Source organism: Mesorhizobium sp. YL-MeA3-2017 (genome assembly GCF_030814575.1).
GTDB classification, from domain to species: Bacteria; Pseudomonadota; Alphaproteobacteria; order Rhizobiales; family Rhizobiaceae; genus Mesorhizobium; species Mesorhizobium terrae.
Map to the genome: position 1 here is coordinate 60,172 of NZ_JAUSVH010000001.1, position 57,671 is coordinate 117,842.

Annotated in this window: 40 protein-coding genes, 1 tRNA gene and 1 pseudogene (2 of these 42 only partly in view); 26 read left to right on the forward strand and 16 right to left on the reverse strand. The window is 62.0% G+C overall.

Annotated elements, in window-relative coordinates; genetic code table 11:
- Both QFZ88_RS00280 and QFZ88_RS00285 read right to left on the reverse strand, forming a co-directional pair.
- On the reverse strand, positions 1 to 98 hold the 5' end (the start) of the coding sequence (locus QFZ88_RS00280) for an ATP-dependent nuclease (RefSeq protein WP_024922155.1). 1,537 nt of this gene lie to the left of the window's left edge; the window shows 98 of its 1,635 coding nt (coding positions 1–98); its start codon is at positions 96 to 98; the stop codon falls past the left edge of the window.
- A 236-nt stretch (positions 99 to 334) separates the two neighbouring features.
- Positions 335 to 1,870 carry a Shedu immune nuclease family protein gene (locus QFZ88_RS00285; protein ID WP_150978960.1) on the reverse strand — a complete coding sequence of 512 codons (1,536 nt, stop codon included), beginning with the start codon at positions 1,868 to 1,870 and terminating at the stop codon, positions 335 to 337.
- A 232-nt stretch (positions 1,871 to 2,102) separates the two neighbouring features.
- Here QFZ88_RS00285 and QFZ88_RS00290 point away from each other — a divergent pair, with 232 nt between their 5' ends.
- The 3 genes from QFZ88_RS00290 to QFZ88_RS00300 are packed head-to-tail and all read left to right on the forward strand — an operon-like array spanning position 2,103 to position 11,784.
- Positions 2,103 to 8,039 (forward strand): DUF3320 domain-containing protein, encoded by a 5,937-nt coding sequence (locus QFZ88_RS00290; RefSeq protein WP_244437886.1) that lies wholly within the window; start codon positions 2,103 to 2,105, stop codon positions 8,037 to 8,039.
- Complete coding sequence (locus QFZ88_RS00295; RefSeq protein ID WP_024922158.1) at positions 8,036 to 9,160, forward strand: metallophosphoesterase family protein; 1,125 nt, start codon at positions 8,036 to 8,038, stop codon at positions 9,158 to 9,160. Before QFZ88_RS00290 ends, QFZ88_RS00295 begins: the two co-directional genes overlap by 4 nt.
- On the forward strand, positions 9,157 to 11,784 hold the full coding sequence (locus tag QFZ88_RS00300; protein WP_024922159.1) for an AAA family ATPase: 2,628 nt from the start codon (positions 9,157 to 9,159) through the stop codon (positions 11,782 to 11,784). The genes QFZ88_RS00295 and QFZ88_RS00300 overlap by 4 nt, the downstream gene beginning before the upstream one ends.
- A gap of 145 nt (positions 11,785 to 11,929) precedes the next feature.
- Here QFZ88_RS00300 and QFZ88_RS00305 read toward each other — a convergent pair whose 3' ends face one another.
- Together QFZ88_RS00305 and QFZ88_RS00310 are read right to left on the reverse strand one after the other, a co-directional pair.
- Positions 11,930 to 12,373, reverse strand: a complete 444-nt coding sequence (locus QFZ88_RS00305) for a hypothetical protein (RefSeq protein WP_139116400.1) — start codon at positions 12,371 to 12,373, stop codon at positions 11,930 to 11,932.
- Positions 12,374 to 12,422: 49 nt separating this feature from the next.
- Entirely contained in the window at positions 12,423 to 12,683 is a 261-nt protein-coding gene (locus QFZ88_RS00310; RefSeq protein WP_139116399.1) for a hypothetical protein, read from the reverse strand.
- 702 nt (positions 12,684 to 13,385) lie between these two features.
- Between QFZ88_RS00310 and QFZ88_RS00315 the strand changes: the two genes are divergently transcribed.
- From QFZ88_RS00315 to QFZ88_RS00360, 10 genes and pseudogenes are all read left to right on the forward strand, one after another.
- Positions 13,386 to 13,982, forward strand: coding sequence for a TetR/AcrR family transcriptional regulator (locus QFZ88_RS00315; protein WP_137901096.1), 597 nt, complete (start codon positions 13,386 to 13,388; stop codon positions 13,980 to 13,982).
- A gap of 30 nt (positions 13,983 to 14,012) precedes the next feature.
- Complete coding sequence (locus QFZ88_RS00320; protein WP_083237601.1) at positions 14,013 to 15,332, forward strand: nucleotide disphospho-sugar-binding domain-containing protein; 1,320 nt, start codon at positions 14,013 to 14,015, stop codon at positions 15,330 to 15,332.
- 206 nt (positions 15,333 to 15,538) lie between these two features.
- Positions 15,539 to 16,354 (forward strand): arylamine N-acetyltransferase family protein, encoded by an 816-nt coding sequence (locus QFZ88_RS00325; RefSeq protein ID WP_244431313.1) that lies wholly within the window; start codon positions 15,539 to 15,541, stop codon positions 16,352 to 16,354.
- 64 nt (positions 16,355 to 16,418) lie between these two features.
- Complete coding sequence (locus tag QFZ88_RS00330; protein WP_024923976.1) at positions 16,419 to 21,038, forward strand: autotransporter domain-containing protein; 4,620 nt, start codon at positions 16,419 to 16,421, stop codon at positions 21,036 to 21,038.
- 37 nt (positions 21,039 to 21,075) lie between these two features.
- Positions 21,076 to 28,629, forward strand: coding sequence for a hypothetical protein (locus QFZ88_RS00335; RefSeq protein WP_024923977.1), 7,554 nt, complete (start codon positions 21,076 to 21,078; stop codon positions 28,627 to 28,629).
- Positions 28,630 to 28,662: 33 nt separating this feature from the next.
- Positions 28,663 to 29,268 (forward strand): hypothetical protein, encoded by a 606-nt coding sequence (locus tag QFZ88_RS00340; protein ID WP_139116485.1) that lies wholly within the window; start codon positions 28,663 to 28,665, stop codon positions 29,266 to 29,268.
- The gene (locus QFZ88_RS00345; RefSeq protein ID WP_024927297.1) at positions 29,237 to 30,250 is read left to right on the forward strand and encodes an OmpA family protein; all 1,014 of its coding nucleotides are present in this window, start codon (positions 29,237 to 29,239) and stop codon (positions 30,248 to 30,250) included. The genes QFZ88_RS00340 and QFZ88_RS00345 overlap by 32 nt, the downstream gene beginning before the upstream one ends.
- Positions 30,231 to 30,869 (forward strand): hypothetical protein, encoded by a 639-nt coding sequence (locus QFZ88_RS00350; protein ID WP_139116484.1) that lies wholly within the window; start codon positions 30,231 to 30,233, stop codon positions 30,867 to 30,869. Before QFZ88_RS00345 ends, QFZ88_RS00350 begins: the two co-directional genes overlap by 20 nt.
- A gap of 95 nt (positions 30,870 to 30,964) precedes the next feature.
- On the forward strand, positions 30,965 to 31,939 hold the full coding sequence (locus QFZ88_RS00355) for a hypothetical protein (protein ID WP_024923981.1): 975 nt from the start codon (positions 30,965 to 30,967) through the stop codon (positions 31,937 to 31,939).
- Between the two features lie 117 nt (positions 31,940 to 32,056).
- Positions 32,057 to 32,517, forward strand: a pseudogene (locus QFZ88_RS00360) (tyrosine-type recombinase/integrase).
- Positions 32,518 to 32,636: 119 nt separating this feature from the next.
- On the opposite strand, the gene QFZ88_RS00365 reads toward QFZ88_RS00360, so the two are convergent.
- Positions 32,637 to 33,287, reverse strand: coding sequence for a TetR/AcrR family transcriptional regulator (locus tag QFZ88_RS00365; protein ID WP_024923982.1), 651 nt, complete (start codon positions 33,285 to 33,287; stop codon positions 32,637 to 32,639).
- 63 nt (positions 33,288 to 33,350) lie between these two features.
- On the opposite strand from QFZ88_RS00365, the gene QFZ88_RS00370 reads away from it, so the two are divergent.
- The gene (locus QFZ88_RS00370) at positions 33,351 to 33,647 is read left to right on the forward strand and encodes a hypothetical protein (protein ID WP_024923983.1); all 297 of its coding nucleotides are present in this window, start codon (positions 33,351 to 33,353) and stop codon (positions 33,645 to 33,647) included.
- A gap of 390 nt (positions 33,648 to 34,037) precedes the next feature.
- Here the strand turns inward: QFZ88_RS00370 and QFZ88_RS00375 are convergent, their stop codons facing one another.
- Together QFZ88_RS00375 and QFZ88_RS00380 are read right to left on the reverse strand one after the other, a co-directional pair.
- Entirely contained in the window at positions 34,038 to 34,514 is a 477-nt protein-coding gene (locus QFZ88_RS00375) for a nuclear transport factor 2 family protein (protein WP_244431311.1), read from the reverse strand.
- Between the two features lie 352 nt (positions 34,515 to 34,866).
- Positions 34,867 to 35,079, reverse strand: a complete 213-nt coding sequence (locus tag QFZ88_RS00380; RefSeq protein WP_024923985.1) for a hypothetical protein — start codon at positions 35,077 to 35,079, stop codon at positions 34,867 to 34,869.
- A gap of 145 nt (positions 35,080 to 35,224) precedes the next feature.
- Between QFZ88_RS00380 and QFZ88_RS00385 the strand changes: the two genes are divergently transcribed.
- The 6 genes from QFZ88_RS00385 (at position 35,225) to QFZ88_RS00410 (ending at position 41,191) form a co-directional block, all read left to right on the forward strand.
- Complete coding sequence (locus tag QFZ88_RS00385) at positions 35,225 to 35,470, forward strand: hypothetical protein (protein ID WP_139116483.1); 246 nt, start codon at positions 35,225 to 35,227, stop codon at positions 35,468 to 35,470.
- Between the two features lie 197 nt (positions 35,471 to 35,667).
- Positions 35,668 to 36,897, forward strand: a complete 1,230-nt coding sequence (locus QFZ88_RS00390; RefSeq protein ID WP_024927296.1) for a hypothetical protein — start codon at positions 35,668 to 35,670, stop codon at positions 36,895 to 36,897.
- Between the two features lie 336 nt (positions 36,898 to 37,233).
- Positions 37,234 to 37,422 carry a hypothetical protein gene (locus QFZ88_RS00395; RefSeq protein ID WP_024923987.1) on the forward strand — a complete coding sequence of 63 codons (189 nt, stop codon included), beginning with the start codon at positions 37,234 to 37,236 and terminating at the stop codon, positions 37,420 to 37,422.
- Positions 37,423 to 38,123: 701 nt separating this feature from the next.
- Positions 38,124 to 39,896, forward strand: coding sequence for an AAA family ATPase (locus QFZ88_RS00400; protein WP_024923988.1), 1,773 nt, complete (start codon positions 38,124 to 38,126; stop codon positions 39,894 to 39,896).
- A gap of 137 nt (positions 39,897 to 40,033) precedes the next feature.
- Positions 40,034 to 40,372 (forward strand): DUF6634 family protein, encoded by a 339-nt coding sequence (locus QFZ88_RS00405; protein ID WP_024923989.1) that lies wholly within the window; start codon positions 40,034 to 40,036, stop codon positions 40,370 to 40,372.
- Between the two features lie 81 nt (positions 40,373 to 40,453).
- Positions 40,454 to 41,191 carry an ATP-dependent Zn protease gene (locus tag QFZ88_RS00410; protein WP_161777459.1) on the forward strand — a complete coding sequence of 246 codons (738 nt, stop codon included), beginning with the start codon at positions 40,454 to 40,456 and terminating at the stop codon, positions 41,189 to 41,191.
- A 210-nt stretch (positions 41,192 to 41,401) separates the two neighbouring features.
- On the opposite strand, the gene QFZ88_RS00415 is transcribed toward QFZ88_RS00410, so the two are convergent.
- From QFZ88_RS00415 to QFZ88_RS00430, 4 genes are all read right to left on the reverse strand, one after another.
- Positions 41,402 to 41,746, reverse strand: coding sequence for a hypothetical protein (locus QFZ88_RS00415; RefSeq protein ID WP_139116482.1), 345 nt, complete (start codon positions 41,744 to 41,746; stop codon positions 41,402 to 41,404).
- Between the two features lie 475 nt (positions 41,747 to 42,221).
- A complete protein-coding gene (locus tag QFZ88_RS00420; protein WP_024923992.1) occupies positions 42,222 to 44,393 on the reverse strand; it encodes a DUF6538 domain-containing protein in 2,172 nt (723 codons plus the stop codon).
- Positions 44,394 to 44,542: 149 nt separating this feature from the next.
- Positions 44,543 to 44,616: transfer RNA gene (locus tag QFZ88_RS00425), tRNA-Gln, on the reverse strand.
- A 139-nt stretch (positions 44,617 to 44,755) separates the two neighbouring features.
- Complete coding sequence (locus tag QFZ88_RS00430; RefSeq protein WP_024923993.1) at positions 44,756 to 45,706, reverse strand: lysylphosphatidylglycerol synthase domain-containing protein; 951 nt, start codon at positions 45,704 to 45,706, stop codon at positions 44,756 to 44,758.
- A 298-nt stretch (positions 45,707 to 46,004) separates the two neighbouring features.
- On the opposite strand from QFZ88_RS00430, the gene QFZ88_RS00435 reads away from it, so the two are divergent.
- Entirely contained in the window at positions 46,005 to 47,360 is a 1,356-nt protein-coding gene (locus QFZ88_RS00435; protein WP_024923994.1) for a Ppx/GppA phosphatase family protein, read from the forward strand.
- A complete protein-coding gene (locus QFZ88_RS00440) occupies positions 47,357 to 48,067 on the forward strand; it encodes an RlmE family RNA methyltransferase (protein ID WP_024923995.1) in 711 nt (236 codons plus the stop codon). The genes QFZ88_RS00435 and QFZ88_RS00440 overlap by 4 nt, the downstream gene beginning before the upstream one ends.
- A 13-nt stretch (positions 48,068 to 48,080) precedes the next feature.
- Here QFZ88_RS00440 and QFZ88_RS00445 read toward each other — a convergent pair whose 3' ends face one another.
- Both QFZ88_RS00445 and QFZ88_RS00450 read right to left on the reverse strand, forming a co-directional pair.
- A complete protein-coding gene (locus QFZ88_RS00445) occupies positions 48,081 to 49,496 on the reverse strand; it encodes a DHA2 family efflux MFS transporter permease subunit (RefSeq protein ID WP_024923996.1) in 1,416 nt (471 codons plus the stop codon).
- 88 nt (positions 49,497 to 49,584) lie between these two features.
- Positions 49,585 to 49,809: a hypothetical protein gene (locus QFZ88_RS00450; protein ID WP_137901217.1), complete on the reverse strand. Its 225-nt coding sequence runs from the start codon at positions 49,807 to 49,809 to the stop codon at positions 49,585 to 49,587.
- On the opposite strand from QFZ88_RS00450, the gene guaB reads away from it, so the two are divergent.
- The gene (gene guaB / locus QFZ88_RS00455) at positions 49,796 to 51,298 is read left to right on the forward strand and encodes an IMP dehydrogenase (protein ID WP_024923997.1); all 1,503 of its coding nucleotides are present in this window, start codon (positions 49,796 to 49,798) and stop codon (positions 51,296 to 51,298) included. The genes QFZ88_RS00450 and guaB overlap by 14 nt on opposite strands.
- Before the next feature lie 56 nt (positions 51,299 to 51,354).
- Here the strand turns inward: guaB and rnd are convergent, their stop codons facing one another.
- Positions 51,355 to 52,512: a ribonuclease D gene (gene rnd, locus QFZ88_RS00460; RefSeq protein ID WP_024923998.1), complete on the reverse strand. Its 1,158-nt coding sequence runs from the start codon at positions 52,510 to 52,512 to the stop codon at positions 51,355 to 51,357.
- 227 nt (positions 52,513 to 52,739) lie between these two features.
- On the opposite strand from rnd, the gene QFZ88_RS00465 reads away from it, so the two are divergent.
- Together QFZ88_RS00465 and aspS are read left to right on the forward strand one after the other, a co-directional pair.
- A complete protein-coding gene (locus QFZ88_RS00465) occupies positions 52,740 to 53,156 on the forward strand; it encodes a GNAT family N-acetyltransferase (RefSeq protein WP_024923999.1) in 417 nt (138 codons plus the stop codon).
- 170 nt (positions 53,157 to 53,326) lie between these two features.
- Complete coding sequence (gene aspS / locus QFZ88_RS00470) at positions 53,327 to 55,117, forward strand: aspartate--tRNA ligase (RefSeq protein WP_024924000.1); 1,791 nt, start codon at positions 53,327 to 53,329, stop codon at positions 55,115 to 55,117.
- A gap of 82 nt (positions 55,118 to 55,199) precedes the next feature.
- On the opposite strand, the gene hspQ is transcribed toward aspS, so the two are convergent.
- Both hspQ and QFZ88_RS00480 read right to left on the reverse strand, forming a co-directional pair.
- On the reverse strand, positions 55,200 to 55,523 hold the full coding sequence (gene hspQ / locus QFZ88_RS00475) for a heat shock protein HspQ (RefSeq protein ID WP_024924001.1): 324 nt from the start codon (positions 55,521 to 55,523) through the stop codon (positions 55,200 to 55,202).
- A gap of 223 nt (positions 55,524 to 55,746) precedes the next feature.
- Positions 55,747 to 56,961, reverse strand: coding sequence for a UbiH/UbiF family hydroxylase (locus QFZ88_RS00480; RefSeq protein WP_024924002.1), 1,215 nt, complete (start codon positions 56,959 to 56,961; stop codon positions 55,747 to 55,749).
- A gap of 284 nt (positions 56,962 to 57,245) precedes the next feature.
- Between QFZ88_RS00480 and pcsA the strand changes: the two genes are divergently transcribed.
- Positions 57,246 to 57,671: the 5' portion of a phosphatidylcholine synthase gene (gene pcsA, locus QFZ88_RS00485; RefSeq protein ID WP_024924003.1), read on the forward strand. Its footprint extends 381 nt past the window's final position; only the first 426 of its 807 coding nucleotides appear in the window; the start codon lies at positions 57,246 to 57,248; the stop codon falls past the right edge of the window.

Sequence of the window (57,671 nt, forward strand, 5' to 3'; positions counted from 1 at the left end):
TTGGCGCCGACGATCACATTGAGGCCGTCGTTCAAGGCAAGGGTGAAGGTCTCCTCGTAACACTTGAAATTGGTGATCTTGACCTTGGAAATCTTCATGCGCTCCCCCAAAGCCCCATTGTCGCGCGCCAGGGCATTGATTCGAATTGTAGGGATGGGATCAACGCAAAGTCGAGCCGCAGGCGCAATGCAGCCGATCTGGCGCGCCGCTTTCCGCGTGGTAAGCTCAGACTCTCAACTCTCGAACGTCCGTTAGTGGAGCCACTCTAGGGGTGGCTAGCTCACGCGTCGTGACGAGATCTCGCTACACAGAAGCTCAACCGGGTCAGCCTGTGTCATGGATCGGCGAATTGGTCAGAGAGGTCTTCCTTGGGCTCGTCCGGTCTAGTCGACAGGAATTCGTGCAATGCTTTTAGCTTGGCCAAGAGTTCGTTGAACGTGATGATCAGCACATCTCGTTGGCTTCCTCGGTAGATCTCGAACGACCTCTTTAGGTCGTGCGTTTCCGGCAGCCTGCCGATGATCAGGATGCAGGGAACAGACCAGGCTTGAATGTGGGGCTGGTCGTCTTCTTCCTTCTTTGCCGCAATACCTTTGATCAGTCTGAGCTTCTGGTCGAGGAGCTGGTTCACTCCACCCGACAAATCCGTGGATGGGCCATAAAGTGTCGGTGGGCGGTAGGGGTCTTTCGTCAACAACGGGGTTTCGGTCGTTTTGATCTCGACGATACCCAGGTTGCCTAGCAAACCCGCCTCTAGGAGGTAGTCAGCATATTTCTCGCCGGAACGCTTGAGGCCCATGCCTCCGACAGATGCCTGATCAGTGTACACAATCACAGGCAGGCCGAAGAGCATCTTCAGAACGAAGGGGTTCTGGACGAAATACTCCTGCCAAAATCCCTCCTTTCGTCCGTTGAGAAGTTCCTTTGACATGTCCTCTATGAGGATTTGCAGCGAGACGAGCTCGATCTTCTCGCTCAACTCAAACAGCTGCACGGGATCGTCCTTGGCGATATTGTCGACCTGACGGATCACCGTTCGGACGGCTGCAGCAGTGTTGGTGTTCCGGGAGCGTGGGGTGCCTTTCTTGACGAGGGCGGACCGCACGGTGTCTTGCAAGTCTACGGCTGGTCGCTCGAAATCATCGGGTTCGAAACCTGGCACAACGGATGGCAGGAGACGGTTGCGGAGATAGCTCACCTTTTCCCCATTTGCGAACCTCACCGCTGCATCATGAGCACGATTAATGTCCAGACGTACGTCGTGGTAGATATGTTCCGGCAGCCGGATCTCCTCTCCGTCGATCGAAATCTCGTCGTCACCGCAGATAGTAAGCCCGGCGGCGCCTTCCACTTCGTCAAATGCACTCATGATGTAGCGAATCCGAGGATCGACACCGAAGCCTTCGAATGGCCTGCGGTGGAAACCAGTGGGCAGGTCAAAGAACATTCCAAAGCCGACCTGGAAGTCCATCGGCGACTGATCCTCGAAAGATATACGTTTAATAGACTTGTATTTCGTTTTGGTGAAATTGCTCTGATTGGACCTGAGCCATATCGGGTATGTGGTAAGCAACCGTGTTGGGAAATCGTACTCGGCAAGCAGTAGAGGCCAGTGATCGTCGGCAAAGTTGACGCCTGAGGCTTTGCTCCGGTTGAACGCCTTTTCGCTCAGGTAATAGCTCAGGTATTGGGTTCCCTCGTCTTGTGTGAGCTCGATTACCAAGGACGATCCGTCCTCAGGATTAACACCGGCATCTACTATCGTGCCACCGTATGCCGGCTTGTTCTGCAGTTCCCAAATCTCAGCCACGCGCTCACCTTTACCCACAAGTCTTGGAGGCAACGTGCCCGACCGCAACAGAGATTTCAAAGTAATCCTTCACGAGCAGGCGAACGGCAGCCTTATCGCGCCGTCATTCTGAAAGCGGAAGGACCGCTCTCGGCCCCAGGGAGGAAGTCGCTGTTCACAGATCGTCGCTTTCTATCGCTGCTACTGCGCCTGAGCGGATTAGGACTTTCGCTTTCAGGTAAAGTGACGGTAGTTTGTGGTCGGGCGGGGTGATGCGATGACACTAGAAGATCAACAACATGTAACGAATGACATGACCGTGGTCGAGAAACCGCAGTCACCAAAGATCTTCGCCGATATTGCCTCAAGCTTCACCTATGCTTCCTACCAGAACGCCATCCCCGTTCTTCGACGAATAGGTGTCGAGAACCAGTCGGACCGCCAAGTCGACAGACTGCGTCTGGAGCTTTCGTCCACGCCCGCTTTCCTGCGTTCCAAGACATGGACGATCGATCGGATCGTCCCCGGCGATCACCTTCCGCTCGGCGATCGGAAGATCGAACTCGACGCCGGCTATTTGGCTGGACTTAATGAGGCTGAACGCGGTGAGATCACGCTTCGGCTTATCGCCGGTTCCGAGATTTTGGACGAGCACAGATATGCAGTGCGACTGCTCGCCCGTGACGAGTGGGGTGGTGTTGCGGACATGGTGCAATTGCTGCCGGCCTTCGTCATGCCGAACGATCCGATAGTCTCGGCGCTGCTGCGAAAGGCCGCCGAGCGCTTAGCAGCCCACGGCCATGCCTCGGGTCTCGACGGCTATCAATCGCAGGACCCGAAACGCGCCTTCATGTTGGCCGCCTCGGTCTATTCGGCGATCGCTTCAATGGGGCTTCACTACGCGGAGCCTCCGGCCAGCTTCGAGAGCCGCGGGCAGAAGGTCAGGCGACCGGGAACGATTGCCGAGGACATGCTGGCAACCTGCCTCGACGCCACGCTTCTTTTTGCCGCCGCGCTGGAGGCTGCAGGTCTGCATCCCGTCATCCTAATGTTCGATGGGCATGCCGCAGCGGGCGTCTGGCTGACGAAGCGCACATTTGGCAACGCCATCGAGACGGACCAGATGGAGGTGCGCAAAGCGCTTGCCTCGCGGGAATTGATTGTCTTCGAGACGACCGGCGTGACGCACCGCCCTGCGATGATGATGGAGGCGGCGCAACAAGCGCTCGAGCCGCGCCTTGCAGAGGAGGCAGCGCATGGCTTCGTTGCCGCCATTGACGTGCGCCGGGCGCGTAGCGGTGGCATCACACCGCTTGCCTCTCATGAGCCACTGCGGAGGGCCGTGCCAGAGGATGAACACCAGGCGGTCGCGGACCTTCCCCTGCCAGCGCCGCCGTCATTCGGCGAGTTCCCGAAGGAAACGGTCGAGCAAAAACCGACTACGGCTGCGGGGCGCATCGACCGATGGCAGAAGAAGCTTCTCGACCTGACGCTGCGCAACCGCCTCCTGAATTTCCCGGACTCGAAGAAGACGATTCCATTCCTGTGCACCGATGTGGCCTATCTGGAAGACCGGCTTGCACAGGGCGCTGCAATCCGCGTCATCTCCCTGCCGGAGCAGAACCCTCTCGGCGAGCGCGATGCCGCCCTCTATCGCGACGTGCATGGCCGCGATATCCAGCGCAATTTCGCGGCCGAAGCCTTGCTTCGTGACGAGCTGCCCTCGCCGCTCGACGCCAGGCAACTCGAAGCACGGCTTGTAGATCTGCACCGACAGGTCCGTAACGACTTCGCCGAAGGCGGCGCCAACACGTTGTTCCTGGCCGTGGGGTTCCTGCGCTGGAAGAAGAAGGCCGAGGACGAACGCAGCTATCGCGCACCTCTACTCCTGGTTCCCGTTCGACTGGAGCGCCGCAGCGCCAGCTCGCGCTTCACCATTCGCTTCCATGAGGACGAACCGCGCTTCAACGCCACTCTTTTGCAGTTTCTGGAACGCGATTTCGAGCTCAAGCTGCCGCAGTTCTCGGGCGACCTGCCAATGGACGACAGTGGCGTCGACGTACCGCAACTGCTTGCTTCCATGCGCAGCGCCGTTCGCGATGTCCCAGGCATGGAGGTGATCGACGAGACCGCGCTCTCGACCTTCTCCTTTGCGAAATTCTTGATGTGGAAGGATCTGGTCGAACGCACGGATGCGCTGCGCCAGAACCGGGTCGTGCGCCACCTGATCGACACGCCGGAACAGTCGTTCAGCCAGGGGGAAGGGGTCTCCTCATTCCAGGACGAGCGCGAGCTAGATTGTATCTATGCGCCATCGGACATCATATCCCTGCTTCCGGCCGACTCGTCGCAGACCGCAGCGAGCATCGCCGCCGCCGAAGGTCTCGATTTCGTCGTCGTAGGCCCGCCTGGCACGGGCAAGAGCCAGACCATCGCTAACATGATCGCGAACTGCCTTGCCAAAGGCAGGACCGTGCTCTTCGTCGCCGAGAAGACGGCAGCACTCGACGTCGTCTACCGTCGCCTTCGCGAGCATGGCCTCGCCAATCAATGTATCGAGCTCCATTCCAGCAAGGCAGACCGCAAGCATTTCCTTGGCCAGCTCAAGGCGGCCTGGGAACATGGAAGCGGCATGGATGCCTCCGAATGGGTGGCTGTGAACGAACGGCTCAGGGTTCACCGCGACCAGCTCAACGCCTATGTCGATGCCTTACACAAACGATACGCGAACGGCTGGACGCCGTATCTCGCGCTCGGCATTGCGCTTAAGGGCGGCGACGCCCCGGCTCCCGAATTGTCCTGGCCAGAGCGGGATACGCACGATGCCGCAGCGATTCAGGCACTGGAGGACATGGCGGCGCAAGCCGGACGGGTCTACGCCTCCGTCGAGCGTCATCCCGCATTGGACCTCATCGACGCGCAGGACTGGTCGTCCGGCTGGCAGGATAGTCTGATGTCGGCTGCGCAGTCGCTGCGCAACGCGGCGGAATTGCTGCGCGATGCCGGCTCTGCCTACCGCACTTGTCTTGGTCTCACACGAGAGAGTGAGGCTTCGCCGGAGGAACTGGCTGCGCTTGCGAAGCTCGCGACAGCGCTGGATCGGGGCAACGGTGTCGACCTGTCCGTCGCCTTTGATCGGGATTTCTCGGTAATGGACGAGGCTCTTGCGGAACTGGGCCGAGCGATCAAAGCCTATCGGCAGGCGGAAACAGGCACGGCGGCATCTTATTCCGAAAATGCCGTGCGCGACATTGATGCGGAAGCCATGGAACGCCAATGGCGGGATGCTGATGCATCCTTCTGGCCGAATGCGATGCTGGGCAGGCGAAAGGTCCAGAAGTTGCTGCAAGGCCATGCGGGTAGTGGCAATGCCGATCCGGCCCGCGACCTGCCTCTCTTGCGTCGCATGAAGGAACATCTGGCAAGCATCGACGGTACGCCGTTAGCCGGCAAGCGACTGAAGGTGCAGGGGCTGGCGACCGATATCGCGGCGGTTTCGGATGTACTCGACCTGAGCGGTGCACTCCGTGGCGCGCTTCGCCTGCCGGGACTGAGCGCGGAAGAGGTCAAGCCGATGCTGCGGGTAGTCGCGCCCAGCCTGCGTGGCAGCCCTGATGAGCAATTGCGGCATGTAGGCACGCGGTTTCTTGCTGCAATGCTGGGCATGGAAGCGGCCAGCAGGCGGTTCTCCGAGGTTGCCGACAGGGCGATTAGCCCACAGGCGAGCCCCGGCGAGATTGCCATGCAGATGGCCGACTTGGTCAAGGCGCGCAATCTTCTTCGTGACTGGTCCGCCTGGTGCGTGGCGCGGCGGCGCACCGTCCACAACGGGCTTGGCCCCTTGATCGAAATGCTCGAAGCTGGGACGATCGCTGCCGATGAGACGCGCCACGCATTCCGGCTAGCGTACGCCCGCTGGTGGCTGCCTAAGGTTCTGGATGTCGATCCGGTGCTAAGGAATTTCAGGCGCTTCCAGCACGAGAACGCGATAAAGGAGTTCCGCGAGGTCGATGACATGGTGCGGACCCACGCGACCCGCCGCGTCATCAGCGCAGTTGCGCATGGCCTGCCGGTTGCCGGTATCTCCCGGCACTCCGAACTCGGCCTGCTGCGTCACCAGATGGAACTGCAAAGGCCCAGTCAGTCCATCCGCGACATGATCGGCAAGATGCCCGAGACATTTCCGAAGCTTGCGCCCTGCATGCTGATGTCGCCGCTGTCGATTGCCCAGTACCTGCCGCCGAACCAGGCGCTGTTCGACGTGGTGATCTTCGACGAAGCCTCCCAGATCACGACCTGGGACGCAGTCGGTGCGATCGCCCGCGCCCGCCAGACGATCATCGTCGGCGATCCCAAGCAGTTGCCGCCGACCAATTTCTTCGGCCGCAACGAGGATGAGGAGGACGTTGCCGACTACGAGAAGGATCTGGAAAGCATCCTCGACGAGGCAAGGGCATCCGGCATCCCGGTGCGGGATCTCAGGTGGCACTATCGCAGCCGCAGCGAGTCCTTGATCGCCTTTTCCAATCATCATTACTATCAGAACCGGCTGGTGACCTTCCCGTCGCCGGCGGTCGAGGATCGGGCGGTCAGCCTGCACAAGATTCCCCACGGCGTCTACGACAAGGGCAAGAGCAGAACCAACCGCATTGAGGCGGAAGCCGTCGTCGCGGAGGCGGTGGAACGCATGGAACGCTGGCTGAAGATGCCGGAGCGGGAGCGCCCGACGCTCGGCGTCATCACGTTCAACGCGCAGCAGCAGTCGCTGATCCTCGACCTGCTCGACGCCGCGCGGCGAGATAGGCCGGAACTCGAATGGTTCTTCGCCGAGGACCGGGTGGAGCCGACCATCGTGAAGAACCTTGAAAACGTGCAGGGCGACGAGCGCGACGTCATCTTGTTCTCGATCGCCTTCTGGAAAGACGCTTCAGGCAAACCGCCGCCGATGAGCTTCGGCGCCTTGAATCGCGACGGCGGCGAGCGCCGGCTCAACGTGGCGGTGACGCGCGCCCGGCAGAAACTGGTCGTCTTCTCAGGCTTCACCGCTGACCAGATCGACCCGGCCAAATCGAAATATGTAGCGGTCCATCACCTCAAGACTTTCCTCGACTACGCGGAGCGGGGGGCGATCGCGTTGCCGGCGGAGGATCGCGGATCGGTTGGCGGTTTCGATTCTCCCTTTGAGGAGGCGGTTGCCACTCAACTGGAACGGCGCGGGTGGATGGTCGTGCCGCAGGTCGGCATCTCGGGTTTGCGCATCGACCTCGGCGTCAGGCACCCCGATCTCGTCGGCGCCTATCTGGCGGGCGTCGAATGCGACGGCGCGACCTATCACAGCTCGGTCACGGCGCGCGACCGCGACAAGGTGCGCGAGCAGGTGCTGCGGGGCTTGGGATGGAACATCTTGCGGGTCTGGTCGACGGATTGGTGGTTCGACGCGAAAGGCTGTGCCGACCGTTTGCACGACGATCTCGAATCCTTGCTCCAGCTAAGTCGGGAGCGACGCAGTGCCGAAGAAGCGGCAGCCGAGACGCATTGGGACATGGGCCACGAACTGGGGGAAACCGAAGAAATCCGCGACGCGCTTCTGCCGCCGGAGGACGAAGTCGTGCCGCCGCCGGCCACCGATGAAACCGAACTCGTTTCATCATCCGATCTACCAGTTCCGAACGCAACAGTCAGTCCGCTGCCACCAACCACCACAGCGGAATCCGCGCCAACCGACAGTTCCGGATATCGGGTGACCGATCTCTCCATGTTCAAGGCAGAACCGGACCTTTTCTATGAGTTCGCCTATCGCGACACGCTCAAGGGAATGATCGAGGCGGTGATGGACGGTGAAAGCCCGTTGCCGGCTGATGTGCTGGCGCAATACATTGCGCGGGCGCATGGCTGGTTGCGGACCGGTGGGCGCATCCGTGAAAGGATCGACCTTCACCTGCGCGGCTACGACACGACGAGCGAATCCAGCGGCGTGTTCATCTGGAAAAAGGGGCTCATTGTGGACGTGCTGGCCTATCGTCCATCGGTGAACGAAGAGTCGCGGCGTGCGATCGCCGATATCCCCTTGGCCGAACTTGCCTCCGTGGTTGTCGACAATCCTGCTTTGGTGGACATGCCCGATCCCCCGCGCGACATGGCGCGACTGCTCGGTGTCGAGCGGCTCGCAGCGACCGCGCGCACAAGGCTCGACGAAGCTATCGAGCGGGCTCGCATTCATATGGCGAAGCAAGATACAAGCGCCTCATGACGTTCCGCTTCATCCATTCGAGCGACCTGCATCTGGGTAAGCGTTTTGGGCAGTTTACCGGCGACCTGCCCGCCAAGCTGCGCGAGGCGCGACATGCCGCGATCGGCAGGCTCGCGGAGCAGGCACGGAATCATGATGCATCGACTATCCTGCTCGCGGGCGACACGTTCGACACCGAGACCCCGGCGTCCGACATGGTACGCCAGGCGCTTGCCGAAATGGGTCATCATGCGTCCGTCCGCTGGGTGATCCTGCCGGGTAATCACGATTCACTCCAGGCCGCGCAGCTCTGGTCGACGTTGTGCGCACAGGCGCCCAGGAACGTGACATTGGCGCTCAATGCGACGCCGCTCGAACTTGTATCTGGTGTTACGCTGTTGCCGGCGCCATGTACGACGCGGCGACCGGGCCGGGATTTGTCCGAATGGATGGACAATGCTGTCACAGGCGACGGGACGATCCGCATCGGCCTCGCCCATGGCGCGGTCACAAGCTTCTCCGAAGAGGGCGCCGGTTTGGACGTGATCGCGCCAGATCGCGCACGCCGCGCCGGCCTGTCCTACCTAGCGCTCGGCGACTGGCACGGCGGCGTCGAGATCGATCCGCGCACGCGCTACAGCGGCACACCGGAACCCGACCGCTTCAAGCACGACCGGCCGGGCGAGGCCTTGCTGGTATCGATCGAAGGTGCAGCGGCGCTTCCGGACGTGACGGTGCTGGAAACCGGTACCTTCTCCTGGCGCACTCTGGCGCTCGACCTTCTCGACGGCGAAGACGCCGTTGCGCTCATGCAATCACTGCTTCCCGAGGCCCGGGCGAGGCGGCAGGTGCTTGTCACGCTGGTCGCCGGCGGACGGGCACGGCTGGAAGCACGCGCGGCGCTGGCACGCGCGGTCGAGAATGCACGGCCCGACTTCGCTTGGCTCTCCTTCGACGATGCGGCTCTGGCCACTGAATGCGACGCCGGCGACCTCGACGCCATAGACCGTGCGGGCGCGCTGCGCGAGGCCGCCGACGCCCTGCTTGCCGAAGCCGGCGATACAGCCCGTTCGGCCGAGGAGCGGGAGATCGCCCGGGCGGCGCTGGGCCGGCTCTACGCCTATGCGCAGGTGGTTGCATGAAGATCTCCGCGCTGCGGCTTTTCAATGTCAAGCGCTTCGCCGGCCGCGGCGTCGCCATCGAGGGCATCGGCGACGGCGTCAACGTGCTGACGGCCGCCAACGAATTCGGCAAGTCGACCAGCTTTGAGGCTTTGCACGCCTTGTTTTTCCAGTCGCATTCGAGCACGGCCGGCGATGTCAGGAACCTGCGGCCCTATAGCGGCGGCAGTCTGCTGGTTGAAGCCGACATCGCGACGGAGACCGGCGCGTTCCGCATCACCAAGCAGTTCTACGGTGGAGGCCTTGCCCGCGTTGTCGATCTCGCGAATGGCCGGCTGGTCGCGCAGGCCGACGAGGCGGAGGGCTTCATCACGAACCTCGTGCGCGGCGGCACGGCCGGCCCGGCTGGCCTGTTGTGGGTGCGTCAGGGCGTGACCGGCATTGAGAAGCGCAGCAGAGCGGAAGAGGAGGGCGAGACGAAGGTTCGCACGAGTCTGCTCGAATCGGTGCAGGGGGAGGTCGAAGCCGTTACCGGCGGCCGCCGCATGGCCGAGATCATGGCCGCGGCCGACGAGGCACTCGGGCGGCTCGTGACCCCTGGTGGCAGGCCAAAGACCGGGGAGCGCTACGCAGCGGCGATTAAGGAGCGTGAGGATCTGGAGGCCGAGGAGAACAAGCTGGGCGCCGAGGTCAGGACCTTGCGCGAGGCGCTCGACAAGCGCGCAGCGGCCTCCAGACGGCTCGCCGAACTCGACCGTGCCGAAGACCGCGATGAACGGCGAAAGGCCATGGAGACCGCGCAAGCCGCCTTCGATGCGGCGAAGAGTCAAGCCGAAACCCTCCGCGCCGCCGAAGCGGAACTCAAACTGTTTCAGGAGCAGCGTGGTAACGCGCATCGCGAACATGAGGAGTTCACGGCCGCCCTCGAAAGGGCTGCGGAACTCAAGACAAAGCTTGGCGAGGCGGAGCGCCGGCGGACAGAGGCGTTTGCCAGGCGCGATGCCGCGGCGGCAGCGGCAGCCAAGGCGCGAGCCGATATCGAAATCGCCGAAACGGAGGAACAGGAAGCGCGGACGCTTTCGAAACGCCTCGATGCCGCGCTCAATGCGCGCGAAGCCGCCGAACGGCTGGCCGAACTGGAGAGGAAGCTGGATGCGGCCGAAACGGTCCGCCGGAAAATCGAGGAGGGGGAGGCGGCGCTGGCGCTGTTGCGGTTGCCTGAAAAGGCCGTGTCGGAACTCGAAACGCTCGACGTCGAGATTGCCAAGCTCAAGGCCGTCGCCGAGGCTGGTCGCCCCTCCGTCGCGATTGCCTACGAGCCGCAAGCGTCAGCTGTCAGCCTCGACGGCAAGCCGTTGAAGGACGGCGAGGCGCATAGCTATAACGGACAGGCTGTACTGGAGATCCCCGGTGTCGGTCTGGTTACGCTGCGATCCGGCCCGAAGACCGATGGCGGCGAACAGGTGCAGCAGTCGGAGGATCGCCGCCGCATACTCCTTGCCTCCATGGGCGTCGACGACCTGGCGGCGGCGCGCAAGAGGCAGTTGGACGTGCAACGCCGGGAAGGAGACCTGCGCGAGAAAAGGACGCGCCTGTCACTGCTGGCGTCGGACGGGTTGCCGAAACTGCGCGAAAACGTGGCGGCGCACAGGGAAATAGCTGGCGACCTTCTGGAATTCAAGGAGGACCCGGCCCAGGTTCGCGCTGCGCATGAGGCGGCCGAAGCAAGGCAGCTGGCCGCTCGGCAGGCTTGGCGGGAGACTGAGCCGTTGCCTGTGGTTGCTGCTGACGCCCTTGTTGCAGCGCAAACGATCTTTGTCGGGCTGGATGCTGAGCGTACACAGGTCGAGGCCTTGCTCGGACCGGACGCGACGCGCGTCGAGCGCGAAAGCGGGATGGCCGCGCGATTGGCAGGCCTGAACGCCCAACTGGCTGGGCAACAGGATGCCGTCGAGCAATTGCGGGAAACTGCCGGCGACCTGGCTTCTTCGGAGGCGACGCTGCGCCGTCACCGCTCTGTTGTGGAGGCGGCAGAGAAGGAAATCGGCAAGTTGCGGGAGGAGATCGCTGGTCTCAGCGCCGAAATACGAGCACGTTCGGAGGAGGCGGTCGAGGAGAAGTGGCAGGAGTGCGTCGATGCGTTCGCCGCCGCCAAGGCGCGTGTGGCCGGTTACGAAAAGGAGGTGGTGGTACTCCAGCGGCTTCGAACTGCTCTGGAAGCCGCGCGTAGCCAGGCGCGAGAGACCTATCTCAAGCCGGTGATGACCGAGCTTCGACCGTTGCTCGGCCTGCTTTTTGACGATGTCTCCATTACATTCGACGACAAGACGCTTCTGCCGCACAAGATTTTACGCAATGGGCAGGAGGAGGATGTCGAGCGGCTCAGCGGCGGTATGAGAGAGCAGCTTTCCGTACTAACGCGGCTCGCCTTCGCCCGCCTGCTGGCGAAGGATGGCCGACCGGCCCCGGTCATTCTGGATGACGCACTCGTCTATTCCGACGACGACCGTATCGAGAAGATGTTCGATGCGCTGCACCGTCAGGCGCGGGAGCAGCAGATCATCGTCTTTTCGTGCCGCCAGCGCGCCTTCCAGAAACTCGGTGGAAATGTGTTGCAGATGTCGGACTGGAAACCTGGCGAGTAAGCCAGAAGGACCATCAACCTTTATAGTTGAAGAAAAACGACTCTGACGCCATGCACTCAGCACAATGGCCGCTATTGAGGGCTATGATTCCTTTGCTGCCATTCTGCTTCCGGCCCCCTTGTAGTCGTTCGATGCGGTGTCGATTTTACGGACATCGCCATTTAGTCACGCCAAGAATGGCGGCCGCCGAACGATGGCTTTGGCTCCGCTGCTGGCGGTTCACCTTTAAGACGGCTCTGGCTGCAGCGACCGATCCTACAAGGAAGGGGCGGCCCGATGTCGAGGATCGGGGCGCTGTGTCCGCAAGGGGCTCCACAACCTCGGCAACCATCTTCTCGACCGTGTGATGCATGCCGTCCAGCACAGGCCTGCCTCGTTGGTGAAGGGCGTGGTGCCGGCAACCGAGCCGCCGACCTTTCCACGTAAATTTCGGCGCCCCGGATGTTGCAGCGTGCGCGGTATCGGTGATCACGATGGCGAGGCCAGGCGTGCGCTGATAGTCGCCCATGCCGACGCGAAGCCTGCCCGAAGGCCCGGCATTCCTGGTCTTGACGATGTGGGCGTATTCATTGATCGCGGCTTTCGCCATGCCTACGGCCACGGCTGCAAGGCTGCCTTCGGGGAAGGCGTTGAACAGTCTACCGTAGAGGGACTCTCCGTCGTGCAGCCTGCTGCCCGGCGTATGGCCGAACAGTGTTGCCGCGTGGTTCATGCGGATGGTGATGTGTCGGCACGAAGATGTCTTCGAGCACGCCGCCGTTCGAGCCGCTGCCGCGCATGCCGACAAGGTCGCCCCAGTCATCGAGGACCTCGAACTGGCCCGTCGGCGCCACGACGGTCAGCGTGGGCGCGATCCAGCTCGTCTCGCGGCTGGCGGTACGGCCATGGATGTCGGGCACGCTTATGCCGCGCGATATTGCTCCGATTAATACCAAGGGATTCAAGCACATTCGTAGCAGCCGTCATGAAGCGCTCGGCATATTCAAGGTCTTGCGCGGCAGTGTCGCGCGTAGTCGCGGAGCCCTTAAGCTGGAAGCTGACATAGTCCGAAGGGCTGACGAAGGCGATCGTGGGCCGCCCTGTTTGCCGGATGGAGGATTCCAGCCGAGGCCATTGCCAAGTGTAAAGACAACCTCGATCGCTTTTCCGGTTTTCCAGCACATGCAAGCCGACGCCTCGACCCGCCGTCGGGCGCCTGGCCACGTCGGCCGCAGCGATGAGGCACATCAGAGGGCGCTGGAAATATTAGATTAGCCTGTCGTCCGATCTAATGGCCGCCCTCAAGGCCGCGTGCCAAGGTATTTGGTGCTATTTTTGGGTATTCGCCACGGGCTTGCACATTCTTTTAGGAACGCCTGTTTGGCAGGGGCGCTAGAAAAGCCGATCCTCGCCTGGCGACAATCGATAGAGTGCTGCCCCGGCCACAGCACTGTCTTTGGATGTGACGCGGGACGGCTCCATCAGAGCGTGCGGACAACTTTCGTGTGAAGTTCTGATGGCGAGGGCAATGCGAGAAAATTCAGGCGACAGGTTCGCGGCAGACATTGACGTTTCTCTTATTTAGAGTTACTTCGAGTAACGTTAAATTAAGAGGCGACTTGATGTCTCCGCGAGCCTATCGTCAATCAGCGCGCGCCGAAGCGGTCCAGGATACCGAGCAGCAGATTGTCGAGGCCTTGACCGCGCTCCTTGCAGAGCGCTGGTTCGACGAGATCACTCTCGACGACATCGCCGCAACGGCCGGCACCACTCGCCAAACCGTGATACGGCGTTTCGGCAGCAAGACCGGCGTGCTCAGCGCCATGGCGGCACAGATGGACGTCTCGATCCAAGACCAGCGCTGGAGCACTCCGGCCCAAGGCGTGGCGGATATCGTCACCCTCCTGATGGACGACTACGAGCGCACCGGCGACATCATCGTGCGAACGCTGAGCCAGGAAGTGCGCATTCCCGAATTCGCTGCCGTCCTCGATCGTGGACGCAGGGGTCATCGCGAATGGATCGAGGACATGTTCAAGGCCTGGCTCGATAAACTCGACGCCCAGGCTCGCGGAGATAGGCTCGCGCAGTTGCTGGTCCAGACCGATGTTTGGGTCTGGCATCTGCTGCGCCGGGCGCAAGGACATTCGGCCGCAGAGACACACCGCCTCATGACGCAGGCGATTGAGCGTCTGCTGCGTGAGGACAAGACAAACTGATCCGGTCTCTTTCGAGAAAGGACCAAGGCAATGATGAACGCGACAGATGCGAGGTCCAACCTGCGCATCTTGGCGGTCTGCTGGGAAGGCGGCGGCAACGTGCCGCCGACACTCGGAGCTGTACGCGCGCTCGCCGGCCGGGGGCACAACGTCCGTCTGATTGCCGACGACACGATGCGAGCGGAGGTGATCGACGCAGGCGCCCGGTTCCTGCCATGGAAGCGCGCGCCGAACCGTTCTGATCGCTCACCCGAAAGCTGTTATGTGCGTGATTGGGAAACCTCCGATCCGTTGGCCGGCTTCCAAAGAGCATGCGAAAGGGTATTCGTCGGACCGGCGCAATTCCACGCCGAGGATATTCTCGAAGCATTGGCAACAGAGCCGGCCGATATCCTTCTCGGCGCGGATATGCTGTTCGGCAGCATGCTCGCGGGTGAAATCGCGAAAGTTCCGACGGCTCTGCTCGCGAGCAACATCTCGCTCTGGCCTCTTCCGGGACATCCGCCGTTCGGTCCAGGCTTTCAGCCTGCCCGGTCGGTTGCGGACAGAACACGCGATGCCGAGGTTTCAGCGACGGCCGAGCGGCAATGGGACGGCTTCCTGCCTTGCCTCAACGCGACGCGTGCTCATTTCGGGCTTGCGCCGCTGTTCCATGTCCGCGAACAGCCCTTGAGCGCTGGTCGCCATCTTCTTGCTACCAGCAGAAGCTTCGATTTTCCCACCGAACACCTGCCGGACCATGTACGCTATGTGGGGCCGCTGCTGGAGATGCCGAGCTGGGCCCACGAACGCTGGACGAGTCCGCTTGCGCACGAGATGCGACCCCTCGTGCTCGTTTCGTTCAGCACCACCAATCAGGGGCAGGCGGACGTACTCCAGCGGGCGATATCCGGTTTGGCCGGAGAGCCGATCGAGGTGGTCGTCACCCTCGGCAAGGCCCTCGAGGGGCTTCGTCTTCGATCGCCTGCGAACGTCACTATTCTTCCCAATGCAGCGCATGACGAAATCCTGACCAAAGCCAGCGTCGTCGTTACTCACGGCGGGCACGGCACGGTCTTGCGATCACTGAGCCACGGCGTTCCCCTCGTTGTTCTCCCGATGGGACGTGATCAGAACGACAATGCCGCGCGTGTGGACTATCACGGTGTGGGCCTGCGCCTCGATCCTTCGGCATCCCCGCAAATGCTTGGCGAGGCCGTGCGGCGCATCCTTTCAGAATCGAGCTTTTCCGAGCGGGCGTCGGCCCTTAGGCGCGCTATCGCCGAGGAAGGCCCGGGGCCTGCACGGCTTGTCGCGGAAATCGAGGACTTCGTCTTGAGATATTCACAAGGAGCCCTGTCGGCCGCGTGATCGGCCTCAGCATTTGCAAGCAGGAACACCGACCGGACTAACTCAAAACCCGTTTTCCCTACCGACGCCGTTGCCTTCCGCACTGGCGAACGGGGAGCTGTTGTCAATTCGCCCGACGGAGCCCCGAAAAACGGCATCGGAATCTCGAAAACGGTTCGATCAAAGGAACCCGAAGGATGACACACGTCTCTCCAAGCGAAAATGGAATGATCCTGACATCCAGCCAACTGGACGCCTATCTCGCCAGGATCGGGATGGACCGGCCGGCGTCCCTCGACATCAAAAGCCTGTCGCGACTTCACCGCGGCCATCTGATGGCCTTCACCTGGGAGGCAGTGGATGCCTTCATGGGATGGCCGTGCACGATCGCACCGGCTGCCGCCTTCGCCAAAATGGTTGAGGGCAAACGCGGCGGCTGGTGTTACGAGATGAACGGCCTGTTCGGCGCGGCACTCGCCGCGCTCGGTTTCCGTGTCACTCGCCTTTGCAGCGGCGTCGATCGCGAAATCATGGGCGACCTCGTCATTGGCAATCATCTGGCCCTGCGTGTCGATCTCGACCGGCCGTATCTTGCCGACGTCGGCCTGGGCGACGCAATCGTCGAACCCGTGCCGCTTGCCGTTGGACCGATCAGCCAGCGAGGCTTCGAATTTTCGATCATGCCGACGACCGACGGCTGGCTGCGCTTCAAGAACCATGCGCGCGGCATGGCGCACAGCTTCGATTTCCGGCCCGATTACAGCGACGAGGCCGCCATGGCCGCGACGCTTGGCTGGCTGACGCAAGATCCCGGCTCGCCGTTCACAAACGCGCTGGCGCTCATTCTGCATACCGCGGATGGCTATGTCGCCCTGAAGAACGATTGCCTGCGCAGCGTGACGGCAGACAGTGTCAGCGAACAGCCCATCACGAGCGCGGATCATCTCGCCGATACGTTCAATACGGTTTTCAACATCGAGGTTCCTGAACCTGGACGCGTCTGGGAAAAAATCCAGGCGGTCGGCCGCGATGAAGCCGCCTGAATGGGCACCACAGACTCATCTGACATCACCAGGTTTTCAGGGCGGTATTTCGCTGGGGGCAACATTGGATATTCGGACAAAATCGGCCGCGGTTCGCCGCCGCGCGCTGTTCAGCACAACCTCGCTCATCGTCCTCGGTGTGATACTGGCTGGGACGCCATCGCGGGCGGCCGGCACTGACTGGAATGGCACCACATCGACCGACTGGTATACAGCCGGCAACTGGTCGGCTGGCGTTCCGACCAGTGCGACCGACGCGAATATCGATACGATTTCTCCCAACGCGGCAGTGGTCGACGCTGTCGGGGCGCAATCATACTGGCTTGGTGTCGGCCGGACCGGCATCGGCACCCTCACGATCCAGAACGGCGGCACGGTGGCCAGCAACGCCCTCGGGGTGAGCGGAGTGATCGGTGTTGGCTTCGGCTCTACGGGCACGGTGACGGTGACCGGTCTCGGTTCGATCTGGACCAATTCCTCCGATTTCATGGTCGGCGGCTATGGTACCGGCTCGCTGATCATTCGGAACGGCGGCCAAGTCCGCGATATCTCCGGGGAGATCGCCGAGCAGGCCAACTCGATCGGCATTGTGACGGTGGACGGACCTGGCTCGACCTGGACCAATTTCGGTAACCTTGATGTCGGCAACTCCGGCACCGGTACGCTGAACATCCAGAACTTCGGCGTGGTCGAATACGCTGGTACGGCATCCATCGGCCGTAATTCCGGCTCGACTGGTACAGTGACGGTGGACGGTCGTTACTCGATATTGGGCAGTGCCATCTCCGGCGCTCTCTATGTTGGTGATTCCGGCACGGGCACCCTGACTATCCGGAATCACGGCACGGTCCTTAGCGCCACAGGAATCATCGGCAACAACGGTACACCGTTCAGGGGCATTGGCACGGTAACGGTGGACGGCGCCGACTCGACCTGGAGCAATGCCGGTGTCGTCTATGTCGGCTCCTCTGGGACCGGCACGTTGAACATCCAGAGCGGCGGCAGGGTCATCAACACTGTCGGAGTCATCGGCTGGCAGCCGGGCTCGACCGGTGCGGTAACAGTGGACGGTGCCGGTTCGACCTGGACCAATTCCAGCTATCTCCAGGTCGGCAATAACGGCACCGGCACGTTGATAATCCAGAACGGCGGCGCAGTCAGCAGCGTGGGCGGGCAGATCGGCATCCATACAGACCCCTCGAGCACGGTGACGGTGACCGGCCCTGGCTCGAAGTGGACCAATACCGGCGCGCTCACTGTCGGCGACCATGGCAAGGGGGAGCTGGTCATCCTGAACGGCGGCTTGGTCAGCAACACCGACGGAGTTATCGGCTGGCAGCCGGGCTCGACCGGCAAGGTAACGGTGACCGGCTCGGGCTCGAGCTGGACCAACACCGGCAACCTCACTGTCGGGCGCGCCGGAACCGGCACGCTGAACATCCTGAGCGGTGGCACGGTCACCAGCACAGATGGAACCATTGGCTCCTATATGGCGGGCAAAGGCGTTGGTGAGGTGATCGTCGACGGTCCCGGCTCGAGCTGGGCCAACACCGGCAATCTTATTGTCGGCGGCGGCGACACCAACGGCGGCGGCACCGGCACACTGACCATCCGGAACGGCGGCATGGTTACCAACGTGGATGGGCTTGTCGGCTATACCAGCTCCATGGGGGACTCGATTGGCGCGGTGACGGTGGACGGCGCTGGCTCGACCTGGACCAATACCGGCCGTCTCGTTGTCGGAGGCGGCCCCGGCCTGGGCGCCTCCGGCACACTGACCATCCAGAACGGCGGCACGGTCACCAGCGTGGGCGGGCAGATCGGTGAATTATCAACGGGTCACTCTGGCGTGGTGACGGTGGACGGCGCCGGCTCGACCTGGACCAATACTGGCGATCTCGCTGTCGGCGGCTGGTACAACGACACGCTGAATATCCGGAATGGCGGCGTCGTGAACGTATCGGGAGCCGTATTGGTGGCGAAACTTGCCGTTTCAACGGGAGCGCTGAACATCGGCAGCGCCTCTGGACAGACGCCGGTGGCTCCCGGCACGCTGAATGCCGCCTCCGTGACGTTCGGGGCTGGCGACGGTCGGATCGTCTTCAATCACACCGGGTCAAACTATGTGTTCGCGCCTGTGGTTTCAGGACCTGGCCAAGTGCTGGTGGAGGGAGGCACAACCGTTCTGACGGGTACCAACACCTATACGGGCGATACGACGATCAGTGGCGGCGTGTTGTCGGTCAGTTCGGACAGCAATCTCGGCGCTGCAGCCAGCCGCGTCATTCTTGACGGCGGCACGCTACAGGCCACCGCAAGCTTCTCGACAGCGCGTGCGATCACCACATCTTCCACCACGAGCGGGATCGATGTCGCTGGCGCCAATAATTTGACGCTGGCAGGCCTGGTCAGCGGCAGCGGTGCGCTGACCAAAAGTGGAACCGGCATGCTGACGCTGACCGGAGCCAATACCTATGGCGGTGTGACGACGATCAGTGCCGGCACGCTGGCGATTGCCTCGACCGGCGGCGTCACGTCGGATGTCAACAACAATGCTGCGCTTGCGAACGCCGGGACGGTGGCGGGCAGTGTCGCCAACAATGCAGGTGCGACATTCACCCAGACCGGCGGCAGCGTCTCGGGCGGCGTCATCAATGCTGGCACCGTGATCGCCAATGGCGGCGCGCTCAATGGCGCTATCGCCAACAATGCCGGGGGCAGCTTCAATGTCGGCGGCACGGTGGCCGGCAATAGCACCTTCACCAACGCCAATGGCGCAACGTTCGCGGTGGCTGGCGGCGGCAACTACGCGCTCGCCGGCCTCCTGACCAACAATGGCACCGCCACGGTGGCGGCTGGCGGCGCGCTGACGGCCAACGGCGGCATCTTCAACGCCGCGAGCGGTGTCATCACCAACAACGGCACGGTGACCGACGACCTCAATAATGCCGGAGTGATTATCAACAACGCCACCTACAACGCTACCGTCGCCTCGAACACCGGCACGATCGTCAACAGCGCTGGTGCGACCTGGAACGGCAATTTCAGCACGGCGGGCATCGTCGGCAATGCAGGCACGATCAATGGCAGCCTGACCCAGATCGCCGGCACCACGACCAACAATGGCGCGATTACCAGCGCCGTGACCGTCTCGGGCGGTCTCCTCACGGGGGCGGGCTCATCGGGTGCGCTGACAGTCGCTAACGGTGCCACCTTCCAGCCCGGCAGCGGCGCCGCCGGCACCAGCGCGACGGTAAGCGGAATGCTCGCCTTCCAGCCGGGCTCCACCTATGCGGTCAACGTCAACTCCGTTACAGCCTCGTTCGCCAAGGTCAACGGCGCGGCGACAATCAGCGGCGGCACAGTCCAGGTTCTCAATGCGCCCGGCGCCTACACGATGGGGACGCACTACACCATTGTCACCGCCACCAGTGGCCGCTCGGGTGCCTTCGACGGCATGACCCTGGCGAACCCGGCTTCGACGCCATTCCTGTCCTTTGGGCTGAACTACGATCCGAACAACGTCTATCTGGATGTCAGTCGCAGCACCGTGACCTTCGCCTCGGTCGGCCAGACGCCCAACCAGGCCGCGACCGGCGGCGGCCTCGACAGCCTGCCTCTGACGAACCCGCTCATCGGCGCCCTGGCGCAGTTCGACACCACATCGGCGCGCGCCTCCTATGATCGGCTTTCCGGCGAGGTTCATGCCTCGGCGAAGGCGGCGCTGATCGAGGACAGCCGCTTCGTGCGCGATGCGATGAACGATCGCCTGCGCTCCGCTTTCGATGGGTTCGGGGCGGTGAGTGCGCCGGTGATGAGTTATGCCTCGGGCGACCCGGAATATGGGCCTGCAAACACCGAACGCTTTGCAGTCTGGGGCCGTGCCTTCGGATCGTGGGGCGATACCGATGATGACGGCAACGCGGCGCGTCTTAGCCGCTCGACAGGCGGTTTCTTCGTCGGCACCGACACGCTCGTCTTCGACACTTGGCGCTTCGGCATGCTTGCTGGTTACAGTCACACCAATTTCAATGTTCGCGACCGGAATTCATCGGGCATCAGTGACAACTACCATGTCGGTCTCTACGGCGGCACGGAATGGGGCAGCCTCGCATTCCGCACTGGCGCGGCCTATACGTGGCACGATATCTCCACCAGCCGCATTGTTGCCTTTCCAGGTTTCTCCGACAGCCTGAAAGGCAAGTACAATGCCGGCATCGCGCAGGCGTTCGGCGAACTGGCCTATGGGATGCGCGCGGGCACCATCGGCTTTGAGCCCTTCGCTAATCTCGCCTATGTGAACCTTCACACCGATGGCTTCAATGAGGTGGGAGGTGCTGCTGCCCTGACGAGCAACGGCGGCTCGACGGACGCGACCTTCACGACGCTGGGCCTGCGCGCTTCAACGATCTTCATGCTGGGTGACGTCAACGCCACGGCACGAGGCATGTTTGGCATCCGGCACGCTTTCGGCGATGTGACACCTCTTGCCACCATGGCCTTCGCGGGTGGCGCGCCATTCACCATCGCCGGCGTGCCGATCGCGAAGAACACGGCGGTGGCGGAAGCAAGCCTGGACTTTGCCATTACGCCCAACACCACGCTTGGCATTTCCTATAGCGGACAGTTCGGCACTCGCACGACCGACCAAAGCGTGCGGGGCAATCTCGACGTGAAGTTCTGATGCGCGAGGACGACGCAAGCCCAAGAGGCAAATGGCTATGACGAAGACGCTTCGCATCGAACAGTTTTCCGGCATTCGTTCCGGATCTTGGTCGGCCGCAAAAGCTTGCCGCCTCGCTTTCCAACTTGGGATTGCCCTGCTGGTCGCGGTTCTGCTGCAACCGTCTGTAGGATACGCCGACGATGTTGCGGCTGCTGCCGCGGTGAATGTGCTGAAGCCAGGTGACATCGCGGCGTCCGGCTTTGCCGGTGTGAAGCTCCAAGGCCAAGGACTGCGTCCGGGCCTGGATCCGCTCACCAAGACGGTGATCGACCCCGAGGGCACCACGCTGCGCATCTATGACGGGGCTCGCACCACCGAGCCTCTGGCCGGTCAGCAATTGGACATGCCGCTGCGCAAGGAATTCAAGGCCGGGGAAATCGGCCACGTCTTCGCACTGGTTTTCGACCAGTTTCCCGCGGATGAGCGCGGTACGCCCGGCCTCTATGCGGCCGCGACATCAGCCTTCGGTCTCTACATTGTCGGTCCCGATAGTGATGGCGATGGGCAACCCGACCGGCTGATGAGAGGCGCTCCTGGTGCCCGCTTCATGGACGGATTGTTCGGCAAGGCGCCAGGCGGCGGTGCCGGAGCGATCTGGAAGATCGACAGCGTCACGGGCGCGGCGAGATTGTATGCGGAGCTCGGCAGTAACGGGTTGGCAAACAGTGGCCCCGGCATAGGTGGTCTTGCCTTCGATCCCATCAGCCGTTCGCTCTACGCCTCAGACCTCGATACCGGCATCATTCATCAGCTGAAAGGCGCAAGCATCGGCGAAGATGTCGCCCAGTTCGATCACGGGATGCAAGGTGAGCCGCAGGCCGGCAGGGAAAGCGTGGCGGACGACGGAAAGCGGCTCGATATCGCGTCTCCCGATTTCGATACGACCAACCCGGCGACCTGGGGTTTTACGCAAAGCGCCCGCCGCATCGATGCGATGGCGGTTCACGACAGGCGGCTCTACTACGCAGTAGCCAAGGGGCCGGAGATTTGGTCCGTGGGCCTCGCCGATGACGGCTCGTTCCTGCAGGACGCGCGCATTGAGGTCGGTGTCGATGAGCAAGGTACGATCGCGACGATCGCCTTCGACAATCAAGGCGGCATGATCCTTGCGATCCGCGGTGCCACGCAAAGCACCGGTGACTATGGCGCATTTGTCGCCAATGGCCCAGCCGATGTCATTCGCTATGAACCTCAGCGGCCGGACGATGCGCAGGCAGCGTCGGCCTGGCAACTCGATACTCTCACTTATCCGGTCGGACAATCGCAGGAGCGGCGCGATGGCAGTGGCGGGCTCGCATTGCAATATGCCTACCGACAGGACGGCAGTCTCGATCCCGCATCGTGCGGGGCGACATTGGTGGCTTCGGGCGATCTCCTCAATCGGCAAAAGACAGTTCACGGACTGCAGATCGGCGAGGCAAGCCGATTCCAGAAGGCCGCGGGCGCGGATATTCCAACTGCCTTCGTCGCCCTCGACCCCAGCCAGGACGATGCCGAGGCGCGTGGCCATGCCGGTGGCGTGGCCGTCCTCTCGCAGTGCGGAGAGCCCGGCGGCTTCCCACCTCTGGCTTCCGGGGGAGCGCAGTTTCCCGGCGTGGCGGGCGGCGGACAGCCCGGTTTTCCGGGCGTCGCCACTGGCGGCGGAGGAACTGGCTTTCCGGGCGTGGCCAAGGGTGACGGCGGAAAACCCACTTTTCCGCCCATTGACAAAGGCGGTGATCAGACCGGGAAGCTAACCTTGGTCAAGACCGCCGCGGTTGCGAAATGCTCGCCCAAGGGTGGCTGCGCCTTCGACATAGAAATCCACAATAGCGGGGCGGAGGTATTTGGCCCGATCGTCGTCAACGAGATGATCGAAGCGCCGCAGGCCGCACTCACGGGTCAACCCAGTGCTCCCTGGCAGTGCAGCAACGTAGCGCCTTTTACCTGTACGCATCCGGGTCCGGTGCCTGCCAACGGCAAGCTCGACATGCACGTGGTCTTCGCACCCAACACGCCGGCGGATGTCAAGGAGGTCAAGAACTGCGTCGCCATCGACCACCAAGCGCCGCCGGAGGTCCAAAACGAGCAGAAGCCGGAAGCGAAAAAGCAGCAGGTCGCGCTGCCGCCGCCGACCGCCAGTGATGCGGGAGGCCTGGTCGTGCAGGCCTCGGGCGTGCCGGCCCAATGCTCGCCGAAGGCCGGGACCTGCGAGTTCGAGGTCAAGGTCACCAACAAAAGTCCGAACCCCGTCACGGGACCTTTCAGGGTCATACAGACCTTGGCGGTCGGAACGCAAAGCCAGGCGAAAAATTCGCCGCAGAGCATGACCCTGCCGGCGGGGCTGCAATGCCAGCCCGATGGCAGGGAACTCGATTGCCAACAGCCGGAACTCACTCTGCCGCCGGGCGAAAGCCGCACCGTGCGGGTTGCCTTTTCCATCGATACGACCGAGGGCGGCGCTGCGGATTTCGTGCAGACCAAGGCCGCCGTCACCTTCGGACCGCTGGCGGGCGAGGCGACGGCTGCGATTGCCTTCGACGAGCCGCTGAACAACAAGTTGCCCGAGCCTGACGCACCTCAGGCGGATCGGAACCAGCCGGGCCTGCCGCAAGCAGGACAGGACCAGCCGCAGGCTCCGGCTTGCGCCTCAATTCCACTCGATCCGAATGCGCCGATGCAGACCGGCCCCGTGGTCATCACGAAGAAAGGCCCGGCGAGTTGTCCGCTTGTCGGCCCCTGCACCTTCGAGATCACGCTGACCAACATTACCGACGTGGCGGTGCCTGGTCCCATTCCGTTCACGGATATGCCAAATGTCGCGGGAGCAAAGCTTCCCGACGCACCGCTACCTGACCTGTTTGCTTGTGAGAAGGGTGGACCGCCCTTCAATTGCACCTTCGGCAATGCCGCCAGCGGGCTTGGCCCGCACGAGACGAAAACCCTAACCCTGACCCTGGACCTCGATCTGCCCGACGGCACCACCAGCCTGAAGAATTGCGCCGTGAGACCCGCGGCGGCGGTCCCGCCGGCCGTGCCTCAGAAAAAGGCCATGCTGTTGAAGCCTTCGGCTAGAAATCCGCTGATGAGCTTTGCGAGCTTCCGCCCGGAACCTTTTGCAAGGGGAGCCGGTCTGCTGCATTTGATCGACAATCCTGGCGGCAACATTGGCGGCGTCAATGGCGTCGCGCAGGACTGTACGCAATGGGGCGTCAAGAATGGCGGGTTCGTCATCCGCCAAAGCAACGGCCTGGAGATCCGCTTCGGCCAGATGGCGGTCGATGCAAACGGCGTCGTCACTGGCGGGCGGGTGTCCTATTTTCCGAAGGATGGCGGCGCGGCCATTTCCGGCACGGTCACCGGCACTCTGTCCGGAAACAAGTTCGTTCTGGACGTGAAGTGGAAGGTGGCAAGTGGCGACACCGGCCACTACGAAGGCACCATCGGCGCCGACGGCAAGGTCGCGGGCAATCATGTCAACAAGGCCGGCGTTCGCGATACCTTCGTCAACCAGGGGGACTGGTTTGTCTGCAAAAGCAGCAAATTCTGCGAGGGCTATGCCGACGGAGCGCTTCAGTCGGCAGCCGCACTCGCCAACCAGGGCTGTGCGCCGACAGGCCCACAGGGGCGCTGGTCGAGCGACAGGCAGGCGCATATCGATTTCTGCATGGCGCGCGCCAGCACCGCCGATCCCGCGTTCGAGGCGGAAAACAAGGCGCGCGCCGACGGGCTCGCCCAATGCGCGGCCGGAAACAAAAACAAGGAGGCCTGTTCCGGCTTCGCCAGGGACGTGATGGCGCTGAACGACCAGATGAAGGCGATCAGCTGCAAGGACGCCGTTCCGGCCCTGACGGTTGAGAACGCAACAAACATCTGCCTTCAGAAGCCGGGGGCCAATCAGGCTGTCAAGCAGGACATGCAAAAGAAGCTCGATGCCTGCAAGGCGCAACTCGCCAACAAGGGCAATCCCGATCCCGGCGCGGGCGGCGGCGGTGGCAACAAGCCAGGCGATCAGGCCGGCAATCAGCCGCCGGAGCCTGCGCCCGAGCAATGCGCCATCGTTGCGATCAAGGATCCGGACGGCGGTGGCGGCAAGGTCATTCCGAAACCCGGACAGCCGCAGACTTCGAACGCAGGGCCTCTGAGCCTGGTGAAAACATTCAGCAACGAGCCCTGCGTCGACAACCGGTGCAAGTTCAATATCACCGTCACCAACACGAGCGATGCCGAGGTCAAAGGGCAGTTCATGTTCAGGGATGATGTGACGGGCGATGGAGGGCTCTTCGGCAGCGCGACCGTCTCGGCCACGGCCGATCACAAATTCGAGTGCGCAAAGCAGCGACAGGGTTTCGCTTGCTCTAGCCCTCTGATTGCGCTCGCGGCAAAGGATTCCATCAACATCACACTTTTTGCCGACCTCGGCAAAGGCATCGGCGCTATCAAGGAGATGAAGAACTGCGCCACGCTTGAGGGAGCGCAAACGTCCTCCTGTGCGACCGCACCGCTGCAGGCGCCGGCTCCGGTCCAGCACAACAACCTTGCGCTGGCGAACAATCCGGCGGTGGGGCAGTGCTCGGACATAGGCGGCGGCTGTGCCTTCGTCACATCGCTTAACAACCCCGCTGATGCGCCGGCGTTCGACGGACCTGTTTCCTTCACCGTTCATCTTTCGCAGCCGGACGGCAGCGCCTTCCCCAACATCACGATGGAAGGCGGAGGCGAAGCGTCGGGCAATGATCCTGCTGGCGTACTCGGCTCGATCACCTGCAAGAAGGACGGCAACGACGTCACCTGCACCTCGATGAAATCGATCAAGGTTCCACCGGGCAAGAGCATCGCGGTGCCGATGACGTTCAAGCCCGGCAATGGAACGATGGCCACCGCCATCAAGAGCTGCGCCTCCTTCGCCGGCGGCGAGAACCAATGCGCCACCATTCCGCTCGTCAGAGGCCCGCTGCTGCAGGCGCAGAAATTCACGGCGGCGCAAACCTGCGTGCCGAGTTGTGCCTTCGCGATCGTGCTGAAGAATGTCGGCAACGATGCCGCTCCTGGGCCCTTCGTCATCGAGGAGGATTTCAAGCCACTCAATGCCGATACCACCATCGAAACCATCGACGGCGACTTCCAGTGCTTCCGCACCGCCAAGCCCTCGCTCGCCTGCATCTCGAACGCGAAGGCCTCGCTGGAACCAGGCCAATCGCTCGGCGGTAGGGTGTTGATCAAGACTGGGACGGTTTCCCCGAGTTACACAAACTGTATCGACTACAACCCCGCCGCCAACGGCAATCCCAGCCCGTTCGACAGGGAGGCCCGCAGTCGCTGTGTCACGATCAAGGAAGCTAATCCGTTCCGTCCAAAGATGTCGCTGTTCGTGGCGGTGGCGGATCTCAAATGCACCATAAACGGCCCTTGCAAATACGACGTCATCGTCACCAATGACGGCCCGCAATACACCGGACCGATCGAGTTCATCGACGAAGTTCCCGAAAGCGGCGCAGGGGGGAAGCCGCAGTCTCAGCCGGCTGGGCTAGAGATGGCGGCTGATCCGGACTGGGATTGTCAGAAACTTGATGTGCGCCACCTGAAGTGCACCTTCAAGAAACAAGCGATCGGCTTCGGTGGTGCGAACGTCTCGGTCCCGATTTGGGTGACTCCGGGGCCAGGCTGGAAGAAGAACGCCACCGTCCAGAACTGCGCGACCCTTAAGGTGGCCGACGGCACGATCGGCGACGGCTTGCGCCGCTGCGCCCAGTACACGCTCGATCCCTTCAACGTCAAGGTCACCAAGACCGGCGACCAGTCCTGTGCGCTTGGCGGGGATTGCAATTTCACCATCAGGCTGTTCAATCCGGGGCCGATCGACCACAATGCACCGGTCACAATCTCGGACAAGCTGTCAGGGCTATCCTCGGCGCAGATCGTTTCGATCACGCCCCCGCTGCCATGCGCGGCACAGCCGACGCAGATTCCCTTCTCCTGCACGTCGCTGGGACCCGTCCGCCTCGACCTCGACGCACCCGAAGGCAGTCCGTTCGGCCCGCGCAACTTCAAGATGGTGGTGCGCCTGCCTGGCGATGCGTCGTCGAAGCAGTTTTCGAATTGCGCCGATGTTTCCGACGGGTCAGGTGCGCAAGGCGCGCAGTCCTGCGTGACCGTGGCGGCATTGCCGCCTGTATCGACCTGCCAGGCCGGCATGATCCCGACCAATGGAATCTGCGCATGTCCTCCTGGTACGAAATGGAACGGAAAGACATGCAGCGGCGAGGGAAGCGGCGGCTTCAACACCAGCATGCAACCGGCGCCCGAGCCTGCGCCGGTTCTGGTGACGCCTCCAGCGGCCTGCAAATTCGGCATGGTGCTCGCCAGCAGCGGTCTGTGTGCCTGCCCGCCCAATAGCAGTTGGACCGGCAAGGCATGCGCGGCTGGACCCGGAAGCGGCGGCTTCAACACCAGCATGCAGCCGGCGCCCGAGCCTGCTCCGGTCCTGGTGACGCCTTCAGCGGCCTGCAAATTCGGCATGGTGCTGGCCGGCAACGGTCTGTGCGCCTGCCCGCCCAATAGCAATTGGACCGGCAAGGCATGCGCGACGGGACCCGGAAGCGGCGGCTTCAACACGAGTATGCAGCCGGCACCCGAAGAGATCAAAGTCTGTCCCGCCGCCCGGCCGGTCGGGACCTACCCCAACTGTTGCCCGCAAGGCACCGAATACAGAAACGGCAAGTGTCGCAATGCGCAAGCCGCGCCCGTCGAAGTGAAATGCGGCGGCGGCCTGGTGAAGGATGCGCGAACCGGAAAATGTGTCGCTTGCCCGCGCGGGACGCATACGGAAGGTAAGGCTTGTGTGCCGGACAAGGTCAGGCAACAGAAGCAGGCGCCCGCCATCTGTCCGGCCGACCGGCCGGTGGGCGCCTACCCCAATTGCTGTCCACAGGGCACGGAATACCGCAACGGCAAATGCCGCTTGCCGAGGTCGGCTCAGGAGCGGGCCTGCCCCGCCAGCCGCCCGATCGGGACGTATCCGAACTGCTGCCCCGAAGGCACCCAGTTCAGGAATGGCGCGTGCCGCAGGCTTCGCGAGCAACCGCAGGAGGAGCAATCGTGTCCACCGAACCGGCCGAACGGCACTTATCCGAACTGCTGCCCCGAGGGCACTCAGTTCAGGGATGGCGCGTGCCGCAGGCTCCGCGAGCAACCACAGGAGGGGCAGTCCTGTCCGTCGAACCGTCCGAACGGCACCTATCCGAATTGCTGTCCGCCCGGTTACGAATTCAACGGTCACAGATGCCGTAAGCCTTACGATCAGCAGCCTGGTGGAGGCGGCACAAGCAACCCGGCGCCGGCGCAGCAGCATGATTGTCCGCCCGGCTACAGGGTTCTGAGCAAGCCAAACAAATACGGTGCTTATTGCGAGGTGGTCCCGGTCGAGCAGCCGCAGCCACAACCTCAACCTCAGCGGCCGGCTCCGCCGCAATGCACGGGCGACAAGGTGCTCGGATCGAACGGTCGCTGCGTATGCCCGAGCGGCACGAAGGAGGGTGCGGATGGTCAATGCATCGTTCGTGTCAACTGAAAGGGGCAAAGCTGCTGCCGGGAGGTTGCGTCGATGAGAAGCCCGGCTTTCGCGCGACTGGCTGGCATGGTGGTCGCGGCCTTCATGTCATTCGTTCAGGCGCCAATGTCCCAGGCAGCCCAGTGCGGGGAGGGCGCTTGCTCGTTACAGGCAAGGGAAGGCGACGTCGGCAACCTGCATGGTGCTGCTTCGCTGCAAAGGTTGGCACAGATCGGACTGGATTTGTCCATCGGTTGCCCGCGCGGCTTCCTCTGGGATGGCGAGGACTGCGTACTGCGGCTGAAAAACCGAACGGACAGGGCCGAATGTCCCGACGGCATGCGTTGGGACGGTGAGGACTGCGTAAGGGACCGGAAAGCCCGCAAGCGCGGCAGTGGCGGATGTGTCTTTGGCTATCACTGGAACGGCGAGGAATGCGTTCCCGACAGGCAGGGCAAGAAAAAGAACAGGATCTGCCACGAGGGGACGGAGTTCGCCAACGGCAAATGCCGAAAGAGCGAATTTCCTCCGGTGGAGGGAGAGGGGGGCGCAGGGGACGACGGCTTCTCCTGCTCGCACAACGATCACCTCGAGAACGGCCGCTGCGTACCGTGCAAGGAAGGTTTCCATGTCGAAGGAGATGAATGTGTCGCCGATTAGGATCGCTGCAAGGCTTTGGCTGGTGGTGCTGGGCATCATGCTCTCGCCCTTGCTTGCCCAGGCACAAGACGCCGACGGCTGCAAGGACAATCCGCTGCTGGGCCGCTTCCAGGGCTCGACCATCGCCTATTGCAAGGCGAAGGATTTCGACGAGCTGGTGTTCCTGCGCGCCCCGCATGACTATGGCGCGCTGCTCGAACGCAACGCCACCAAGGACAGGTCCGGGGCCGAGTGGCTCAAGCAGCAAGGGAAGGCGAGCGAGATACGCTACGAACTCGCGCCTGGCACATCGTCCCTGGAGGTGGAGACCAACTACGAGGCGAACTTCAAGGACAAGGGCTTTGCGATCGTCTTTTCCTGTGCCGACCAGGCGTGCTTGGCCGGAAACCTGCGCGATCTCTATCTGCTGGGCGAACAACTCGATCCGACCAATGGCGTATCGACAGCCTATGCCGATCACGCGCGCTACGTTCTGGCCAGGCTAGATCGGCCGGAAGGCACCGTCTATGCCAGCGTCATGAGCGGCGAGGACAAGGACAGGACGGTCGCTTTCCTGCGGATTGCGGAAGCCAAGGGTATGGAACCCGGCAAGATCGCAATGCCGGCCGACACATCCAACCTTTCGGCTTCGCTGGAAGCGCAAGGCAGCGCCAATCTCTACGGCATCCTCTTCGATACCGACCAGGACACGGTGAAGCCGGAATCGAAACTCGCCCTCGATGCCATTGCCAAGGTTCTGGCCGAGAAACCTTCGTTGCGCCTCAAGATCGTCGGCCACACCGACAATACCGGTTCCGCCGATCACAATCTGGACCTCTCCACCCGCCGTGCCGCAAACGTTTCGGCCGCGCTCGTGGGCGGTTACGGTGTGGATGCGGCCCGGCTGTCGTTCGAGGGAGCGGGTTTGTCTCGCCCGATCGAATCCAACGATACCGAGGAAGGCCGGGCCAAGAACCGCCGGGTTGAGCTGGTCGCGCAATAGCGAGGGCAGGGGAGACGATCTCGACAAGCAACGGGCTGCAACACGTGGAATGAAAGGCAAACCAATGCGACGGTTCCTTACGACAACCTTCTGGTGTCTTGCCGCTTCATCCGCGCTCGCGGAACCGGCAAGGATAGAATGCCAGGGAGAAACCATCATCATACCCGGCTGGGACACCGGCACGATGAACGTGACTTATGACGGCGGCGCAAGCGGCACGCTTACCGTCAAGGGGCCGCATACGGATTTCAATGTGCCGGCGTCTTCCCACACATATGAAAAGCCAGATCCGCCCGTCGTCATAGATGGCGCGGGCGACATCAAGACCATCATGCCCGATCTCAAGGCGATCGACATTTGCGTGGCCGGCCGGATGAAGTCTAATCCGGACCCCAGCCTATACTCGATGTTTGCGATGAGCTGCATGGAGAAAGGCCCGGCCAGCGCGGCTCCAGTGCCGGTCCATGCCACCGCCACCATCACATTCCTGCGCAATGATGGTTCAGGGGCGCTGGAGCCCTTCGTTTCGATGAAGCTGGTCTATCTCGACAAGCTGCCTTCGCAAACCGACAATTTGTCCATCGAGTTCATGACCAGGGACTGCAAATCAATTCCGTGAGGATTCTCCGGTTCGAATGATAGGGCATTTCCATACGTCCATGATGACCCTGCGGGCGATCCTGCAGCTTTGTCTCATTGCCGGAGTGTAAAGTGATGTGGGATTTCTCCATCGGCAGGTCCGTGGCGATCATGTTCAGGACTTGGCCGTTCATCCTTTTCCGCATGGTCGTCTATTTTGCCATGACGCTGGCTTATGTCGCCGCGACCGGAACAGGCGCCGGCGTCGGCTGGGGCGTCGGCCACATCTTCGCCGATGGCGGGCCGGAAGGAGCTGCTTTCTTTGGCGGCATCGCCGGCTTCGCCTTGGTTTCCATCGTCGTCTACTGGCTGCGCGAATACATCCTCTATGTGCTGAAGGCCGGCCATATCGCCGTCATGGTGCATCTGATCGACGGTCGCGATGTGCCGGGCGGGCAGGGGCAGATCGCCTACGCGAAAGCGGTCGTCACGCAGCGCTTCGCCGAAGCCAATATCCTCTTCGTCGTCGACCAACTGGTGAAGGGCGCGATCCGCGCCGTCACCGGCCTGCTCGGCGGCATCGCTGCCTTCCTGCCCATTCCGGGACTGGACGGGTTGGTGCGCTTCGCCAATACGGTCATCCGTATTTCGCTGACCTATGTCGACGAGATTATCCTCGGCTACAATATTCGCATCGAATCCTCCTCGCCCTTCGAGACCGCTCGGCAGGGCGTCGTGCTTTACGCCCAGAACGGCGCGAAGATGGTCAAGAACGCTGTGTGGCTGGCGCTGATCCTGTGGGGTACCACCTTCGTCATCTTCCTGCTCATGCTGGCGCCGGCGGGCGCGGTCGTCTACTTCCTGCCAGGTCATTTAAGCGGCTGGGGCTTCGTGCTGGCCATCGTCTTCGCCTGGGCGCTGAAGGCCGCTTTCGTGGAGCCCTTCGCCATCGCCTCGCTGATGCAGGTCTATTTCAAGACAATCGAGGGCCAGACGCCCGATCCCGAATGGGACTACAGGCTCTCAGAGGCGTCGCGTCAGTTCCGCCAACTCAAGGAGAAGGCGGTGTCGTCTTTTGGCGAGAGGCCAGCGCCGCAGCCCAGTATATGAGAGGGACGGGATGTGCCCGCTCCCCCCATCTCATATCCGGCGGGCACGAGAAGACTAGGGCGTTCCTCGGCTCATGCAATAGAGCGCCCACGGCCCGCGAGGTCACCAGCGGATCATATGCGGCACGGCTGCTTTCTGACGAACTCTTCTGAACGCGGACATTCCGTTTTCGGCAACGCATTACGCACCTGATCAATGGTGATCCAGCAGAAGACCGGTCGGCCCGTCCAGTTCGAGATCATCGGAGACACGCGGACAAGTCTGCTTGCTTGGCTCGAACGCCGTAGTGGTAGTACCGACGATTACGCGTTCCCAAGCCGAGTTGAGCGCGAAGGGCATCTAAGCACGCGACGGTACGCGCGATTAGTCGATGAATGGGTTCGAGCGATTGGACTGCGCCCCGACGAATACGGAACGCATTTGCTCCGTCGTACCAAGGCTGCCCCGATCTACAAGGCGACCGGTAACCTCCGAGCTATCCAGATATTGCTTGGACACACCAAGATCGAAAACACAGTTCGATATCTTGGGTAGATATCGATGACGCGTTGACTCTGGCCGAGACGACGGAGATCTGAGACGGACTGCCCCGCTAGAGATGGAGGGGCAGTATTCAGCAACGCGCCCCCATAGCAGTCGTTGGAAGCCCCCGTCGCCACGAAATGAAAGCAGACATCGAGATGGAGGGCGCGGTTTGCTAACTGGCCCGTAGGAGTTCAGCGGCAAGCGTGCGCTCGATCCAGATCGCGTACGCCGTTGTCGTCCAACCTTGCTCTGCCACGAGCAGTTGCCAGACGGTCGGGTGATTGAGAGCCCATAGCGCATCCGCCGCTTCGCGAACTGTTACACCGGACCGAAGAGCATCCAACGCTGAGAGTTGCTTGACGAATTCTTCGGCAACATCGTGTAGTTTTGTGTCGATCTCATTCCACAACGCGCGCACGTCATTGTCGGCCGTCGCGCTGCGGATCACCTCGATGAGCCGCGCAGATCGGCTTTTTACCGACACCGAATGCTCGACCATCAACCGAAGTTTCTGTCGCGGATCGCCATCCTTCAGTACCTGCTTGTACCAAGTGCGTTCAAGCACGGGAACGTTTGCCTCTCCGGGAGCGAGGCGGTTCGCCCATACTGCGCGCAGCAGATCCGCCTTGCTGCCAAAAACGAGATAGACGGTCTTGGTAGCCACATTCGCTTCGTTCGCAATCGCCTGCATCGACGCAGCCACATAGCCATCCCGTTCGAAGAGCCGCCTGGCTGCTTCCAAAATTACACGCCTGGTAGCCTCGGCGGCATCCTGTCGTCGGGCAGATGAATAGGAACGTACGGACTTGACAGTTTCGGTCATTTCGCTACAATGGTACTCACATTAATTCACCGTCAGTGTCATGATAACACAGGAGGCTTCTTCATGACTACGACACTCAAAATCGACATTCAGGTTCGCGACTACGATCTCTGGAGGCACGCATTCTCACAAGACCAGGCCGGCCGAGCGGCCCATGGCATGCGTCGCTATCGCATCTTTCGCCCGGTCGATGACGACAAGCGTGTGCTATTGGACGCCGACTTCGACGAGTCTGCGTCGGCGCAGGGATTCCTCGATGTCTTGCGCTCCAAGGTGTGGCCCGATCCTGAGAAAGCCCCAGCAAAGATCGGTCAGCCAACGGCCGTGGTCGCTCGGCTCGTCGAGACACACGAATACTAGGCGGACGCAGTCTGCACCGACGCCGATGCTAGCCTGTTGGCATTTGTGTCTGTTGTGATCGCTCGGCGCTGTGCGGGCGACGGGCATGGGGCCGTGTATGGACGGCCCTCCGGTTCTTCGAGTGTTGCTTGGCTGGTTGGTGCGGCCATGTATCCGGCCTGTAGGCGCGGCCCTCATGCGCCGCAGGCCGCAATGCCATTCGCGCGTCTCGGGGGCCTATGGTGAAAGCAAGCCTGACGAGGTCTTGGGTTTGGCCGCCTGCTCAATGATTTCAAACCCCAAGGCGCGGGGGTATCGCCCCAGGGCGGCAGACCCGTCTGGGCGCGCCGTTTAATTAGCCACATTATCAGCCTCGTCAGGCCTCCTCCGCCATGGGGAAACCATCCGCCATCATTCGGTCACGGTGTCTCCATGGCGGTGGACGACTCTCCACTCACCGTCTTCCCGGCGATAGACCTGGGTGACACGCAATGTGTATGTGCGAGGCTTGCCGTCGACCGAGACGGACGTGCGCTCCAGTCCAGCCGTGTAGGCCATGTCGCCGATCACGTCGTACGCCTGCAGCTCGAAGACGAAGGACGTGCAGTTCGAGAAGCTCTTTCCCAGATAGACAAAAAGGTCTTCGACCTCGGCCAGACCGTTTGCGTTGCGCCACGCGCCGAGAACGCTGACCGGCTCACGATGAGACCAGAGCGCGCGGCGTGGTGCCGGGTCGCCATTGTGGAGGGCAAGCTCGGCTTGGTACAGCGGGGTCTTCACCCAAGCCAGGAAATCTTCACGGTCCTTCATCTTCCTGGTGTCCTCCCAGTCCGGCGCCTTGTCACAATCCCGGTGGATTGAATTTCGAAGCTCTTGGGCGGTCAGCATGATCGAGCTGCATTCAGGCGCTCATGGATTTCGAACCTTGAGGGCCCTTATCCTGCTTGTCAAACGGCTCGAATATTGACCCTGAAGGTGGTGAGCTGATCCGCTCCGGCGGAACTGGTCGGAGTTGCGCAGCCGGGGCGAGTGGCGTCCGTCTGCAAGGCAATGGACGCTTGTTGGATAGACACCGAGCCAACCACGCCGCTCCGTCGTTACGAGGCCGGCCTTCCGGCCCTGCGGAATGGCAGTTAATCACCACACGTGATCGAAAATCGACAGACAGTTTCCGGCCCCAAACAGGACACATGGCGCTAGAGGCCGACCGTTTGCATCTGGTGTCAAGCAAGATGACAAGTTATTCGTCCTGGCTCTTCAAGTCGGCGCCTATGCCGACCTGCCGAGGTGCGTTGTTCAAGGTGGGCAGACCTTCACCCTGCTTGGAGAGAGCTTCTTCCAAGTCGGGCGCCCGATACGGCTTCTCGGCCGGCGGATTGAGTGCCAGGTCACTTGGCGGACCATCGCGCGAGAACCGAGTGTAAAGATCCGCTCCGGTTGCAGGTTTTTTCATGGGCGGCGACACCTTCTGCAAGGTTGTATTGTGACGTCGTCCAAGTCAGGGCGCAAGCAGCAGGGTGATGGGTGACCGAAGCAGTTGCGTTTTGTCCAATTATGCTGCTGAGCGGCGGGCAGCGCGGGCGTGTCGCGGAAATGCCGTGAGGACGGAAGCTTCGCCTGGTCGTGCCGATGGCGTGACCATTTCCATGAATGTCAGGCAAAGTTTGCCCTGGTTGGCACCGTGCTTGGGTGGCGCCGCAAATCCACGCGAACATTTCTTTGAAAAGGTATCGATTGGTCAGCCGTTTAAGGTCGCCAAGCCATGGTCGCGCCAAGAATTACTCATGACCTCCGATCTTCACAATAGAATGATGGTAATCATTGACGAGGAATTTCATCAATAAAAGCAAGAAAGTTGAAAGTTACATCAATAGACGAGAATACAGATGTTTATAGCGTTTACAATTTCTACGTTTACTATGTCTTTAAGTATTACGTGTTTTGACCAACTGCGTACTTGTTGGCATAATGAATTGCTATCGAGGATTTTCTTTCCGCAATTCCTCAGATGCAATCTGAAACGCCATCCAAGGAGTTTTCCATGGCAAAGCATACCCCTGCGAACGACCTTGCCGACGCAACGCCGCTTCCCGCAAGCTTCCACATCGAGGTACCCTCGCGTGGAAGAAAGAACGCGCGCGCGGCAATCGTCCCGCCCTCCATCGTAGCGTCGGGAGCGGGCGAAGCTCCCGATTATTCCGGTCTCGGAATCCCCGCCGAGGCCGTTCCCGCTCTGGAAGCGGCCCGCGTGCGGTTGGCCGCTCTTGGCCGGCTCGAGACATCGCATGTCTATGAATACGGCGCGGTCATCCATGAGGTGCGGGAAGCGGCGCCTGATCAGGCAACCTTTGCCAAGTGGGCCAAGAAGATTCTCAACCTTTCACGCCGCGGCGCGGAGAACTACGTCGCGGTTCACCGTGTTCTGGGCCCGTATCGGTCGCGTGTCGAGAGTCTGTGCATAAAGCCGAGCACACTGTATTTGATGGCAAGCGCCCGGCCGGATCGCATCGACGATCTGCTGTCACAGCAGGAGGCAGGCCGGAAGTTCGCTGTGAAAGAGGTCAAGGCGATCCTTCGCGAAGGCAGCGAGCCGGAGGCGGAAAAGCGGGCCGTTTCAAGAGGCGGTGTCGCAGGCCTGAAAGCGCAGATCGCCGAGAAAACCACCTGTGGGATCGCCGCGATGATGGATACGGCCGTCAATGTCCTTAGGGCAATCCACATTGCACTCGAACCGCATCGGCGGGGCAAGAAAGTACCCAAAGATGTCACTATGCGGCCGCTCATTCATCCCGCGCGCCTGCTGCAGAAGCAGTTGGAGTCATTGATCTGGCTGGCGCGGCCTGCAGGTGATGGCGATCAGGAGGTGGATGTGGAGCCGCTCAGCCATGATGATGACTGGTACAAGCTTTGGGAGATGCTCGAGAAACTCGGTGACTACGAGGGATGGCCGCTGGCTGCCGATATCGGAACTTGGCTCTCCGATACGGTAGTGCCGCAGCTCGAGTGGCTGGTCGGCGATCGGGCAGAGAAGGCCGCTGCCGTCATCGCTGAGATGGCAAAGGCGGCCATCGCCAAGCGCACCAAGTCGGAGAAAAAATCGCGCACAAGGGTAGCTGTCGCCAAAGCGGATCGGGGGGCTAAGGCAACAAAGCAAAACAGCTTGGAGGTCCTGTCGGCGGCTGTGGACGCCATCAACATCCGCCCAGACGTTGATGTGCATTTGACGACGAATAGCGGTGTCTCGCAGATTGCGGTGCCAGCGCCGCGATAATCACCGCCGATGCTCGCTGATACTGTTCAAGTTCGATCGGCCTGGTTCTCTCCGGGCCGATCCGTCTCCTTGGTCCGGACACTATCGAGGCTTCCATGACAAACCGGTCGTGCCCCACGACCAAGTATGCCATCCGCACATCTGGCCCGCGAGAGCCCAATCTTAACTCTACGATCGCAATTTTTTTCAGGCCTGCATTTTAAGGGCTCAGATCTCCCGCGGATCCTGCCAGGATGATTCTGCTTCGGCCAAATCAGCCGGACAAGACGGCCCTCGACGGTGTTAGCGCACCATCGAAGGCCTGACCCAGATCCCTTGGAAAGGAAGAGCAGGGCTATGAAGACCTCTATCTCAGCATACATGATCGGCAAAGCCTCCGAGCATTTTGGCGGCACCGTCGACATCGACTCGATTTTGTTCAGTGAGGCGGTTGCACCGGTCAGCCTGGGCGGACTCCTTGGTTCCACCGGTGCAAGATCGCGCGATCACTATGAGTGCCTGATCATCCCGGTCAGCTCCTGGTAGCGCCATCGGGCGACGGCCCGCTTTTGCACCTCAGGCAAAGTTTGCCTGAGGTTGGGGCTCTGACATTAGGCCGCATCGATAGGTCTGAATTGCCTACCGCGCGCGGCGTCAGCGCCAACACCCACCATTCTTGTTCCAGCTGTACCCGTGGCTCCGCCGCGGGCGGGAGATTTCTTGCCTATGTACGAGCCCCATCCCAACAATCCGGTGCCGCGCCCCGATCCAGCGTTTACGTCGCCAGTCAGTGATCCCACCGGCACAGTCGCGAGCCCATCGTCCCGTGATCGACGTGTGATCCGACAAGCACTGCACGGTCTTGGTAAACAGTCGCTTCCGCATACTGGAGACGTTGGCGCGGCCTCTGCTCAGAACTCTCCGGGACGGAGGGTCAGCTCTATCCAAACGGTGCTTGAACTGCTCGGCCATAGCCCGGAATGCACTCGGCTAGCCCGGGCCGGGCTAATGACGTCATGCCACTGCCGCCTTAAAGCTGCCGACGATCCGGCTGTGATCGTTGGCCTTGCTGTTCACTTTGCCCGTTCGGCGCTCACGCATAGCGTGTCGCTGCCGGTCTCGGTCTGCGACCGCCTTACTAAGGCTGTCGAGGCAGGCGATCCGGCATGCCGCTCAGTCGCTGAGTGGCTTGGCGACCTCGGGCTGCTGGATCCGAAGCCACAGTTGTCGGCGGAGGAGGGCGGCCGATGATGGAGGCGCGTCTCGCCAGATATTTTGTCCGGCGGATCGGACGCCGGGCGGCCAGTGAAGCTGTCCACGACGCGGTTGCCAGCGGGATTCTGCGCATGCTCCCGGAAGATCAGGCAGACCGTGGGTCTTGCGCCGGGCCGCGCGGTTTTGCTGTCGGGCCGCTGGTATCGGGGAAATCAGCGGAAGACGCGCTGTGGATGATCCGTCGCAGCAGCGCCGCCGGGCGCGTAAGGCGCAGCGATGACAGCGACGATTTTTTCCGCACCACCTCGGTGAAGATGCGCACCGAGGGAACCCGGGGCGGCGACGGGACCTCGCAGGCCGATGCCGATGGTAAGATCAGCCCTCGGCTTGTGCACCAGGTGCGTGCGCTGGTTGACGCCGTTCGAGCTTCAGCCATGCCTTTGCGGGCCGGCGATGTCGCAGCCGCACTTCTGATCGCGCAGGCTGCAGGCAGGAATGATCTGCCGCCAGCGGAGATCGCGGCAGTCCTTTCGACGCTTTCGCCTATTGTCGCGGTCACGGCCGAAGTCGAAGGCTTCGAGGAGATCTTCCTGGGCCTGGTCGCGGGCGGTGCGATCGTGCCTGGACGGGTTGCTGTTTGTGAGGGTAGTGAGCTCTCGCGATCCGGGTCGCTTCGCTTCTCGCGGGCCAAAGATCCAAGATGGCATGCAATCGTCTTCAAAGCGTCGGAACTCGATGACGACGGCGACTGGCGGGATCGCCAACTCGGGTTCGCGGCCGAAAGCGGTTATCCGGTCATCGGTATCTCTGAGCGTGGACGGGTAATCCCCGAGGTTCTGCGACGGATCGCTGTTGTTAGACTCGATTGCGGGCCGCTGACACCTGCCATCGTGATGAACACGCTCCTGGCAGTTCTGGGCTCGAGCCATGATGGTCATCTTGTTCCCGAACATACTGCGGCGCTTTCGCTTTCGGATCTCGCGCTTGCCATCCGTCCGGGCCAGTCGCCGGCCCGTGCTTTCGAACTGCTTGGTGAACTTGGACGCCGACGCTTCCGGGTGAAGCAGGAAGCGGGCGGGGAAGGGAGTACTGGGCACTCTATCGCGGGGGGCATTGTGAAGCGCAAGCCAGGCCGCGACTCTGGCAGCGGCACCGATGTCATCCAGCCCTGCGTGCCGGGCGGCACGACATCGGATCAGTTCATTCCACGCATCGAAACGCTCGCCGGATATGGCGAAGCGGTCGATTGGGCTTTGTCGCTCAAAGAGGACCTGGAGCTGTGGCGGGCTGGCGAACTCGCCTGGCAAGAGATGAGTACGAGGATCTTGCTGTCGGGATCACCAGGCACTGGCAAGACGATGTTTGCCCGCGCCTTGTGCAACAGCCTTCAGGTGCCGCTGGTTGCAACATCGGTGGCGACATGGCTGGAGCCGGGATACCTAGGTGATGTGCTGAGGCGCATGAGCGCAACTTTTGCCGAAGCGGAACCAATGAAGCCGAGGATTGTCTTCATTGACGAGATCGACGGGATCGGTAGCCGCGAACGGAGAGGCGAGTGGGACCAGTACTGGACATCAGTCGTCAACAGAGGTCTCGAACTGCTTGATGGCGCCGTCAAAACTCCGGGCGTCATCGTCGTCGCGGCAACTAACAACCCGCAGGTGATCGACCCGGCGCTGCTGCGGTCAGGTCGGCTCGAGAGGCACATCAACATCCCGCCGCCCGACATCGCGGCCCTGGCCGGCATCCTGCGCCATCATCTTGGTGACGATCTCGAAGCCATCGTCGCAAGCGCTGCAGAGTGAGCAAACGGGCACGATTCTAGCCATGATCAAGGTGAGTGCCTCGCGGCACAAAGCTGCACCTGCTGATTCCACCCAAGAAAAAGCGACAACCGACTGAATCAAGCACGACGCCCACTCAACAGGAGCGCCCCTGACACATGTTGATGTTCGACCCACAGACCGGCCGCTATGACCCTCGTTTCGAACGCGAGGCCGACCGCCTGGTCACCCTTGCTGCTGATATGGAGAAAATCCGCAATGGCGCCGATCCCAAGGAACTGGCTGCCGGAGCGCCCATCCTCGATCATTGGGTCGTTGCCGAGCACTCGGTTCCCTATCTGGCCGGCCTGTCGTCCGGTCACCCCATCCTGACCGGCACCGGCAGACTGATTGCAACATCCGATCTTGTGCTTGTGGCTCACGACCAGTCCTGGGCCCGGACACGCTCGCGCTTTTATCGCCTCGGTCGGCCAAGCGGAGTTGCAGCCAATTCCTAGGGGTAGGGGACCAACGGGAAATGAAAAGAGGGGTGAAGGGAGAAGGTGCAAAGGGTTATGGAGAAGAGATTGCCGACGCATATGATTGATGGTGACAGTCAGGCTGTCCTGCACACCCTCGCACGTCAGGCGAGTGGGCTAACCGGTGCCGATGTCGAGCGGATCGTGCGTGAAGCGCGCCAGAACGCCCGCCGCGAACGTCGCCGACTGAGCTTCGGCGATCTGCAGGCGAGGCTTGCTGCTACCAAACCTGTCCGGCCCGAGAGCCTGCGACGGCGAATGGCAATCCACGAAGCCGGCCATGTCGTTGCGCATATGGCGCTCGGCACCGCCCGGATCGACACAGTCACAATCGATGGTCCCCATGGTGGGCATGTCGAAGGCGAGACCTACAGTCTCGTCGCCCAGACAGAGGCGGGCATCAACGCCCAGATCGTCACGAAGCTGGCCGGTCGTGCCGCAGAAGAAGAGCTTCTGGGAAGCGTGTCGGCCGGAGCCGGCGGTTCACCGCGAAGCGACCTCAGCCTTGCCACCGACCTAGCATTGGCGATGGAAACGACGTTGGGTTTCTCGAAGCAGATGCCACTGCTCCACAGGCAGACCAAGGCAAAGTTTGCCCAACTGGTAGACGGGACGGAACTCGCCATCCGCGTCAACGACCGGCTCGAATATGCCTATCGCCAGGCGCGCGAGCTCATCCGGTGCCATCGTCCATCGGTCCAGATGATCGCCGACGCGCTCCTGACTGTTGGTACGCTCGATGGCGATGAGCTTGCGGCACTGATGTCCGATAGCGGCAACGAAAATGCCGAGTCTTGAATCGGTGGTGCCGAAAACGCCGTTTGACGAAGTAATGGGGGGAGAACCAACAAGGCCATGTAAACGCCGTTTGCCGCAGCGATACCGTGCCCAGGAAGGTGCGGCCGAATAACAGGCCATGCAGCCGCGCCTTCGTCAAAGTCGAAATCGGATTGCCGGACGACAACAATACCAGGCCCGACAACGAAGCGACGAAGGGGGGCCTCTTGGTCAGTCCCCGGATCCATCGCCAGTGGCGTCGACTTCGTGCCGCCTCAGATGCGGCTTCGGGAAGAAATCCCAGCCATCCTCATAGCGCTCGAGCAGGCCGTCCCAAGCGGCGCGCGTTGCCTCGGCCTTGAAACCTTGGTCGATGAGTTGTCGCGACACCTCCGCGATCACTCTGCTCAGCAGCCGGTCGTTGCCGCGCCGCAGCGCCGTCACGATCATGTAGCGCAGCATGGCCCTCGCGATATCGTCACGATCGGGAGCCCGCTCCACCCTGCGTTTTTCTCGGTATTCGCGCTGATAAATCCGCTGCTTCTCCAGTCTCTCGTCTCTCCGCGCCATCGTCATCCTCCTCATCATGGTGCAGGACAATGGTGGCGTCTGGCCATGCAAGCGACAAACGCCGTTTGCCATGTAACGACGTTCTCGAATGCTGAATCGCTTGCTGAGACTTCTGAATCGCTGTGCGAAAGATCAGAATCCGAATAGCGCAAATTTTTCTGATTTGTTTTGCGTTGCCAGCAACTTGGCTCGACATGCTGCGCGATCAAATGCGTGTGCCGACGAGCTGTCACCCGTTGCGAAGTCATTGATCCCGGTCTTGCAAGGCGAAATGCATGCCGAAGGCTGCCGACCAGGAGCTGGACAAACTCCGTTTGCATCTGCCCAAACGACGCGTCCGCCAAACACCTGCAGGTGCCAGATGGAATTGGGGACAACACTCGTTGGGCTGGGTCCACGGGCCAGATCGCGGATTGAGCTGCCGACAAACCACTACCTTTTGACCATAGGGCACGTCGTCTGGCGGCGCTCTATCCCGCAATCATTTCTTGTGAGCGCTCTTCTTAGGCCGCGTTCCGCGCTTGTCGCCAAACCGATCGCCGCTCTTCTTTCCAGCCCAAGGCGGCGGGAGCTTCTGCTCCACCCAGGGAAGTAATTGGATTGGTTGCGGCTCCAGATGTCCGGTAATCACCGGGTAGCGCGAAATGATGAGCCGCAGCAGCGCCAAACCCGTTGGGTTGGTGTACCGCGTTGCCGTCTCCGTCTCGCCCAGTCGCCCGGAAAGATCTTCGATGACGCCTTCGGAAACGCCCGCATTCTTCAGCGTATCGGCAAACCCATGGCGCAGGGCATGAATGGGTCTCTCCCACAGGACGCCCGGGAGGCAACGCTGCGCTACCGGAACGAAATCCTTGTAGAAGCGATCCCCCGGATCGTTACGCTTGAGATAGGGCGAGTGCAGTTCGGGGAAGAGCCGCGTGTGACCAAGTTCCTTGAGCCGTTGCACATACTCAATGAATTTCAGGCGCAACAGTTCGTCCGGCACGGGCAGCAACCGATGTGACTGCGCGTTCTTGATGCGCCGCACTGCGTTCGCTTTGATCTGGATCGCCCAGTGCCCGTCCCTCTCAACGATCTCGTCCACTAGCAGGCCCGTAAATTCGTTTCGGCGCGGCCCGAGATAGGAGTAGAGCATCGGCAGGAAATACAACGAGCCATGGAAGACAAGGTCTCCCGGAACGTCAGGCTTTTCTGCGCGCTCCCGTCCCTTGAAGATCGGCATATCGAAGACTGGCCGTACGTCGTCGGGACCAGGCTTCACCTGCTGAAGCCTGACCTCGCCCTTTGGCGGCTTCCTCGGACGCAGCCCTTCGAACGTCCATTCAGGCACCATAAAGTGTGACGATCGCAGGTGCTTCAGGAAATGGTCCAAGTTTCCTAGGTGTCGGCGGATCGTCGCTGGCTTCAGTCCGAGCCTGATCGTCCTGCCGTCCTTTTCAGCATCGTCGGCTACTCTACGACTTTCCTCGCGAAGCTGATGGGGAGACAGCCTGCGGAGGCGCGGGCTGCGACCATAGTTGGGAAGTATGTGATTGAAATGCTGGCGAAGGGCGGCGACGTGTTCCTGGGTAATCTCGCCGGAATGCGTCACGCCGTGTTCTTCGAGGATGCCGCGGAAAATGCCGACGAGGACCCGGACGTCTGAGGCGGTGTCCTCTTCCCATTGGTCCTGATTGTTGGCGACAAGCTTCTCCACCTGCTCGTCGAAGCCGGAGAGCGGCAGGTCCTTGCGCGCCTTGGTCTTGCTGGAAGCTACGGCCAGAGCGGGAGCTGGCTTCGATGGTTCGACCGGATCGCTTGCAGTTGCGGCTGATGTCGGCGGAATCGAAGGTGTGACCTGCCGAACAGCAGCAACTGGCACTACGGCCGCTTCCTCAGGGTCGGCGTTCCATAGCAACCTGGGCTTCGCAGGCGGAGCGACGGGGATGGCGTCTATCGGTGCTCGCTCTGGCTCCTGCGCGCCTCCCGACAGTTTCGGCTTCCTCGGATCGACGGCGGATGCCAGCAGCGCGTCGGCCCGTGCGCGATACATCTCTTCGCTCGCGGCGTCGCGGTTGAGGGCGGTGTCGTCGAGACCGACCTGGCCCATGCGGTGAAGAACGTCACGCAGGAAAGGGCTTCTCGTGCGGCCTTCGCGATCGGACAGTGCGCCCTGTCGCTCCGATCGATATGTCGATGCGATGAAGGGAATGTCGCCTGGTTCCGCGCCGGCTTCGAGCAGTGCTGCATGGACTTCGCTGCCGTCATCGAAGGAAAGCTCCACCGTCGTGCCGTAGGCGTGCAGCAGGCGGTAGGCCCATCCGACCTGGCGGTCGGCTTCCCGATGCTCTGGATCGCGGAGCGTGCCCCTGCGCCTGGCAGAACGGTCGAGCGCCTCGATCTCGTCGCGCATGGCATCGATCTCAAGCGCAAAGATTTTGGTCAGCTGGTCCTTCGTCGCCATTCTCGCCATCGGCATCAGTTCGAGCTGCAACAGCAGGGCGTTGAGCCGCCGCGCCACCACGGACGCCTTCTTACGGTCGGAGAGCCTAAGGCTCAGTGAAAGTCTGCCGTTACCTGTCGCCGACGCGAATCTGACGGGAATGCGGGCCCGCCAGTAGAAGAGTCGGCCCCTGAGAACGAGGTTTTCGATCTGAAGTCTGCGCAGTCCCATCGGCCCGTGCTCCGCTCGTCCTGGCCGGATGGACACCAGCTCTGGACATCAGTTGTGGACACCACTTGTGGAAGGCCGATTCGACGTGAAACGATGACCAACCGAACGGCCATGGATCCCGCGGATTTCAAAGCTTCTGGGAGGCGAGTTGGCTGGGGAACCTGGATTCGAACCAGGACTAACGGAGTCAGAGTCCGTGGGTCTACCGTTAACCTATTCCCCAATAAGCATTTTTGTTCAATGCTTTGGCCAGAGCGGTGAAAGAGAATTCTTGCTCTTTCGCGAGCGGTTCGGTGTGCCGCTGCCCGTTTCTGCGCTGCCTTGTAGCCGCGCTTCCAAAATAGTCAAGCCTCGACTGCGTTTCAATTTGCCGCGCGGCCGAACTGCGAACGCTCGAACACCAGAACCACGATCAGCGCCAGGATGAGCGGGATGATCAGGTAGAACATCCGGAACACCAGAAGTGCCGCGATCACGCCGGCCTGGTCCATATGCTGCAGGCCCGCCAGGAAGACGACCTCGAACACGCCGAGCCCGCCGGGCGCATGCGATATCTGCGCCAGCGAAAAGGCGACGAGGAAGATACCGAAAACCACGAGATAGCCTGGGTTGTTTTCCACGGGCAGGGCGAAATAGAGGATCGCGCCGGCCGATAGGATCTCGATCGGCCCGATGATGAACTGGCGGGCGACGATCGGCAGCCGCGGGTAGTGGATTTCGAAGGAACCGATCTTGAGCGGCTTCAAATGCAGCCAGCTGCCGAAGGCGTAGGCGGCGACGATGAGAATCATCACGACGCCGGCGCCCGCCGACAGCCCCCCATAGCCAAACTCGGTGAAGGAGCGGATGTCGGAAAATCGCTCGAACAGGTCCGGGATCAGAATGAGCACGATGCCGCCCAAAAGGATCGAGGACAGAACGAAGGTGATCCAGCAGACCGCCACCAGAACGCCGACGTCTTGTCCGGAAAGCCCTTTCGTCCCGTAGGCACGATAGCGGATGACTGCTCCGGAAAAGACCGAACCGCCGATGTTGTGCGACAGCGCGTAGGTGGTGAAGGAACACAGCGTCACGAACAGCCACGATACGCGCTTGCGAAGATGCAGCAGCGCGATGTGATCATAGCCGGCAAGCGCTGCGTAGGCGACGATCGAACTCAGCGCGGCGAGCAGCCAGTGGTTCCAGCGAATGGTGGCGAGACTTGTCCACACATCGTCGAGAGAAATGCCGCGCAGTTCCTTGAACAGGACCCACAGCGAGAAGGCGACGGCGGCCAGACCGACGGCAGGCCAGAAAAAACGTTTCACATTCATGCAGCTACGGCCATCAGCAACCCCAATTCATCACGATTCGATGCCCCGCGCAGGTTCGGTCGAGTGGCTATCCCGCCCGAATTGACCCGCTGGACCCAGAAATGCCCGATCGAAGCCGGCTATTCAACAGTTGTGGCGCGTTTACGGCGATGCGTTTAGCGCCGTTGCGGCAGCCTACAATTTTCGCATGGCTCTTGGTGATCGGGCCCGGCGCTGCTAGTCTGGCGCCAACTTACGAAATATTCGTGCCAGCGGCGTCCGGGCAACCGGTTCGCGCGGCACTGGAAGGAAATAGCCAGTGGAAGACCGCGACGCCGGCGCCAAAGCGCCGGGGGGCGGCGTGTCGGAGGGGATTTCGGCATCGCGCGGCCCTAAAGCCCCGGCCGCCAGCCGTGCGCCGGACAGTGAGAGCGTGGCGCGACAAGATGCGCACGCCCCGGACCATCAACCCCGCGCCAAGGGACGCAAGCGCCGCAAACGTCGTCGCGGCCGCAAGGTCTATGCGCCGGTCGACGGGGTCGGGGGCACCGGCGCGTCCGCCGATCCCACGCCTGCGCCTGGGCGCAACGCAGTTCCGGCGCAGGCGCCGTCGATCGCGCCCGTCGAAAATTCCAGGGCGCCCGATCGCTCGCGTCCGGCTGCCTTCGAGTTGCCGGTCTTTGCCGCGCTCGATCTCGGCACCAACAATTGCCGCCTGCTGGTGGCGGTGCCGGGCAGGCACGGTCAGTTCCGGGTGATCGACGCGTTCTCGCGCATCGTGCGCCTGGGCGAGGGACTTTCGGCCAGCGGGCGGTTGGGCGATGCGGCCATGAACCGCGCCATCGAGGCGCTGAAGGTCTGCGCGGAGAAACTGCGGATCCGCAAGGTGGCGCGCGCACGGCTGATCGCCACCGAAGCCTGCCGCGCCGCCGCCAACGGCGCCGAATTCCTCGAACGGGTCGAGCGCGAGGCGGGGCTGAAGCTGGAAATCATCGATCGTGAGACGGAAGCACGGCTGGCGGTTTCGGGCTGCGGCTCGCTGATCGAGCGCGACACCAAGGGTGTGGTTCTGTTCGATATCGGCGGTGGTTCATCCGAAATCGCGCTGATCGACCTCACCACGCGCCGGTCGTCGCGCCTGGCGAGTCACATCGTCTCGTGGACGTCGCTGCCTGTCGGCGTTGTTTCGCTGGCGGAGCGATTCGGTGGGCGGACGGTGACGCGCGAAAGCTTTGACGCCATGGTCGACGATGTCGCGCAACGGCTGTCCGCCTTCGAAGGACGTCACCGGCTCAACCATCTGCTCGCAGGTCCGCATTTCCACCTGCTTGGCACCTCCGGCACGGTGACGACGCTGGCCGGTGTCCATCTCGATCTCGAGCGTTATGACCGGCGCCGCGTCGATGGCCTGTGGATGGGCCGCGAAAATGTCGACCGCATGGTGGAGAAGCTTTTGGGATGGGATTTCCAGCAGCGTGTCGCCAATCCTTGCATCGGCGCCGACCGTGCCGACCTGGTGCTTGCCGGCTGCGCCATCCTCGAGGCGATCCGCGCCGTCTGGCCCTCCGAGCGGCTGCGCGTCGCCGACAGGGGCTTGCGCGAAGGCATATTGAGCGAATTGATGGCGGACGACCGCAACGCGCGCGGTTCCTGGAATAGCGAGGGCCGGCGATGACTAAAAAGAAAGATACGACCGCCGGCAACACCCGCGTGCTACGCACCAAGGTGAAGAAAAAGCGCGGCCTGAAGGAATCCTCGCGCCGATGGCTCGAGCGGCACCTCAACGATCCTTATGTCCAGCGCTCCAAGGCGGACGGCTACCGCTCGCGCGCCGCCTACAAGCTGATCGAGATCGACGACAAGCATCATCTGCTGAAGCCGGGCCAAAAGGTGATCGACCTTGGCGCCGCACCCGGCGGCTGGTGCCAGGTGGCGGCCGTGCGCACCAAATCGAGCGAGGCCACGCCGCATGTCGTCGGCATCGATTATCTAGAGATGGATGCCGTTCCGGGAGCCGCCATCCTGCAGATGGATTTCCTCGATGAACAGGCGCCGGCACGCCTGGTCGAAGCGCTCGGCGGCGAGCCGGATATCGTCTTGTCCGACATGGCGGCCCCCACCACCGGCCATCGCCGCACCGATCACATACGCACCATGCATCTGTGCGAGGTGGCTGCCGATTTCGCCGTGTCCGTGCTCAAGCCCGGCGGGCATTTTCTGACGAAGACTTTTCAGGGCGGCACCGAGGGCGATCTTCTCGATATGCTCAAGCGCTCGTTCCGCTCGGTTCACCATGTCAAGCCACCCGCGTCGCGCGACGAATCGGTCGAGCTCTATCTGCTGGCCAAGGACTTCAAGGGACGCGCGCCGGCCGGGGACTGACGGCAAGGCCAGCTCAACTGGACGGGGCAGGGTTCTCCAGCGGCTTGGCCGGTCGCGCCTTGTAGCCTGAAACGGCATTGCCGGCTTCAGGGGACAGACGTATGAAGGACAGGGCGGCAAGGGCCGCTACTGCGGCAACGATGAAGAACGCGACGTGGAAATCGCTCAACATCAGCGGGCCGCCGTGAACCTTGGTTGAAACCTCCAATATGCCGCCGGCCAGCGCCACGCCCAAAGCGATGTTGAGCTGCTGGGCCACAGCCGTGATTGGTGTCGCCTTGGAGGTCTCTTCGGCGGGAATCTCGGCGAAGGCCAATGCATTGACGCCAGTGAAGAACATTGAGCGGATGAAGCCGCCGACCAGCAGCACTGCCAGGATGAGCGGATAGGGCGTGGTCGGTGTGAAAAGACCGTAGACCGCGATCGAAATGGCGGCCAGCAATGAGCCCCAGATCAGCACGCGCCGGAAACCGGCGACACGGAAAAGCCAGGCGGTGACGAATTTCATGCCGATAGCGCCGAGCGCCGACACGAAAGTAATCATGCCGGACTGGAACGGCGTCAGGCCGAAGCCGATCTGGAACATCAGCGGCAGCAGGAACGGCACAGCGCCGATACCGATGCGGAACAGGCCGCCGCCGAGAACCGAAGCGCGGAAAGCCTGGTTGCGGAACAGCTCCAACGCCAGCAGCGGGTTTTTCGCGTGACGGGCGTGGCGCAGGTAAAGAATGCCGCAGACGACACCGACAATCACGGTGATCAAACCGACGGCCGGCGGTAATGCCGGCAGGCTAACCACCGAAAGGCCGAAGACGATGCCCGAAGCGGCGATACCCGACAGGACAAAGCCCGTATAATCGAGGGGTGGTGTCTCGGCGGACGGTGTTTCCGGCAGATAGCGCGTCGCCAGCACTATGCCGATGATGCCGATCGGAACATTGATCAGGAAAATCCAGTGCCAGGAGAAATAGGTGGTGATGAAACCGCCGACCGGAGGGCCGACGAGTGGGCCGACCAGAGCCGGAATGGTCAACCACGACATCGCCGCCACCAGATCGCTTTTGGGGGTCGACCGTACCAGCACGAGACGTCCGACCGGCGTCATCATCGCACCGCCCATGCCCTGGAAGAAACGGGCGAGCACGAAGAATTCCAGGGAATTCGCCATCGCGCAGGCGACCGAACCCAGGATGAAGACACCGATGGCGGCGCGGAACACGTTTCTTGCGCCGAAGCGATCCGCCATCCAGCCGCTGATTGGGATGAAAACAGCGAGCGCCACCAGATAGGCGGTCAATGCCAGCTTCAGCGCGATCGGGCTCGTCTGGATGTCGGCCGCGATCGCTGGCAGCGAGGTAGCGATCACCGTCGAATCCATGTTCTCCATGAAAAGCGCGACGGCCAGCACGAGCGGGATGATTCTGTTCACGAGACGTCCGAACCTCGGGGTAGACGGGTATGAGCGACAAGGCCGAGGCCGTTATCATGGCAACGCGCAGGCGTCCTGCCTCGTTCGGTCACTTTTGTGCGACCGCGCCGGCATTGCAACCGGCAATCACCCGTGGCGTCCGTCCACCCGCCGGCTGTTGAAACGGCGGCATGGTGACGTTGCGCGCTTTCCATTGGCAAACAGACGTGTTACCAGCCACCGCCAATCCTGAAAGGGAATATCGAGTCGGCGCACCCATCCGGGTCAGCGCCCGTTTCGTTTTTAAGCAAGGATCGGCAATGGCAAAAATCATCGAAACCGCCACCGGCGCTTTGGCGCTGACCTTCGACGACGTCCTGCTGCAGCCGGGCCATTCCGAAGTGATGCCCGGCGAGACCGACATCCGCACACGCATCGCCAACGACATCGATCTCAACGTGCCGATCATTTCGGCCGCCATGGATACGGTCACGGAGGCCCGGCTGGCCATCGCCATGGCACAGGCCGGCGGCATCGGCGTCATCCACCGCAATTTCACGCCGGCCGAACAGGCCGAGCAGGTTCGTCAGGTCAAGAAATTCGAATCGGGCATGGTGGTGAACCCGGTCACGATCGGGCCCGACGCGACGCTGGCCGATGCGCTGGGGCTGATGCGCCACTATGGCATTTCCGGCATTCCGGTTGTCGAGAACGGCGGGAGCGGTGGCCAGATCACCGGCCGTCTCGTCGGCATCCTGACCAACCGCGACGTGCGTTTCGCCTCCAATCCCGCGCAAAAAGTCTACGAGCTGATGACGCGCGAGAACCTGATCACGGTCAAGGAAAACGTCGACCAGGAAGAAGCCAAGCGCCTGCTGCACCAACACCGCATCGAGAAGCTGCTGGTAGTGGACAAGAATGGCAATTGCGTCGGGCTCATCACCGTCAAGGACATCGAGAAGTCGCAGCTCAACCCGCACGCCACCAAGGATGCTCAGGGCCGCTTGCGCGCCGCGGCCGCGACCAGCGTCGGCGACGACGGCTTCGAGCGGGCGGAGCGTCTGATCGACGCGGGCGTCGACCTGCTGGTCATCGACACCGCGCACGGCCATTCGCAGCGCGTGCTGGATGCGGTGGCGCGGGCCAAGAAATTGTCCAACTCCGTGCGCATCATCGCTGGCAATGTCGCCACCGCCGCTGGCACCCAGGCGCTGATCGACGCCGGCGCCGACGGCGTCAAGGTTGGCATCGGCCCGGGCTCCATCTGCACCACCCGTATCGTCGCCGGCGTCGGCGTGCCGCAGCTTTCGGCGATCATGTCGGCGGTCGAGACCGCGCAGAAATCCGGCATCTCGGTGATCGCCGACGGCGGCATCAAATATTCGGGTGATCTGGCCAAGGCGCTGGCCGCCGGCGCGAGCGCCGCGATGATCGGCTCGCTGCTTGCCGGCACCGACGAGAGCCCGGGCGAAGTCTATCTGCATCAGGGCCGCTCGTTCAAAGCCTATCGCGGCATGGGGTCGGTCGGCGCCATGGCGCGCGGTTCGGCGGATCGCTACTTCCAGGCGGAAGTTCGCGACACCTTGAAGCTTGTTCCGGAAGGCATCGAGGGGCAGGTGCCCTATAAGGGCCCCGTGGCCGGCGTGCTGCACCAGCTGGCCGGTGGCTTGAAGGCGGCGATGGGTTATGTCGGCGCCCGCGACCTGACGGATTTCCGCGAACGGGCCACTTTCGTGCGCATTTCGAACGCCGGGCTACGCGAAAGTCATGCGCATGACGTGACGATCACGCGCGAGAGCCCCAACTATCACGGCGGCGCCTGACCGCGCACGGACTCTTGAGCGGGCGAGGGGCCATCCTCTCGCCCGATTGACCGGGATCAGGATTTCAGGTCGAAGACCGCGATCTTGCGCTTCTCGAACTTGATGCCGATTTCGCCGCGCACCAGCTTGAGCGCGGCATCGCCGAACACGGCGCGCCGCCAGCCCTGCAGCGCGGGAACGTCGGCATTCTCGCCCTCGGCGGCGATACGGTCGATGTCGTCGCTGGTGGCCAGGACCTTGGCGGCGACGCCCTGTTTCTCCGCGATGATCTTGAGCAGGACCTTCAGCAATTCGGAGGCGGCACTGGTGCCTTCCGGCGGCTGAAAGGTCTTCGGCAACTTCGGCATCTCTTCCTTTGGCAAGGCCAGAGCGCTGTTCACCGCCTCCAGCAGGGAAGCCGCGGTGGCCGACCGTTCCCAGCCTTTCGGCGTGGTGCGCAGGCGGGCGAGCGCGGTGACATCGCGCGGCGCCTGCTGGGCGATCTCATAGATGGCATCGTCTTTCAGCACGCGCCCGCGCGGCACGTCGCGTTCGCGCGCTTCGCGTTCGCGCCACGCCGCGACCACCTGCACCACAGCCAGTTCCTGCGGTTTGCGCAAACGCATCTTCAGCCGCTTCCAGGCGTCCTCGGGATGCGGGTCGTATGTTTCGCGCGAGGTGAGCACCTCCATCTCCTCGTTCAGCCAGTGGGCGCGGTCTTCGCGCGCGAGCTGGTCGATAAGATGTTTGTAGACGTCGATCAGGTGGGTGACGTCGGCGAGCGCATAGTCGAGCTGTTTGTCGGACAACGGCCTATGGCGCCAGTCGGTGAAGCGCGACGACTTGTCGAGCCGCGCACCGGTGATCTTCTGTACGAGCTGATCGTAGGAGACGCTGTCGCCGAAACCGCAGACCATCGCCGCCACCTGCGTGTCGAAAACCGGATGCGGGATTAGGTCGCCGAGATGGACGATGATTTCGATGTCCTGGCGCGCGGCGTGAAAGACCTTGGTCACGCGCTCATTGGCCATCAGTTCGAAGAATGGCTTCAGGTTGAGGCCAGGTGCCAACGGGTCGATCAACGCGGTGACGCCGGGCGCCGCCATCTGGATGAGGCACAACACCGGCCAAAACGTGGTTTCGCGAATGAACTCGGTGTCTACCGTTACGAATCCGGATTTCGCGAGGTCGCGGATGACCGAATCCAATTCTTCTTGCGTTGTTATCAGGTGCATCAAAATCTCGTGGCGCGATGAATGCGAACTTGTCTCGCTTGCCGGCGGGCTTCGTCAAGCCATGGAGCTGCGCATTCTTGTCCATGACGGTGTGCCGGAGGCCTTTTTCCCGCCTAATTCGAAATCACCCTGTCGGAATCGCAAAAATCGCTGCTAGACGGAACACCACAAGTCTCCCCAACCCGACTCCAGCGATCTCTGTCCAGGCAAAAATCACAGGTGGCCGAATGGTGACGTTGACCGTCAGCGCAAGAGTCGACGACGATATTGTCGACACGATCGAAAACGGGCTCGATGAATACAACATCGCGAGGGGCGGGCCCTACAATCACGAGGAATTGTGGGTGCTGGCGCGCGACGAAGATGGCGCGCTTCTGGGCGGGCTAAAAGCCAACATCGGCTACTCCTGGATGTTCGTCGACCTGCTTTGGGTGAACCCGAACCATCGCAAGGGAGGATTGGGCAGCCAGTTGCTGGGAAAGGCTGAGGAAATTGCCCGCGAGCGTGGCTGTCTCGGCGCCTATCTGGAGACCTTTTCCTTCCAGGCGCCGGACTTCTACAAACGCCAGGGTTTTCACGAGTTCGGTCGTATCGACGACTATCCGCCCGGACACGCCACGATCTGGTTGAAGAAGCAGTTCTGAACAAGCCGCAGGGCAAGCACATCTGCTGGCGTTGACGCGCAAGCCGGCCGGTTGCCGTCTTAACCTTGACAAAAGCCGGCTTGCGTGCGCTTTTCGCGCCAATTTTCGGGCCTGGCGCTGATTGCGTCGCCCGGTCGCGTGAACTCCTGAAATCTTGGAATGGCAGACCTATGCATCGTTACCGCAGCCACACCTGTGCCGCCCTCAGGAAATCGGATGTCGGTCAGAATGTCCGGCTCTCCGGCTGGGTCCATCGCGTGCGAGATCATGGCGGCCTGCTGTTCATCGATTTGCGCGACCACTACGGCCTGACGCAGATCGTTGCCGATCCGGATTCGCCGGCCTTCAAGATCGCCGAAACCGTTCGCGGCGAATGGGTCATCCGCGTCGACGGCGAGGTCAAGGCGCGCATGGCCGAGACGGCCAACCCCAACCTGCCGACCGGCGAGATCGAGATTTTCGCGCGCGAGATCGAAGTGTTGTCGGCGGCGAAGGAACTGCCGCTGCCGGTGTTCGGCGAGCCCGACTATCCGGAGGACGTGCGCCTGAAGTACCGCTTCCTCGATCTGCGCCGCGACACGCTGCACAAGAACATCGTCAAGCGCACGCAGGTCATCGCCGCCATGCGGCGCGAGATGGGCGGCGCCGGTTTCACCGAATATTCGACGCCGATCCTGACCGCTTCCTCGCCGGAAGGCGCGCGCGACTTCCTGGTGCCGAGCCGCATCCACCCCGGCACTTTCTACGCGCTGCCGCAGGCACCGCAGCAGTACAAGCAGTTGCTGATGGTCGCCGGTTTCGACCGCTACTTCCAGATCGCGCCGTGCTTCCGCGACGAGGACCCGCGCGCCGACCGCCTGCCGGGCGAATTCTACCAGCTCGACCTCGAAATGAGCTTCGTGACCCAGGAAGACGTCTGGAACACCATGGGTCCGCTGATGACCAAGGTGTTCGAGGAGTTTGCCGAGGGCAAGCCCGTCACCAAGGAATGGCCGCGCATTCCCTATTCCGAGGCGATCCGCAAATACGGCTCCGACAAGCCGGATCTGCGCAACCCGATCGTCATGGAAGCTGTGACAGACCATTTCGCCGGCTCGGGCTTCAAGGTCTTCGCAAACATGATCGCCTCCAACCCGAAGGTTCAGGTCTGGGCGATCCCTGCCAAAACTGGCGGTTCGCGCGCCTTCTGCGACCGTATGAACGCCTGGGCCCAGCAGCAGGGCCAGCCGGGCCTCGGCTACATCTTCTGGCGCAAGGAAGGCGAGAAGCTCGAAGGCGCCGGCCCGCTTGCCAAGAACATCGGCGAGGAACGTACCGACGCGATCCGTACGCAGCTCGGCCTCGATGATGGCGATGCTTGTTTCTTCGTCGCCGGCGAGCCGGACAAGTTCTACAAATTCGCCGGTGAGGCGCGTACCCGTGCCGGCGAAGAGTTGAACCTCGTCGACCGCGACCGTTTCGAACTGTGCTGGATCGTCGACTTCCCGTTCTTCGAATGGAGCGAAGAGGAAAAGAAGGTCGATTTCGCGCACAATCCGTTCTCGATGCCGCAGGGTGGCCTCGAGGCGTTGCAGAACCAGGATCCGCTGACGATCAAGGCATTCCAGTACGACGCGGTCTGCAACGGCTTCGAGATCGCCTCGGGCTCGATCCGCAACCAGTCGCCCGAGACCATGGTGGCGGCTTTCGAGAAGGTCGGCCTCAGCCAGCAGGACGTCGAGGATCGCTTCGGTGGCCTCTATCGCGCCTTCCAGTATGGCGCTCCGCCGCATGGTGGCGCGGCCTTCGGCATCGACCGCGTCGTCATGCTGCTCGTCGGCGCCAAGAACCTGCGCGAAATCTCGCTGTTCCCGATGAACCAGCAGGCGCAGGATTTGCTCATGGGCGCGCCGAGCCCGGCGACGCTGACACAATTGCGCGAGCTCGAACTGCGCGTTCTGCCGCAAAAGAAGGAAGCGTGAGCCGTTTCAAGCGCTTTGCTTGTTGATCTAATACGAAAAAGGCTCCGGAAATCCGGAGCCTTTTTGCTTTTAGGCCGAGCCCTCAGTGCCTGGATTGGCCCTTCGGCTCGTAGCGGCCGTCCGGCTTCTTGTCGAACATGTCCTTGATCTGTGGATGGCGGACAGGGTCGCCGGAATCGTCTTCCAGCAGGTTCTGTTCCGAGACATAGGCGATGTATTCGGTCTCCGAATTCTCGGCCAGCAGGTGGTAAAAAGGTTGGTCCTTGCTTGGCCTGACCTCGGCGGGAATGGATTGATACCATTCTTCCGTGTTGGCGAATTGCGGGTCGACGTCGAAGATGATGCCGCGGAACGGGAACAGCCGATGGCGCACCACCTGTCCGATCGAGAATCTGGCTGTTTTCATGATACTCACCACGCGACTTTCCATTGTTATTTGGCGCAGCATCGGCCGCAATTCAATCCTTTGCTGATTGCGCGCGATCCCTAGGCTTTAGCCTGAAACAAGGAGGATCGGTGAATGACATAATGGGGTCTGGGTACAGCGGGCTTCTGCGAGCGTGTCGACACGACCTGCCTGCCGGTATTCACCGTCACCGGGCCGTTTTTATCTGAGCCGCCACGGCATTCTACCGGCGGACCTGTTCCCCTAACCCGCCAAAGATGGCGGCGAAACCGCTGCCGGGGCGCAGGCCCTCGCGCATGAAGAAGGCGCGCAGTGGCGCAAAACCACCGAGCAAGCTCAGTCCCGCGCTGCGCGCCATCTGCGCGGGCAGCATGTCAGAAAGCAGCGACATGTTCAAAAGATTGACAGCACCACTCCTGGCGAGGATGTCGGGCCGGCGTTTGAAATCATAGGCGGCAAGTGCCCTTGCCGCGCCGGGGTCGGACGAGTTTTTCAAAGCAACACCAATGAGGTCGTCGACATCCCTGATGCCAAGGTTCAGCCCCTGTGCGCCGATCGGTGGGAACACATGCGCCGCTTCGCCGACCAGCGCGATACGCTTTGCCGCAAAGCGCAACGGTGTCGCCGCAGACAAGGGATAAATCTGCCGGCCGGGCTCGACGGTGACGCGACCAAGCATTGATTGCATGCGCTCTTCCACCCGCAGCGACAACGAAGCGTCGTCAAGCGCCGCCAGCTCCTTCGCGGTTTCGGGTTCGACCACCCAGACCAGGCTCGAACGATTGCCGGGTAGAGGCACCTGGGTGAACGGGCCGGTTTCGGTGTGGAACTCGGTCGAGGTAAAGTTGTGGTCGGTCCGGTGGGTGAAGTTCAGCACCAGCGCAGCTTGCGGATAGGGGCGCTTGGACGTGGCAATGCCGGATGCCTCGCGGGCCGGCGAAAGCCGGCCGTCGGCGGCAACGGCGAGAGAAGCCGAAGCGGTTGTGCCATCGGTGAGCCGGGCGGTCGCCGCATCGGCGTCGAGGGACCAGGTCTCGACCAGCGATTTGCGCCATTCGATGCCAGGGTGCACTGCGACCGCTTTTGCCAGCGCGGGATTGAGCACAGTGTTGGGGAAATTCAGGCCGAACTGCTCCTCATCGATCTCGCTCGCGCGAAAGGTGACGACCGGGCTGCGGATCAGGCGGCGCGTGGCATCGACAATGCGCATCACCTTCAAAGGCGCGGCGACCGCCCGCAAGTCTTCGAGCACACCCAGTCGTTCGAGGACCTTGAGTGCCGGGTTCATCAGCGCGGTGGTGCGGCCGTCGGCGGCATTGGCCTCGGGGCCAGCCAGCGTCACTGGAAAACCGGCATGAGCGAAGCCGAGTGCCGCGACAAGGCCGGCTGGACCGGTACCGGCAACGAGAACAGGGGCTTTGGCGGTGTTGTCTGGCATCGGTGAGCGCCCCGTTGTTCGGCAGGCGGATCAAACATTTTCGGGTGTCGGTTCGACCAGCCGTGAACAATGCATATAGTGCAGTGAGACTTGCTTGATCAACGTGGCGATTCAGCCCATTGCTAACCCATGATCCACCCGCTTCCCGAGATCGAAGAACGCTCGGCTGACCGGGGACCCGTTGGCCGGGTCGATGCGATACCGCTTGTACGGGTCGCCACCCTCCTATTAGTGTCCCAGCGACAAGGGGACCGGGGCGTTCTGCAAGCTGGATTGGCGGGGCCGTGAAAAACAAAACAACCGCGAAAAAGATTGTCGAGCGCATTCCACGCCCGAAGAAAAAGCTGACATGGCCGCAAGCGAGGGCGTTCTCCGTCCATCTGCTTACGGCGTCAGGATCCTTCCTGGCTTTCCTGTCGCTGGTTGCAGCAAGCGAGGAACGCTGGACGGCGATGTTCTGGTGGCTGGGTCTCGCGCTGTTCGTCGACGGTATCGACGGGCCGATCGCGCGCAAGCTTGAGGTCAAGGAAATCCTGCCGACCTGGTCGGGCGAATTGCTCGACAACATCATCGACTACGTGACCTACGTGCTGATCCCTGCCTTCGCGCTTTACCAGCGCGGTTTCATGGGCGAGGGGCTTTCCTTCCTCTCGGCGGCGATCATCGTGGTGTCGAGCGCGATCTACTACGCCGACACCGGCATGAAAACG

Excerpts from the sequence above, each read along its gene's own strand:
- QFZ88_RS00400 (WP_024923988.1), top strand. The coding sequence starts at position 38,124 with ATGATGGAGGCGCGTCTCGCCAGATATTTTGTCCGGCGGATCGGACGC.
- QFZ88_RS00450 (WP_137901217.1), bottom strand. The coding sequence starts at position 49,809 with ATGATTTTTGCCATTGCCGATCCTTGCTTAAAAACGAAACGGGCGCTG.
- QFZ88_RS00395 (WP_024923987.1), top strand. The coding sequence starts at position 37,234 with ATGAAGACCTCTATCTCAGCATACATGATCGGCAAAGCCTCCGAGCAT.
- QFZ88_RS00370 (WP_024923983.1), top strand. The coding sequence starts at position 33,351 with ATGACTACGACACTCAAAATCGACATTCAGGTTCGCGACTACGATCTC.
- QFZ88_RS00290 (WP_244437886.1), top strand. The coding sequence starts at position 2,103 with ATGACCGTGGTCGAGAAACCGCAGTCACCAAAGATCTTCGCCGATATT.
- QFZ88_RS00430 (WP_024923993.1), bottom strand. The coding sequence starts at position 45,706 with ATGAATGTGAAACGTTTTTTCTGGCCTGCCGTCGGTCTGGCCGCCGTC.
- QFZ88_RS00480 (WP_024924002.1), bottom strand. The coding sequence starts at position 56,961 with ATGCCAGACAACACCGCCAAAGCCCCTGTTCTCGTTGCCGGTACCGGT.
- QFZ88_RS00325 (WP_244431313.1), top strand. The coding sequence starts at position 15,539 with ATGATCCTGACATCCAGCCAACTGGACGCCTATCTCGCCAGGATCGGG.
- QFZ88_RS00420 (WP_024923992.1), bottom strand. The coding sequence starts at position 44,393 with ATGGGACTGCGCAGACTTCAGATCGAAAACCTCGTTCTCAGGGGCCGA.
- rnd (WP_024923998.1), bottom strand. The coding sequence starts at position 52,512 with ATGCACCTGATAACAACGCAAGAAGAATTGGATTCGGTCATCCGCGAC.
- QFZ88_RS00295 (WP_024922158.1), top strand. The coding sequence starts at position 8,036 with ATGACGTTCCGCTTCATCCATTCGAGCGACCTGCATCTGGGTAAGCGT.
- QFZ88_RS00465 (WP_024923999.1), top strand. The coding sequence starts at position 52,740 with ATGGTGACGTTGACCGTCAGCGCAAGAGTCGACGACGATATTGTCGAC.
- guaB (WP_024923997.1), top strand. The coding sequence starts at position 49,796 with ATGGCAAAAATCATCGAAACCGCCACCGGCGCTTTGGCGCTGACCTTC.
- QFZ88_RS00410 (WP_161777459.1), top strand. The coding sequence starts at position 40,454 with ATGATTGATGGTGACAGTCAGGCTGTCCTGCACACCCTCGCACGTCAG.
- QFZ88_RS00300 (WP_024922159.1), top strand. The coding sequence starts at position 9,157 with ATGAAGATCTCCGCGCTGCGGCTTTTCAATGTCAAGCGCTTCGCCGGC.
- QFZ88_RS00335 (WP_024923977.1), top strand. The coding sequence starts at position 21,076 with ATGACGAAGACGCTTCGCATCGAACAGTTTTCCGGCATTCGTTCCGGA.
- aspS (WP_024924000.1), top strand. The coding sequence starts at position 53,327 with ATGCATCGTTACCGCAGCCACACCTGTGCCGCCCTCAGGAAATCGGAT.
- QFZ88_RS00305 (WP_139116400.1), bottom strand. The coding sequence starts at position 12,373 with ATGGCGAAAGCCGCGATCAATGAATACGCCCACATCGTCAAGACCAGG.
- QFZ88_RS00405 (WP_024923989.1), top strand. The coding sequence starts at position 40,034 with ATGTTGATGTTCGACCCACAGACCGGCCGCTATGACCCTCGTTTCGAA.
- QFZ88_RS00380 (WP_024923985.1), bottom strand. The coding sequence starts at position 35,079 with ATGAAAAAACCTGCAACCGGAGCGGATCTTTACACTCGGTTCTCGCGC.
- QFZ88_RS00340 (WP_139116485.1), top strand. The coding sequence starts at position 28,663 with ATGAGAAGCCCGGCTTTCGCGCGACTGGCTGGCATGGTGGTCGCGGCC.
- QFZ88_RS00355 (WP_024923981.1), top strand. The coding sequence starts at position 30,965 with ATGTGGGATTTCTCCATCGGCAGGTCCGTGGCGATCATGTTCAGGACT.
- QFZ88_RS00375 (WP_244431311.1), bottom strand. The coding sequence starts at position 34,514 with ATGCTGACCGCCCAAGAGCTTCGAAATTCAATCCACCGGGATTGTGAC.
- QFZ88_RS00315 (WP_137901096.1), top strand. The coding sequence starts at position 13,386 with ATGTCTCCGCGAGCCTATCGTCAATCAGCGCGCGCCGAAGCGGTCCAG.
- QFZ88_RS00320 (WP_083237601.1), top strand. The coding sequence starts at position 14,013 with ATGATGAACGCGACAGATGCGAGGTCCAACCTGCGCATCTTGGCGGTC.
- QFZ88_RS00415 (WP_139116482.1), bottom strand. The coding sequence starts at position 41,746 with ATGACGATGGCGCGGAGAGACGAGAGACTGGAGAAGCAGCGGATTTAT.
- QFZ88_RS00345 (WP_024927297.1), top strand. The coding sequence starts at position 29,237 with ATGTCGAAGGAGATGAATGTGTCGCCGATTAGGATCGCTGCAAGGCTT.
- hspQ (WP_024924001.1), bottom strand. The coding sequence starts at position 55,523 with ATGAAAACAGCCAGATTCTCGATCGGACAGGTGGTGCGCCATCGGCTG.
- QFZ88_RS00365 (WP_024923982.1), bottom strand. The coding sequence starts at position 33,287 with ATGACCGAAACTGTCAAGTCCGTACGTTCCTATTCATCTGCCCGACGA.
- QFZ88_RS00390 (WP_024927296.1), top strand. The coding sequence starts at position 35,668 with ATGGCAAAGCATACCCCTGCGAACGACCTTGCCGACGCAACGCCGCTT.
- QFZ88_RS00440 (WP_024923995.1), top strand. The coding sequence starts at position 47,357 with ATGACTAAAAAGAAAGATACGACCGCCGGCAACACCCGCGTGCTACGC.